Origin of the sequence: Saccharothrix sp. ST-888, assembly GCF_000955975.1 — a bacterium.
In the GTDB taxonomy this organism is placed as follows: Bacteria; Actinomycetota; Actinomycetes; order Streptomycetales; family Streptomycetaceae; genus Kitasatospora.
This window is the reverse complement of the sequence record NZ_JYJF01000057.1, coordinates 1-43381: the sequence shown is the minus strand read 5'-3', so window position 1 is coordinate 43381 and position 43381 is coordinate 1. Positions and strand designations below refer to the sequence as shown.

Genomic DNA, 43381 nt, shown 5'->3' with positions numbered 1-43381 from the left:
TGGCCGGTCGGGTTCGTGGCCGGTCGGGTTCGTGGCCGGTCGGGTTCGCGGTGGTCAGCCCACTGCGGCCACTGTCTGCGGCGACCAGACCTCGCCAGCCTCGGCCTCCTCGTCCAGGGTGCGGATCAGGGCCTCGTCGATCGCGTCGAGGGAGTCGACGATGTGGCGCACCCCGGCTTCGCGCATGAGTTGGCGCTGGAAGCCGTGCCGGAAGTCCGAGGGGTGACCGATGAAGGGGACGCCGAGGGCTCTCGCGTGTTCGCCGACCCGGGCCACGTCGTCGATGAAGAGCACCTCGTCGTGGTCGAGGCCGAAGACCTCGGTGACGATCTCCTCGACCCCCGGGCGGAAGTCGTTGGTGCAGACGTACCCGGGCGGATCGAAGAGGCCGGTGTGGCCGCCGAGGTGGCGGTCGAAGTGGGAGCGGTCCAGGCCGCCGTAGCAGACCGTGCGCAGACCGAGCCCGCGCAGCCGCCCGACCAGCGGGACGGCGCCGGCCAGCAGCCGGTTCGGGTCCCGTAGCAGGTACTCGGCCCGCTCCTGGAAGTACACCTCCAGGGTCCGCTCCACCGACCAGTCCACCCCGGCGGCCTCGGCGATCACCACGGCGGCGTCGGCCTGCCGCTGGGAGAAGATCCGGCGCTCGGTCTCCGCCGAGTACCGGCCCCCCCGGCTGGTGATGAAGTGATGGATCACCGGGCTGAAGGTGTCGTTCAGCATCACGCCGTCGATGTTCACGGCGGCGGCCTTGAGCCGTCTCAGCGGTCCGGTCATGGTGGAACCCCCCTCAGGTCTGCGCCCATGTTAGAGGGGGAGGAGTGGTGAAGATCAACTATTGGTGTACGAGCCACCCGGTATTTCGCATATGAACTCCCGTGACAGAAGCGGCATATGTGACAGGAGTGGTCAGGTGCGACTTCTTCACCGGCCGACCTGGAGCCGCAGGTCGGCCAGCGTCAGCCCGGCCGCGTACTGGGCCGCGTGGGCGGCGTCGGCCGCGGTGTCCCGGGCCGCGAGCAGCACCGCGATCCGCCCGGCCACCGCACGTGACGGACCGTTGGCCGCCACACTGAAGGTGGCCAGCCTGCGGTAGATCGGCGTACGGACCGCGATCACCGTGCGGAGCCGCCCCTGCGGGTCGTCCGCCAGCAGCGGGCGGGTCTCCGCCGCGCCGATCCGGGCCGCCAACTGCTCGGCCCGGACCGCGAGGTGGATCACCGTGTGCTCCCGCAGCAGCCGCTGGGTGGACTCCTCCAGCACCGCTCCGCCGCCCACCGCGAGCACGCCCCGGTGCTCGGCCAGCGCCCGGCGGACCGCCTCGCGCTCGCGCACCCGGAAGTGGGCCTCGCCCTCGTGCTCCAGGAGCTCGGGGATCGGACGCCCCGCGGCCAGCTCGATGTCCGCGTCGGTGTCCCTGAACCGCACACCGAGGTGGCCGGCGAGCAGCCGCCCCACGGTGGACTTGCCGGAACCGGGTGCGCCGATCAGAACGGCCACCGGTCTGTCCATCTGAACTCACCGTCACTTCCGTGCTGTTGGAGCGGATCAGGAGCGGGAACAGGGCTGGGGATCAGCAGCGGGAGCAGGAAGCGCTCAGGCGCCTTCGAGGGCCAGGCCGAGGCCGGACAGACCGGCGAGCGCCGCCAGCTGGTGGGTGCCCTCGGCGGTCGCCTCGACGTCGAAGGCGAACCGGTGGCTCGGCGGGTAGCCGATCAACTCGGCGGCCCGGGGCGGGAGCTGCTGTGCGGCGGCCTCGGCCGACTCCCAGAGGAAGATCGCACCCCAGCGCCCGCTCTCCCGGTCCGAGATCCAGGTCTTCAGCACCAGGCCCGGAAAGCCGGTGAACCGCTCCACCGCCTCCTCGCGCAGGAAGTCCCGGAGATCGTCGATACTCCGGTCGGACTCGGCCAGGTCCCACCAGACGACTACGGCACGCATGTGTTCTCCTCACGAGGGATGTTGCACCACCGGGGGTGCACGGGGCCCGGCCCGGCCGGGAAAGCCGCCCGGAGCGCGGGGAACCGCACGGCCGGCGCGCCGGCGAGGTCACCGGACCGGTCGGGCGGTTCCCCGCGCCCTACGGGCTCACGCCAGCAGGGAGGTCAGCGCGTCGGTGATGATGGCCAGGCCGTCCTGGCTGAGCACCGACTCCGGGTGGAACTGCACCGAGCGGAAGCCCGGCCCGCGCAGGGCGTGGATCTGGCCGGTCTCCGGGTCGCGGCTCACCTCCACCTCCGCGTCGAGGCCGGGGACGGAGACCGCGACCCGGTCGGAGTCGCTGCGCCCGGCGAAGGTGTTGTAGAAGCCGACCAGTTCGGTCCGGCCGAAGAGGTCGATCTTCTTCGCCACGCCCTGGTTGGGCAGGTCCCGGCGCACCAGGTCGAAGCCCAGGGCCCGGCACAGCACCTGGTGGCTCAGGCAGACCGACAGGAACGGCAGCTCGCCGCCCAGCAGCCGGCCGGTCGCCCGGCGCAGGTGGGCGATCTTCGGGTGGTCCGTCTCCTGCGGGTCGCCCGGCCCCGGGCCCAGGATCACCAGGTCGTACCCGTCGAAGCTGTACTCCTCGTCGAACCGCCGTACCGTGACGGCGAGTCCGAGCGAGCGCAGCTGGTGGTCCCACATCGCGGTGAAGGTGTCCTCCGCGTCCACCACCAGCACCCGGCGGCCGGCCAGCGCCGGAACGGGGCGGGTGCGGGTGGTGGCCGACTCCAGCCAGAACGGTGCCAGCGCGACGTTGCGCTGCGCCAACGCCTTCAGGACGTCGGGGTGCCGGGCCAGCCCGGCACCGGTCACCGTGCCGCCGGCGCCGGACCCGGGTGCGCCCTTCGCGCCGAAGGCGGCGAGCAGCCCGGCGGCCTTGGCCGTCGTCTCGGCCACCTCGGACTCCGGCTTGGAGTCGCGGACCAGGGTGGCGCCGACGCCTATCTGCAGCCGCCCGGAGGCGTCGATGTCGGCCGTCCGGATCAGGATCGAGGAGTCCAGGGTGCGGCCGCCCCCGGCGTCCCGGCCGATCAGGGCCACCACGCCGCTGTAGTAGCCGCGGCCGGCCGGCTCGTACCGGCTGATCACCTTGGCCGCGCTCTCCAGCGGGCTGCCGGTGACGGTGGGCGCGAACATCGTCTCGCGCAGGATGTCGCGCACGTCGCGGGTGGTGTGCCCCTCGATGAAGTACTCGGTGTGGGCGAGGCGGGCCATCTCCATCAGGTGCGGGCCGGTCACCCGGCCGCCGGACTCGCTGATCCGGGCCATCATCTTGAGCTCTTCGTCCACCACCATGTAGAGCTCGTTGGCCTCCTTGGGGTCGGCCAGGAAGGAGAGCACGCCCGCGAGCGTCGGCCCGGTCTCGGGGTAGCGGTAGGTGCCGCTGATCGGGTTCATCACCGCGACTCCGCCGGAGAGGCTGACGTGCCGCTCGGGGGTGGCCCCGACGAAGGTCCGGTCGCCGGTGTGGATGACGAAGGTCCAGTACGCGCCGCGCTCGCGCTCCAGCAGGCGGCGGAAGAAGGTGAGCGCGGCAGCGGTCGAGTACCCGGAGATGTCCGCCACGAAGGCCCGCCGGATGACGAAGTTGGCGCCCTCGCCCTGTCCGATCTCCTTCGCCAGGATCTCCTTGACGATCTCGGCGTACGCCTCGTCGTCCACGTCGAAGCGGCCGTCCACCAGCTCGATCGGCAGGTCGGGCAGCCGGTCGACGGTCTGGGCGACCGGGAGGGCGCCCTGCTCCGCGACGGTCAGGGTGATCAGCGGAGAGCCGTCGTCGGCGGCCGCGAAGCCGCGCTCGGCGATCTGCCGGTACGGGACCAGCGCCAGCACCTCGTGCTCCGCCCGCCCGGTGGCCGGCGCCCCGGCCGGGTCGGTGGGCAGCGGGATGTCCGCCAGCGTCGCGACCTCGGACACCGCACCGATCAGTACGTCGATCTCGTCCGCGGCACCCGTCTCCGGGCGGTGCAGCAGCGCGAAGGCCGGCGGCTGCTCGGCGAGCACCCGTTCCAGCAGCGCAAGGCTCTCCGGGCTCCCGGCCCCCGTGTACGTCATGGTGTTCCCTCCAGGTCGGCGTGCGGTCGGTGCGGGTCGGCGGCGGTTCAGAACTGATGAAGCGTCAGACTTCGGGTGTTTCAGCCGAGTTGGTCGAGCACGGTCTTCGCGGTGACCACCATCGCGCAGCGCTCCGCCGCGTAGGTCAGGGCCCGGTGGTGGTACTCCAGCGAGAAGTCGGCGATGGCGTCGCCGACCAGGAACGGCTGGATGTCGAGGGTGAAGGCGTCACAGGTGCTCATCAGCACGCCGACGTGCGCGTACACACCGCAGACGATCAGCTGGTCACGCCCCTGCTCCCGCATGAACTGCTGGAGTTCGGTCTTGTGGAACGCGCTGTACCGCCACTTGGTCAGCACCAGATCGCCCTCGGCGGGCTGGATCGGCTCGACCACCTGCTTGTGCTCCAGGTCGATGGTCATGCCCGGCCCCCAGAAGTCGCTCAGCAGGCCGCGCTGCTCCGGCGTCATCCCGCCCGGCTGGGCGGTGTAGGCCACCGGGACGCCGAGTTCGGCGCACCGCTCGCGCAGCAGGGTGGCGTTGCCGACCAGGTCGGTCACCGGGGACTCGCCGGCCGGGAAGGGCTTGAGGAAGTACTTCTGCATGTCGTGGATCAGCAGGACCGCGCGCTTCGGGTCCACCGTCCACTGGGCGATGTTCTCCGGCAGGTCGCCCTGCCCTGGCATCGGGTAAGCCGTGATGGCGGGGATTCCCATGGAGATGTCCTCTCAGCTGGAAGGTGTTGCCGGGCGACGGCGGCCGGTGGCGGGGAGGCCACCGGCCGCCGTGCCCGGCGGCCTCGGTACTCGGTGGTCCCGGGCACTCAGTGGCCGAGGGCCGCGCCGCCGTCGACGGTGAGTTCGTGCATGGTGATGTGCGCGGCCATGTCGGAGAGCAGGAACAGCACCGCGTCCGCGATGTGCTCCGGCTGGGCGATCCGCCCGAGCGGGATGCCCACCCGGTAGGCCGAGGCCACACCGTCGATGGAGGCCCTGGCCGCACTGCTGTCCTCCCACAGGGAGCTCAGCATCGGGGTGTCGGTCGAGCCGGGGGCCACCACGTTGGCACGGATGCCGAACTTGGAGACCTCCAGCCCGAGGGTCTTGGTGAACATGGTCGCCGCGGCCTTGGAGGCCGAGTACGCCGACATGTCCATTCGCGCCGTACCGGCCGCGTTCGACGCCACCGTGACGATGGCGCCGCGCCGTCCCTGGCCCAGCATCCGGTTGACCACCGCACGGGAGGTGAAGAAGACCCCGGTGGTGTTGACCGCGAAGGTGGTGGTCCAGTCGTCGTCGGTGAGGTCTCTGGCCTGCCCGAGCCGGAGCACGCCCGCGCCGTTGACGAGGTAGTCGATGCCGCCGAGATGCTGTTCGACCTCGGCGACCACGGTCTCGACGGCGGCGCTGCTGGTCACGTCGACGGGGAAGGCCTCGGCCCGTCCGCCGTCGTTCCGCAGCTCCTTGGCGAGTTCCTCCAGCCGATCGCCGTTCCGATCGACCAGGGCCACCGTGACTCCGCGCCCGACCAGGGCCCGAACCACGGCCTCACCGATACCTCCGGCCGCGCCGGTGACCAGCGCGACCTTGTTTTCCATCCCATGGACACTCATAACGACCCCACCGATCGAAGATGATCGACCATTGCCGGTCGGATATTCCTGAGGCGGCTGCGGTCACCGCTCAGCCTGTTCGTGCAACTACTAGACCCGCCAAGCACCGACGACCTCTAGGGCCTGCTCCGGGTTCAGCCGGGGGTCGCAGAAGCTGGTGTACTTCTCGCCGACACCCGCCACGCAGTCCGCGTCGTGCGCGCATTCCGTGACATCGTCCGGTGTGGTCTCCAGGTGAATTCCACCGGCCACGCCACCGGCTTCGGTGACGGCCTTCTGGAACTCCGTGACCTCCTTGATCACGGTCTCCACCAGCCGGGTCTTCAGACCGTCGGGACCGCTCACGGTGTTGCCGTGCATCGGGTCCGTGAGCCAGATGACCGGGTGACCGGCCGCCCGGACCGCCGCCACCATCTCCGGCAGCCGGTCGGCCACCTTGTCGGCGCCCATCCGGGCGATCAGGGTGAGCCGGCCGGGCTCGCGGCCCGGGTCGAGCTTCTCGCAGAGGGTGAGCACGTCCTCGACGGACATGCTCGGGCCCACCTTGCAGGCGACCGGGTTGGCCACCGAGGCCAGCAGGGCGACGTGCGCCCCGTCCAGCTGGCGGGTCCGGTCCCCGATCCACGGCCAGTGGGTCGAGGAGAGGTACGTGCGGCCGAAGTCGTCGTACCGGATCAGCGGCACCTCGTAGTCGAGGAGCAGCGCCTCGTGGCTGGTCCAGACCGGCGCGCCGACCGCGGGGAGCCGGGCGGCGGACCGGGCCCGCAGGGTCTCCATGACCGTGCCGGCGGCCTCGTAGCCGGCCAGCAGGCGGCTCGGGTCCGGACGGCGCAGCTCGGGGTCGGGCTCCGGGCTGTTGACCATGTGGCCGCGGTAGACCGGCAGTTCGACGCCGTCCACTACCTCGGTCGGGTTGGAGCGGGGCTTGCCGAACTGTCCCGCCATCCGGCCGACCCGGATCACCGGGCGCAGCGAGTTCATGGACATGGCGCCGGCCAGCGCGTCCAGCAGGCCGACCTTGCGGGTGACGTAGCCGGGTTCGCACTCGGCCGGGTCCTCGGCGCAGTCACCGGTCTGGATCACCTGGACCCGGCCGGCCGCGACCTCGGCCAGCAGGGCGCGGAGCTCGGCGACCTCGACGGAGTTCACCAGTCCCGGGCGGTCCGCGAGCACGGAGGTGACCGCGGCCAGGAGTTCCTGGTCCTCCCACTCCGGCTGCTGCTTGGCGGGGAACGACTTCCAGTAGTCGATCCCGCTTTCCGACAGCGTCGGACCGGCGGCAGCCGGTCGCGTCGCAATTGCGTCGCTACTCACTCATTACCTCCGTGGTCATGAATTGATCACTTGCCCGGAAATCGGAGATCGCCGAATTCGCCCACAGCGCCGAGTGCACCGCGCCGGCCAGGCCGCCCGCATTCGTACTGGATTCCGAGAGAAGGGCCGACCTTTTCCACGAGTCTGTGCAGGCAAAACACGAGGGTCAACGGCCGTCCGGCATCTTCGTCAAGTATCGAGCACTCTGTCAATTTCACCCATGAACGCATTGTGAATAGTCCACCCGGGCTTCCGAAAAAAGCCAGCGCAAATCATCAGCTGATTATTTTTCGAAATAGTCGGCCGGAATTTCGGTCAGTCGTCCGGGTGTTCGGAAGGCAGCCGGGCGACTTCACCAGACCGGCCTCAGGAGAGGGAGTGGTCCCGGTACTGCGTCAGATCGGAGCCCGAGCCGGCGGACGCCGAAACGGCCGAGGGCCCGACCACCCCGGGTGGGGTGGTCGGGCCCTCGGCCGTCGCTGCGGGTGTCCGCCGGGCGGTCAGTCCCGGTCGCGCGCCTTCGCCAGGCTGCTGCGCGCGTGGGCGGCGACCCGCTCGGGGGTGAACCCGAACTGCTCGTACAGGGTCTGGTACGGCGCGGACAGGCCGAAGCGGTCCAGGCCGACCGACTCGCCGGCCTCACCGACCAGGGCGTACCAGCCGAGCGAGGAGCCCGCCTCGACCGAGACCCGGGCCCGGACGCCGCGCGGCAGCACCGACTCCCGGTACGCGGCGTCCTGTTCGTCGAACCACTCGACGCACGGCATCGAGACCACCCGGGTCGCGGTGCCCTCGGCCTGGAGGATCTCCCTGGCCCGCAGCGCGATCGGCACCTCGCTGCCGGTGGCGATCAGGATCACCTCCGGGGCGTCGCCGGCGGCCTCGGCGAGGACGTAGCCGCCTCTGGCCGCGCCTTCGGCGGCGGCCAGACCGGTGGCGGAGGTGCGCTCCAGCACGGGCAGGTTCTGCCGGGAGAGGCAGAGGCCGGCGGGCCGGTCGGTGTTCTCGATGATGGTCCTCCAGGCGACGACGGTCTCGTTGGCGTCGGCGGGACGGACCACGTCCAGCCCCGGGATGGCGCGCAGGCTGGCCAGGTGCTCGACCGGCTGGTGGGTCGGACCGTCCTCGCCGAGGCCGATCGAGTCGTGCGTCCAGACGTAGGTGACCGGGAGGTTCATCATCGCGGCGAGCCGCACCGAGGGGCGCATGTAGTCGCTGAAGACCAGGAAGGTGCCGCCGTAGGGGCGCGTACCGCCGTGCAGCGCAATGCCGTTGAGGATGCCGCCCATGCCGTGCTCGCGGATGCCGAAGTGCAGGGTGCGGCCGTAGCGGTGGCCCTTGAAGGCGGCGGTCTGGAGCTCCTCGGGGACGAAGGACGGCTCGCCCTTCATCGTGGTCAGGTTGCTCTCCGCCAGATCGGCCGATCCGCCCCAGAGTTCGGGCAGTACGGGCGCCAGCGCCGAGAGCACCTCGCCGGAGGCCTTCCGGGTGGCCACCTCGGTACCGGCCGGGAACTCCGGCAGCGCCGAACTCCAGCCCGCCGGCAGGGTCCTGGTCGAGATCCGGTCGAACTCGGCCGCGCGGGCGGGCTCCGCGGCCCGCCAGTCCCCGAAGGACTTCTCCCACTCCTGCCGGGCCTGCCGCCCGCGCTCGACCACCTGCCGTGCGTGGTCCAGGAGTTCGGCCGGGACGTCGAAGGACTTCGCCGGATCCAGGCCGAGCGCCTGCTTGGTGGCGGCGACCTCGGCGGCGCCGAGCGCGGAGCCGTGGATCTTGCCGGTGTTCTGCTTGGTCGGCGCGGGCCAGCCGATGATCGTCCGCAGCGCCACGATCGAGGGCCGGCCGGTCTCGGCCCGCGCCGCGTCGAGCGCGCCGTGCAGCTGCGCGACGTCCTCGACGTACTCGCCGGTCCCGGTCCAGTCCACCCGCTGCACGTGCCAGCCGTACGCGGCGTACCGGGCCAGCACGTCCTCGGAGACGGCGATCTGCGTGTCGTCCTCGATCGAGATGTGGTTGTCGTCGTAGAGCACGACCAGGTTGCCCAGCTTCTGGTGGCCGGCGATCGCGCTGGCCTCGTGGCTGATGCCCTCCTCCAGGTCGCCGTCGGAGGCGAAGACCCAGATGGTGTGGTCGAACGGGCTCTGCTCCGGCGCCGCCGAGGGGTCGAAGAGACCGCGCTCGCGGCGGGCGGCCATCGCCATGCCGACCGCGTTGGCGAAACCCTGGCCGAGCGGTCCCGTGGTGGTCTCGACGCCGGGCGTGTGGCCGTACTCCGGGTGGGCGGGGGTCAGGCTGCCGGCGGTGCGCAGCGCCTTGAGGTCGTCCAGGGTCAGGCCGTAGCCGGACAGGAAGAGCTGGATGTAGAGGGTGAGGCTGGAGTGGCCGCAGGAGAGCACGAAGCGGTCCCGGCCCGCCCACGCGGGGTCGCTCGGGTCGTGCCTGAGCAGCCGCTGGAACAGCAGGTACGCCGCCGGGGCCAGGCTCATCGCGGTGCCCGGGTGCCCGTGTCCGGCGGCTTCGACCGCGTCCGCCGCCAGGGCCCTGGCCACGTCGACGGTCCTGCGGTCCAGCTCGGTCCACTCGAAATCGGTTGCACTGCTCGGGATCTGAGTAGTCATCAGCTGCTCAGGGCTCCTCTCCAGGGGTGCTGCGGCTCGGTTGCACGGGAGTCTGCAGAACAGGCGCAGGGCGCTGAGAGGCCGTCATCGACGCTGCTGTCGCAGCTCCCGCCGTCGCCGTCCGAGGCACAGCGGGCAAGCCGCAGACCGGAGCCCACGGCCCTGCCCACGCCCGGAACTCTGCTTGAGCACCGTCAGGACCGCCAACCGCCCCCGGTCGACTTCGTCACCTGAAACCGGCGGCACCGGCCCGCCCGCCGATCCGTTCCACGAACGTTCCACACACGCTGGACAGGTCCGGCACCCGGGTGGGACACCCCGGGACGGGAACGCGAAGGGCGGGTACCGGCAATCAGCCGGTACCCGCCCTGAGCTGGGACTACGCCCACGTGCGGAGGGTGTGGGATTTGAACCCACGGTGACGGGTCACGCCACGACAGTTTTCAAGACTGTTCCCTTAGGCCGCTCGGGCAACCCTCCTGGCGGGGGTCAGCCTAACGGGTCCGGAGGGATTCGGTGCACACCCTTTTTCCGGAGCGGGACGTTTCCGGAGCGGGGTGGTTTCACCGGCAGGGCGTCAGGGGGTGTCGCCCTTGCGCTCGCCGAGGGTCACGGTGGTCTTGGCGGTCTTGCCGTCGCGGGTGTACTCGACGGAGACCTTGTCGCCGGGCTTGTACGTCCAGATCTCGCTGACCAGGGTCGGGGCGCTGTCGATCGGGTGGTCGCCCAGCTTGGTGATGACGTCGCCCGCCTTGAGGCCGGCCTGGTCGGCGGGGCCGCCCGGGGTGACGGCCGGGGTGCCCTGGACCGGGCCGGTCTGGATCTGGGCGCCGTCGCCCTTGTAGTCGTCGTTGCGCAGGATCCCGAGGATCGCGTAGACCGGCGTGCCGGTCTTGATCAGGTCCTGGGCCACCCGGGCGGCCTGGTTGACCGGGATGGCGAAGCCCAGGCCGATGCTGCCCGCCCGGCCGTTGGAGCCACCGGTGTTGGACTGGATCGCCGAGTTGATGCCGATCACCGCGCCGGAGCTGTTGAGCAGCGGCCCGCCGGAGTTGCCCGGGTTGATCGAGGCGTCGGTCTGCAGCGCGTTCATGTAGGACGACTGCGCGCCGGTCTCGTCGCCGGAGGCCACCGGGCGGTCCTTGGCGCTGACGATGCCGGTGGTGACGGTGCCTTCGAGGCCGTACGGCGCGCCGATGGCGATGGTGGCGTCGCCGACCGCGACCTTGTCGGAGTCGCCGAGCGGGAGCGGGACCAGCTTGTCCGTCGGCGGGTTGTCGAGCCGGATCACCGCCACGTCGTAGCCCTGGGCCCGGCCGACCACCGAGGCGGTGTAGGCGGAGCCGTCGGAGAACTTGACGGTCAGCTTGCCGCCGTTGGCCGCCGGGGCGACCACGTGGTTGTTGGTGAGGATGTGGCCCTCGGTGTCGAAGACGAAGCCCGTACCGGTGCCGGACTCCTGCGAGCCCTGGGCCTTGATGGTGACCACGCTGGGCAGCGCCTTGGCGGCGATCCCGGCGACCGAGTCGGGCGCCCGGTCGACGGTCTTGTCCCCGGCCTGGATGGTGGTGCTGGTGTGGCTGGCGCCGGAGTTGGCCGTGCTGCCGCCGCTGCCGTTGACCGCGGCGCCGACCGCACCGCCCGCGAGACCCGCCACCAGGGCGACCGCCGCGATCAGGGCGACCAGGCCGCCGCGCTTGCGGGCCGGCGGCTTCGGGCCGCCGAAGTCGTCCGGGTAACCGGGGACACCGGGCTCGCCCGGACCGGCCGGGGGCGCACCCCAGCCGCCGAGCGGCTGGCCTGCGCCGAACGGGTGGTGCGGCTGCCCCTCGGCGGCGAGCGGGGTGATCTGCTCGGTCGGCATGCCGTGGGCGGCTGGGGCGCCCGGCGCAGCGTACGGGTTCTCGGCGGGCGGCATGGCGGCAACGGGCGGCGGGGCCTGGACCACCGGCGGCGGCGCGTCCAGGTAGCCCGGCGCGGCCGGGGCCGCGGGCGGCGGGGCGTCCAGGTAGCCGGGGGCCGGCGCGGCGGCGGAGGGCGCAGCAGCGGCGGGCTCGGAAGGCTCGGCGTCCTCCGGGGCGCTCAGCTTGGTGAAGGAGAGCGTCGGCGCGGACTCGACGACCGGCGGCGCGTCGGCCGTCCCGGTGTCATGAGCCGGACCCACCACCCCCTGACCGTCGGAGGTGCGCGCCTCCTCCGGCCCGGTGGACCCACTCGCGTGCTCGGTGCTCACGGACGACCTCCATAGCTGACAGGACCTTGGCCCATAGTTTTTCGCATCCGGGATTCAGATGCCGTAAGGAGCGTTCTGAAGAACTCGTGAGAATCCTTAACCAATCCCGACATGCCCCCGACAGATACTCCACCGACAGGGTGCACCGCCCGTCCGCGATCCGGACAGCCGCCCCCGGGCCTTGGGGGTTCCGGCGCCCGGCGGTTACCCTGGCCGCTCCAAACTGACACGCGGGAGCTTGGACCATCCAGGCTGAGAGTGCGCTGATCGGACCGTACGCCATACATCATGGCGGCGGGCACGAGGGAGCGCAGACCGCTCGAACCTGTCCGGGTAATGCCGGCGTAGGGAGCATCGGCCATGTCGGCTGTCTCTGCACCACCCTCTGACGCGTCCGCAAGAGCCTCCGAGCGCTCCGAGGCGCCGCTGACGCTCGACACCGCACCGCCGCGCACGCTCGGCTTCCGCGACCAGTTCGCGCTCTGGGCCAACCTCGGGGTCAGCCTGATGGGCTTCAGCGGTGCGGCCACCGTGCTCGGCGCGGCCGGCTCCGAGCTGTCCTTCGCGGCGGCCGTGACGGCGGTCGTGGCGGGCACGGTGATCGGTACCGCGATGCTCGGCGTGGCCGCGCTGATCGGCGCCCGGACGGGTGCCCCGGCGATGGCCTCGCTGCGCGGCCTGTTCGGCACCAGGCTCTCCTACCTGCCGACGGTGCTGAACATCGCCCAGTGCGTCGGCTGGGGCGTCTACGAGCTCATGGTGATCGCGATGGGCGCGCAGGCGGTGGTCGGCACGGACGGCTGGCGCTGGCTGTTCGTGGTGCTGGCGGGTGCGGTGACCACGGTGCTGACCATCTGGCCGCTGGGTTCGATCGCGGTGCTGCGCAGGTACGTCGCCGCGGCGGTGGGCCTGGCGATGGTGTACTTCACCGTCCAGCTGGGCCGTCAGGGCTTTCCCGACCCGGGCGCGGGCAACTGGAACGGCTTCCTGCACGCGACCGACGCGATCGTGGCCGTCTCGGTCTCCTTCGTCCCGCTGGCCGCGGACTACACCCGGCACTCGCGCACCCGGGGCGGCGCGTTCTGGGGCACCTTCTCCGGCTACACGGTGGCCCAGGTCTGGTGCTACGCGGTGGGCCTGATCGCGCTGCTGCAGTCCGGCGGCGACGTGTCGAAGATCTTCTCCTCGTTCACCGGGGTCGCGGCCGGCTGGGTCTTCCTGCTGGTGCTGGTGCTGCGGGAGACCGACCAGTCGTTCGCCAACGTGTACTCGACCGCGATGTCCGTCCACAACCTGTTCCCCCGGGTGGACCGCCGCGTGCTGACCGGCGGGATCGGCGTGCTGGTCACCGTGCTGGCGCTGCAGATCCAGGAGTTCACCGCCTCGTACTACAACTTCCTCGGCCTGATCGGCTCGGTGTTCGTGCCGCTGCTGGCGGTGCTCGCGGTGGACTACTTCTTCGGCGCGGGACGCCGCGGCTGGAACCTCGACCAGGACGCCCCGACCCGCTGGCTGATGCTGGCGCCGTGGCTGCTCGGCTTCGCCACCTACCAGTTCCTGGCGCCGACGCCGATCGCCGACTGGTGGACCGGCCTGTGGACGGACCTCCAGTCCGCCGTGCACTTCACGCCGCAGGAGTGGAGCTCCGCCTCGCTGTTCGGTTTCCTGGTACCGGCGTTGGCCACCTGGCTGCTGACCCGGCTCCGCCGCGACGAGACCGTCGGCTGACCCGGTCCGCCCTTCTCGAACTGATCCGTCCCCGGAGCGAACCCGGGGGCGGATTCGTTTTCCGCCCCATTTCTCCCGGCACGGGTTTTCTTCACCACGAGTTCCCCGTGCCGACGGCTCCGGGCCATCCGGGGCCTCGTAGGCTTGGTGCCGTGGAAACCCGGAACCTCTCAGCGTCGGCACCAGGAACCCTCGACCGTGAGGCCGTCCGGGTCATCGCGCACCGGGGCTCCTCCGCTGCCCTCCCCGAGCACACCCTGGCCGCCTACCGCCGGGCGATCGAGGAGGGGGCCGACGGCCTGGAGTGCGACGTACGGCTGACCGCCGACGGCCAGTTGGTCTGCGTCCACGACCGTACGGTCCGGCGCACCTCGAACGGGCAGGGGCTGGTGTCCGCGATGACGCTGGCCGAACTCTCCCGGCTGGACTTCGGCTCCTGGAAGTCGCCCGAGGCGCCCGAGCCCAGCCCGATCCTCACCCTGGCCGAGCTGCTGGAACTGGTCGCCGACGCCGGGCGGCGGATCGAGCTGGCGATCGAGACCAAGCACCCGACCCGGCACGGCGGCCAGACCGAGGCGGAACTGCTGCGCATGCTGGGGCACTACGGCCTGCTGCCCGCGATGTCCGCCGAGTCCGCGGTCCGGGTGATGAGCTTCTCCGAGCTCTCGCTGCGCCGGATCCGCCGCGCCGCACCGGCGATTCCCACCGTCTACCTGCTGGAGCGCCGACTGCCGCTGCTCGGCCGGACCAGGGCGCTGCCCGGCGGTGCCCGGATCGCCGGCCCCGGCATCGAGCTGATCCGGGCCGACCCCCGCCTGGTACCGGCGCTCAGGCGGGCCGGGCACCGGGTGCACGTGTGGACGGTGGACGATCCGGCGGACGTCGAGTACTGCCTGGAGCTCGGCGTGGAGGCGCTGATCACCAACCGCCCGCGCGAGGTGCTGGCCCAACTGGGCCGCTGAGCAGGCCATCGGGCACCCCGGCGGCACCCCTGTCGCACGCCCGGCGACCGGGCCGGTGACAGGCGCCGCCGCTGTCAGGTGAATTGGTGCACGCGGGCGTGAAGCAGGGCGCAAACAGCGGCGCAAACACGGCTCAAGACACTCGGGTTGGCGAATTCCATACGCTTTCACAACGGTGCGTGAGCAGGTAATCACCATTTGCGTACCGTGAGTTGCGGCACCCGGAAATGTCCCGCCAGGATCACCGACCGGTCGTTTCCGACGGATTCCCAGGGGGCATCCATCCCTCGGCGAATGCTGAAGGAGGTCCGGGGGTGGCGTTGATGGTCGCGCACGCTGTGCTTGTCAAGTCCGGTCCCACTTCATCGACCATGGCCGTACCGCACGGCCCTGCCAGTGTCGCAGTCGCGCGGCGGAGGCTGCGGCGTGATCTGGGAGACCGCGAGATACCGGATGCGGTGATTGACGATGCAGTACTGATCCTTTCCGAACTGCTCAGCAATTCCTGTCGATACGCCCGTCCACTGCCGATCCCGGCAGCGCTCGGCGACGAGGTGGAGAGCGCGGCGGCGGCCGATCTGCTCGACCCCGATCTCGGCGAGACCGGCGGCATCCTGGTGCGCTGGCAATTGCACGGCGAGGACCTGCTCGCGCTGGAGGTGACGGACGGCGGCGCAGCCACCCGGCCGCTGCCGGCCCGGCCCTCGATGACCTCGCGCGGCGGCCGCGGCCTGAGCATCGTCGGACAGTTGGCGAGCGACTGGGGCGTGCGGGACGCACCCGGCCAGGTGACCGTGTGGGCCCTGCTGCCCATCCGGGAGCACTGCGCACCGGGCGCCAGAAGCGCCTGACCCCGGGAGCGCCGCACTTCGGGCACCGTCGGATTCGGACCCGGAATCAGTCGGATTCAGGATCAGCTGGATTCAGGAGTCGGTCGGCTTCGGGATCGGTCGGCCCGAGGGGCCCGGCCCGACGTGCGGTCAGGGCGCCTGCAAGGTGCAACTGGCCCACCGGGCCCGGCTGCTCGCAGCCCGCCCCCGGTTCGCACACGGCTGACCGGACCGGGCCCCACGCCCCGGGCGGCGACAAGGTGCCCGACATCGGCGGGAAACCTCAGTAGGCTGCCCGGGAGCAAGTCGTCGCCGTTCCCGGGAGAGCCGCACCATGGCCAAGAAGGCCGCGAAGAAGTCGCCGCAGCGCCGTCCGTCCACCACCGTGAGCACGGGAGAGGTCCCCGTGGTCGGCGCCCGTGAGGACTGCCCGTGCGGCTCGGGCCGCCGCTACAAGGCCTGCCACGGCCGGGAGGCCGCGCACGCGGTGCAGGAACTGGTGCACCGCCCGTTCGAGGGCCTGCCGGGCGAGGCCGACTGGGTGGCGCTGCGCGAGCTGGTTCCGGCCGCGACCGCACCGCTGACGCTGACCGCCGAGGCCGCCGCGAGCGCGGTCGGCGAGGTGCCCTCGGTGACCCTGGCGACCGTACTGCCGCTGGCCTGGCCCGCGCTGCGCCGCCAGGACGGCTCGATCCTGCTCGGTCTGCAGACCCAGTCCTCCTCCGGCGACCTGAGCCGCGACCTGGCCGACGCCCTCGAACTGGCCCTGGCCACCGAGCCCGGCACCCCGGTCCCCGCCCGCCGCACCATCGCCGGCGGCCGCCGCCTGCAGGAACTGCTCGATGTGAACGCCGCGTTCACTCCGAGCGTGTTCAGCGGCTTCGAGTTCTGGCTGGAGGACGCCGAGGGCGCCACCGGCGAGGTCGCCGCCTCGCTGGAGCGTGCCAACGCCTCCGCCATCCCGACCGAGAAGCTGGCATCGGTGGACGCCGCGTACTGGTGCGCCGCCACCGACAAGAACCACCTGCGCTGGGTGATGACCGTCCCCGAGGAGGGCCTGCTGGACGCGCTCGCCCGGCTGACCGCCGCCGACCAGTCCTCGCTCGGCCAGGACACCCGCCTGGTCGGCTCGTTCCGCGCGCACGGCCTCACCGTGCCGGTCTGGGACCTGCCCTCGACGATGACCGCCGACGAGTGCGAGAAGCCCGCCGCCGAGTTCGCCGAGCGCCTCGCGGACACCCTCGCCGCCCTGGCCTCGGCCGACGCCACCCCGCTGACCGGCGACGAGCGCCGGGCCCGGGCCAACCTGGTGAACCGCCAGGTGACGCTCAACTGACAATCCATCAGAAGGAAAAGTGACTCGCGTCACATTCCCCCTCGGTTTCCCCCTTGGTTCGGGGAAATCAGCAGGTGGCACGGCTCGTGGATGACCCGTGGACAAATTGGCGCGGACGCGGATCTTTGTTAGCATTTAAACAGTCCGGTCGCTGGTGCATCCCCCGTCGCCAGCGGCCGGATCTTTCATTTCCCGGGCTGGTCGGCCGGTGTCAGAAGGCCAGCCGGCTGTCCCCCGGAACGGCCCGGCTCGCCGCAATCAACCCGCCCAGCAGCGGCTCGACTTGAGGCAGCAGGGGCATTCCCTCGGACGGTGCCCTGACCCAGCGGACCGAGCCCGCTCCGGTCCGCGAGGGCGGCAGCAGCAGATAGCCGTCCGGCCCGTGGAAGCGCAGCGAGCCCGGCACCCAGGGCAGGTCCGCGAGCAGCCCGCCGAGCCCCTCCAGCGTGTACGGCGCCACCAGCAGGACGTACCGGTGCCTGCTCGCCAGCACCGGGCCGAGCGGCAGCCCGAGCAGGTCGAAGTACTCCAGTGCCCGCCGCCCCGCCTCCGCCGGGAGGCTCACCGCGCAGACCGCCCGGCCGGTGGCGAGCAGCACGGGCGAGTCCGGACTGCGCTCGCCCCACCACCAACTCACCATCCGCGCGTCGGTGCTGGCGGCCAGCAGCGGCGGGTCGTGCGGGTGCGCGCCCGGCACCGGGCACCTCGCCTCGTCGCAGGAGCACGGCCCGAGCGGTCCGGGCACGGCGTACGCGCCGGGGAGCACCGGCCAGCCGCGCCCGACCGCCGCCAGGGCGGTGCGCAGCAGCGCGGTGCGCGTCCGGCGCCGACTGGCGGGCCAGCGCAGCCAGTTCCGGCGCGGCCACCGGGCGGGCGGGCGGCACGACCCCGGGGAGGGCCGGCTCTGGGGGTTCCGGCCCAACCAAGTCAGCCGGGAGCTCGTACGTTGCATGAGCGCTCGTTCCTTTCCGCGACCGTTGGGCTCAGGCGCGACCGTCGGGGCTCGGGCGGCGTCCGGCGGGCTCGGGGCCGTCAGTCCGTCGGATCGTCGGACCGGTTCGGGCCGCTCGGGCCGTTCGGACTGCACCGGCTGTTCGAACTGCACTGGCCGCACTGGCGGTTCGGACCGTCCCGACCGGTTCGAACCGACGGCGTGCACCACGACAGGACATCACAACAGGGCATCACGACACGGGATGCGAACGGGCAGGCACGGACCTCGGGTCGGCCCCTGGAACGAGAATCGCCCATCCGACTGGACGGACGCCGTCGAGAGCGCAACGGTTCCACCGTACGGGTGAGTCGGGTCCGGCAGCGCCGGGTTCCGGGCCGCCGGAGCCTACGATCCCGACCGCCCTCCGGGCCTCGCGGACGGCCGCGGCCTGCGGCTCACCGGGCCCGGATCGGAGCGCCCGAGCTCGTCCCGATTCTGGACATGCCCCGATCGGCCTGTGTACAAGTGGTGGATTGGTGCCGAGTAGTGACGTAGCAATGCTTTTGTGCGGTGCGATCCTTTTGTGTGCCGCAGTCCTCTGTGCGCTCCTGGGAGTCCTGCGTGACACACACCAGTCTGTGGGGAGTTGGGGCGGAATGACCGACGCCAAGCCGCTCGACCTGCCGCTGCCGGGGCCCGCCGGCCCGGCCGGTCCGGAAGCCGTACCGGGCCCGCCGCCGGGGCCCGCCCCGGGCCTGGCCCTGCTCACCCTCGGTGCCGACCGCTGCGGCGGGGAGCTCGCCCCGACCGGTCATACCGCCGGGAGCCCGGTCCTCGCGGACCTCACCGGCCTGGCAGGCACCGGCCCGGCGGGCCCCGGTGCGAGGAGCCTCGGTACGTACCCGGCCGGCCCGGACCGGGCGGCCGACGGCGGGTACCCCGCGGACGCGGGAAGCGGGCCCGGATTGCAGGACCGTTTGGCCGGATGGCTGTCCGATTTCACCGCGCTCTACGAGCACACCGGCCGACTCGCCGCCACCCGCGGGCTCGCCGCCTCGCTGACCACCGTCCTCGACTCCGGCGCCGCCCTGCTCGGCGCCAGCCGGGGGCTGATCACCACCACCGTCCCGGGCTCGGGACGCCCGGTCGGCCTCGGCCTGGACCAGGCCGGGCTCGGCGCGCTGGAGACCGTACCCACCGAACACGGCCCCTTCGCCGGACTGCTCAGCCGTCCGGGCAGCCCCGGACAGCTGCTGATCACCGACCTCACCACCGACCCCGCCGCCGGCCCGCGCTTCCGCGAGGTCGCCGGCCAGCTCGGCCTCGGCGCCTGCTACGCCCTGCCGCTCGTCACCGAGCAGGACGGACCGCTCGGCGCCGTCGTCTGGTTCTACGACGAGCCCGCCGAACCCGACCTGCGCCGGCGCCAGCTCGCCCGGCTGTACTGCGAGTTCGCCGCCCGGCTGCTCGCCGGACAGCTGGAGGCCGACCGCGCCCGCCGGGCCACCGAGGCGCTGCGCCGCGGTCTGCTGCCCGACCGGCTGCCCACCGTCCCCGGCCTCAGACTCGCCGTCCGCTGCGTCCCCGCCGAACTCGACCACTCCACCGGCAGCGACTGGTACGACGCCATCGCCCTGCCCGACGGCACCCTCGGCCTCACCGTGGGCAGTGTCTCCGGCGACGGCCCGGGGGCCGGGCCCGCCTCCGCCCCCGGGGCGGCCGCCGCGATGAGCAGGGTGCGGGCCGCACTGCGGGCGTACGCCGTCCTGGAGGGTGAGGACCCGGTCTCCGTCCTCGGCGACCTCGAACTGCTGCTCAAGACCACCGAGCCGGCCCGCACCGCCACCGCCGTCTACGCCTGGGTACAGCCCGAGGACCGGCAGATCACCCTGGCCGGTGCCGGGCACTGCCCGCCGATCCTGGTCACCCGCTACGGCGCCAACTTCGTCGAGACCTCGCTCTCCGCACCGCTCGGCATGCTCGCCTGCTGGGAGGCCCCCGGGGTCGAGCTCGACGCCGAACGCGGCGACCTGCTGCTGCTCTACACCGAGGGTCTGGCCCGCCGCTTCGGTGCCACCCTGCACGCGGGGCAGGCCGCGCTGCGGCGCGCGGCGGCCGACGCACCGCGCGACGTCCGCCTCGACCCGGACCGCTTCTGCGCCCACCTCCTCGCCGTCTGCCCGGCCGTCGGAGGCGGCCCCGAGGACAACCCCGAGGGCGGCCCCGCACCGGCCACCGACGACCTGGTGCTGCTGGCGGCCCGCTTCGAGTAGGACCGACCGGGCCCGGTGGGCCGGAGAAGCATCCGAGCAACCGTTCGGCCGGGCATCCGTACCATGGGACGCACGACCGCCCACGCGCGTCGCGATCCGACGCGTCCGGGGCGGTACCACTCGCAAGGAGGCGACGTACGTGACCGAGGACCGCACCCCGGCGGCAGCGGAGAACCCCGAAGGCGCAGCCGACGGCGGCCTGGAAGCCACCGAGCAGCCCGTCCAGGGCCGGAAGAACGGCCTCTACGGCGGGATCTCCGACGAACTCGCCGCGTCGATGAAGACCGGCTGGGCCGACACCGAGCTGCGCGACCTGCAGCCCGTCGAGCAGGCCCCGTTCGCCGCCGAGCGCCGTGCCAAGCTCTCCGCCGCGTACCCCGGCGAGCGTCTGGTGATCCCGGCGGGCAACCTGAAGACCCGCTCCAACGACACCGAGTACAACTTCCGCCCGGCCAGCGAGTACGTCCACCTCACCGGCGACCGGACCGAGGACGCGATCCTCGTCGGCGAGCCGGGCGCGAGCGGCCACGAGTTCCACCTCTACCTGCTGCCCCGCTCCAACCGTGAGAACGGCGAGTTCTGGCTGGACGGCAACGGCGAGCTCTGGGTCGGCCGCCGCAACAGCCTCACCGAGGCGCAGGCGCTGTTCGGCCTGCCCGTGCGGGACGTCCGCAAGGCCGCCGAGGAGCTCGCCGACGCCGCCGCGGACGGGGCCCCGACCCGGATCGTGCGCGGCTACGACGCCGGCCTGGAGGCCGCGCTGGCCACGGTCCTGGACGCCGACAGGGACGACGAGCTGAAGATCTTCCTGAGCGGCCTGCGCCTGGTCAAGGACGAGTGGGAGATCGGCCAGCTGCGGGCCGCCTGCGCCGCCACCGTCAACGGCTTCACCGACGCGGTCCGCGAGCTGGGCCAGGCCGTGGCCACCTCCGAGCGCTGGATCGAGGGCACCTTCTGGCGCCGTGCCCGGGTCGAGGGCAACGACGTCGGCTACGGCTCCATCTGCGCCGCCGGTCCGCACGCCACCACCCTGCACTGGGTCCGCAACGACGGCGAGGTCCGCCCCGGCGAGCTCCTGCTGCTGGACGCGGGCGTGGAGACCCACACCCTCTACACCGCCGACGTCACCCGCACCCTCCCGATCAACGGCCGCTTCAACGATCTGCAGCGCAAGATCTACGACGCCGTGTACGCCGCCCAGGAGGCCGGTATCGCGGCCGTCAGGCCGGGCGGGCGGTTCCGCGACTTCCACGAGGCCTCGCAGCGCGTCCTCGCCGAGCACCTGCTCGCCTGGGGTCTGCTCGACGCCTCGGTCTACGACGTCGAGAAGGTCATCGAGCTGGGCCTCCAGCGCCGTTGGACCCTGCACGGCACCGGGCACATGCTCGGTCTCGACGTGCACGACTGCGCGGTGTCCCGCCGCGAGGAGCACGTGGACGCGCTGCTCCGGCCCGGCATGGTGCTGACCGTCGAGCCCGGCCTCTACTTCCAGCAGGACGACCTGACCGTCCCCGAGGAGTACCGCGGCATCGGCGTCCGGATCGAGGACGACATCCTGGTCACCGCCGACGGCAACGAGAACCTCTCGGCCGGGCTGCCCCGCCGCTCCGACGAGGTCGAGGCCTGGATGGCGGGCTTCGCCGGCTGACCGGTCCCGACCCCCGAACGGCCGGGCCCCCCTTTTCCACCGGGGAGCCCGGCCGTTCCCTTTGCCCCGACCGTCCCCGGCGGTCTCAGGCGCGGTGTTCCGCGTTGGCGAGGATGGCGTCGTGGAGCCACTGGGCCAGCCCGGGGGCGAGGTTCTCGTAGGTGGCGGTGAAGCGGGGGTCGGCGAGGTACATGGCGCCGAGGCAGCGGTGGATCTCGTAGGTGCAGTCGTAGAAGTTGTCGCTGATGTGCCGCCGGTGCGCCTCGGCGAGCTCCATGGCCTCGGCGCTGTCGGCGGGCCGGCCGGCCTCGAACGCCTCCACCAGGCGGGAGTTCAGCGAGTCCATCTCTGCCTTGATCCGCTGCCACTCCTCCTTGCCGTACTGGCCGGTGCGGCGCTGCGACTGCTTCCAGGCGTCGGTGTTGCCCCAGCGCCGCTCGGCCTCGTCCTCCCAGTTCTCCTGGTAGTCACTGCCGAAGACCTCGAACTTCTCCTCGGGTGTCAGCTGAATGCCCATCTTCTGTGCCTCCATGGCGTGTTCGACGGCTGCGGCCAGCTCCTGGAGATGGGTGATCCGCGCGCTGATCAGCCGGTGCTGACGGCGCAGGTGCTCGGTCGGGCTGACCGAGTCGTCGTCCAGGATGGCCGCGATCTCTTCGAGGGGGAACCCGAGTTCGCGGTAGAAGAGGATCTGCTGCAGCCGGTCGAGGTCCGTGTCCTCGTACTGGCGGTAGCCGGCCGGGGTACGACCGCCGGGCGACAGTAGTCCGATCTCGTCGTAGTGGTGCAGGGTCCGTACGGTCACCTTGGCGATCGACGCCACCTGTCCCACCGAGTACGTGCTCATCGGGCTCGCTCCCTCCTTGCTGACCTCAGCCTGCTGCCTCACGCTGCGTGAGAGTCAACCCGGCACGGCCGCCCGGCCTTGCTCCAGCATGCACACGGCTGTGCGAACGTCGTGGACCGCGCGCGCCCTCGCCTGGTCACCCATCGGCCCTCAGCGGATCCGAGTAAAACTTCATAACGAAATCCGGCCAAGCAACCGGCTCCGACCAGCCAATTCAACAGATTGTTGCAGCTCAGCACGGTGACGGTAGCACCATGTGAAAGGTCGATGGCTTTACGCGTCCGAGCGGGCCGGTCATGCCCCGGAGTACGGTTCCCGGGCCCGCTCACGAGCAGGTCAGGGCGGGCAGACCGGCGGTGTTCGCCATGCCCTGGACAAGCCGGAGCGGGAAACGGTGCGGAGTATGGATCGCAGCAGCAACGGGCAGGAGTCCGCGGGAGCCACCCGCCCGTCGGCCCTCGGGTGGCCGGCCGAAGTCCTGCGCGGGATCGCCCAGGTGGACTTCATGCCCAGCGCGCTGTGCGGGCTGTTCTTCACCGCCGCGCTGTTCGCCGCCGGCTGGCGGTACGGCCTCTACGGTCTGCTCGGGAGCGCGGTCGCGACCGGCACGGCGTACGCACTGGGCCTCGACCGCGAAGCGGTCCGGCAGGGCCTGCACGGCTACAACGGCTGTCTGGTGGCCGTCGGCGCAGCGGTCTTCCTCGGGGCGGACCGCCCCGCCACCGTCCTGGCCGCCGTCGCCGGTTCCGTCGTCTCGGTGATCGTCACCGCGGCGCTCGGCGCGGTACTGACGGCCTGGCACCTGTCGGCGCTGACCGCCCCGTTCTGCCTGGTGGCGAGCGCCATGACGGCCGGGGCCCCCGCCTTCCGGCGGCTCTGGCACGACGCCCCCGGGCTCGCGGCCCTGCCCGTGCCCGCCACCGGCGCCACCGGCGCGACCGAGCCGAGCTGGGAGCAGCTCTGGCACGGCTTCTTCGCCGACATCGGGCAGATCTTCTTCATGCCCCAGTGGTACGTCGGCCTGCTGTTCCTGGCCGGCCTCGTCGCCGCCGACCGCTGGGCGGGCCTGATGGCCTGTGCTGGCAGCGCAACCGCGCTGCTGACCGCCTGGGCGCTCGGCTCACCCGCCGACAGCGTGGGCCGGGGCCTGCTCGGCTACAGCGGGGTCCTGGTCGCGATGGCACTGAGCGGGGTGTTCGTCGCCCGCAGCGTCTGGAGCGTGGCGTACGCCCTGGTCGGCGCCGCCACCGCCACCGCACTGACGCCCGCACTGACGGCCCTGGCCGCGCCGTTCGGGGGGCACGCGTTCACCTGGCCGTTCGTGCTGACGACCCTCGCGTTCCTGGCGGCGGTGCCGGCCGTGCCCCGCCTGTGCCGCGTCTGAACGACCCGTCAGAGGGCGGCGCGGGGGCCCGGGGTGCCGGTCGTCCCCCGCGCCCCGGGCCGTACGCGAGGGGCGGTCAAGGGCGCGCGCCTACCGGGTGAAGAAGGTCTTCGCGGCGAGCACGGCCTCCTCGTCGCTGACGATGTCGCCGGGCCGGTTGGCCCGGCCGAGCAGCACACCGCCCCAGCCCATGCCGAAGTAGCCGGCGCAGCGCTCAAGAGTCCCGACCAGCGGGTCGGCGCCGGAGCGCACGGCGGCGTACGAGGAGACGCCCCAGAGGGTCAGCCCGGCCATCCGCCGCTTGAAGTCCAGCTCGGGGACGGCCAGCCAGCCGGACCAGTGGTCCAGGTAGAGCTTGGTGCTCGCCGAGACCGAGTACCAGTAGAGCGGGGAGACGATCACCAGGTCGGTGGCGTCGAGGGTGGCGTCCAGCAGGTCGCCGAGCACGCCGGTGGGCCGGGTGAAGCCGTCGCCGCCGTTGTGGCGGAGGTCCTCGAAGGCCGGCAGGTCCAGCTCGTCGAGGCGGATCCAGCGCTGCCGGACCTCGGCCGGGAGCTGCTCGGCGGCGAGCCTGGCCAGCAGTTCGGCGTTGCCGTCGGGGCGGGCACTGCCGAGCGCGAAGAGGAAGCTGCGGGTGGTCGGTTCGGTGGTCCCGGCCGGGGCGCGGTCCGGCACGCTGTGATCGCTCATCCGCTGATCGTATCGATCAAGCCCGGTCCACCCGGCCCGAGTTGCCGCCCGGGCCGGCCGGCGCTCAGCCGGCCACGCCGCCCACCGCCGTCACGTGGTCGATCCGCACCCTGACCAGCAGGCTCCCCGGGACACCGTTGCGGGCCGCGAACTCCTCCCGCCGGTCCGCACCCATGTAGCGCGCTCCGAACCGGCCGGCCCACTCCCGCACCTCGGCCAGGTCGTCGCCGAGCGCCGCCGTCCCCCGGACCAGGACGAAGGAGAACGGCGGCCGCTCGTCGTCCACGCAGAGCATCACCCGGTCGTCGCGGGCCAGGTTGCGGCCCTTGACGCTGTCCCGGCCGGTGCTGAAGACGAGGTCGTCGCCGTCCAGCAGGAACCAGACCGGCGCCACGTGCGGGCTGCCGTCGGCGTTGGTGGTGGCCAGCTTTCCGGTGCGGGTACCGGCGGAGAGGAAGGCCCGCCACTCGGTCTCGGTCATCTGAGGCATGCGGCCCATGCTGGCCCAGGTGGACCGGACATACCAGGACAACTCGCCGGGTCGACTGATCGGTTGACTCCGGGCGGCCGGACCGGGGTGAGGATGGAGGCAGCGGGGACGAGCGTCCGGCCGGACGAAGTCCCCGACTCGGCCACCCAGTCCTCCAGCCCCCACCACTCACCCAGTCGGAAGGAGCCCGGCGTGCCGGCACCGCAGCGCGACGACGGGCCCTCGCCGCCCGCCGGTCCGAGAACGACCGGGCATCCCGGCGCGGACGTCCCGCCGGACCGGCCCGCGCTGTTGGGCGTGGTGATGTACGGCGCATTCCTGCTCCTGCTGGTCGCCTCGCTCACCCGCTATCTGCTGCACCACGGCGAGAGCGGACGCGCCGCCTGGGTGGTCGGGCTGAGCGCCGTGCTGGCCCTGGTGCAGCTGGCCGGGCTGACGCTGCCCGGCAGCCGGCGGCAGCGCCCGGTCCGTCCGGGGCCGGCGGGGTGGGCCGCGCGAGTGCCGCTGCCCGTCCTGCTGCTGGTGCTGGTGGTGGGCCAGTGGGTGGTGCTGGTCCTGCTCGCGCCGAGCTTCGCCTGGTGCGCCGTCCCGCTGGTGTACACCGCGCTGCGCACGCTCCCGGCCCGGGCCGCGATCCCGCTGGTCGCGGCGATGACCGCGCTGGTGGTGCTCGCCGAACGGCGGCTGACGGCGGGCTTCGACCCGGTCGCGCTGCTCGCCCCGCCCGCCGTGGCGGGGCTGGCCACGGCGGTCTTCCTGCACATGGAGCGGCAGGCCGCGCGGCAGCGCGCCCTGATCGCGGACCTGGTGCGCACCCGCCGCGAACTCGCCGCCACCGAACGCCGCGAGGGCACCCTCGCCGAACGCCAGCGCCTCGCCATGGAGATCCACGACACCCTGGCCCAGGGGCTGTCCAGCCAGCGGATGCTCCTCCAGGCCGCCGACCGGACCTGGGACGGCGACCCCCGGACGGCTCGGACACACGTCCGCACCGCCGCCAGGATCGCCGCCCGCAACCTGGCCGAGGCGCGCCGCTTCGTCCACGACCTCGCCCCCGCCGAACTCGCCGACGGCGCAGGGCTGGACCAGGCCCTGCGGGCGCTCGCCACCCGCGAGTCCGCCGAGAGCGGCCTGCCGGTGCACTGCCATCTGGACGGCACCCCGGTACCGCTGCCCGCCGCCGTGCAGTCCGCGCTGCTGCGGATCGCCCAGGGCGCGCTGGCCAACGTACGGGAGCACGCGCACGCCCGGACCGCCGCACTGACCCTCTCCTACTTGGGCGACCAGGTCGTCCTGGACATCAGCGACGACGGCACCGGCTTCCGGTCCGACCCCACGGCAGCCGATCCCACCGACCCCACCGCCGCCGACCCCGCAGCCCCCGGTGCCGCAGCCCCCGACCGTGGCCACGGCCTGCCCGCGATGCGCGCCCGGGTACGGCAGTTGGGCGGCACCCTGACCGTCGAGAGCACTCCCGGCGAGGGCACGGTGGTGTCCGCCGCGATCCCGCTGGACGCGCCCCCTCTGGAGGACCGATGAACACCGAGAACCGGATCCGCCTGCTGGTCTGCGACGACCACGCCGTGGTCCGCGCCGGACTGCTCGCGCTCCTCGGCAGCGCGGACGACATCGAGGTGGTCGGCGCGGCCGGCAGCGGTGAGGAGGCCGTCGCCATGACGGCCAAGCTCAAGCCGCAGGTCGTCCTGATGGACCTCCAACTCGGCGACGGCATCGACGGGGTGGAGGCCACCAGGCGGATCACCGGCCGGAGCGCGGAGCGCGGCGCCGCCCGAGGCGCCGACCAGGGTGCCGAGCGCCCGGGGCCGCCGTACGTCCTGGTCCTGACCACGTACGACACCGACGCCGACATCAACCGGGCGATCGCCGCCGGGGCCACCGGCTACCTGCTCAAGGCCGAGCGGCCGGAGGAGCTGTTCGCGGCGGTCCACGCCGCCGCCCGGGGCCGCACCACGCTCTCACCGCCGGTGGCCTCCAGGGTGATGGCCCAGCTGCGGACCCCCGTACCGCACCTCACCGACCGGGAGCAGGACATCCTCGCCCAGCTCGCCCAGGGGCTGGGCAACCGCGAGATCGCCCGCGCCCTGTTCATCAGCGAAGCCACCGTGAAGACCCATCTCGGCCGGATCTACGCCAAGTTGGGCGTCGACACCCGCTCGGGCGCCGTCGCGGTCGCCAAGGAGCGCCGACTGCTGCGCGACTGACGACGTCGACCTGATGATGCGTCAGATGACTGTCAGATCACCTCGGACAGCTCCCGCAGCAGCTTGGCCTTGGCCCGCGCGCCGACCATGCTCTTCACCGGCTGCCCGCCCCGGAAGACCATCAGCGTGGGCATCGACAGCACCCCGTACGCCGCCTGGGTCTCCGGATTGCCGTCCACGTTCAGCTGGACGATCCGCAGCCGGTCCGCCTCCTCCCGGGCGACCTCCGCCAGCACCGGCGCGATCATCCGGCAGGGCGGGCACCAGTCGGCCGTGAAGTCCACCAGCACCGGCAGTTCGGACTCCAGCACCTCCGCCGCGAAGTTCTGGTCGGTGACCGACTCGACTCCCGTAATCTGCACCATGGTTCAGTTCCCCTCTGTCTCGGTCGGCGTCTCGGCCCGTGTCTCAGTCGTATGCGCGGTCAGCTCACAGCGCGGCTCGGGCCCACCGGGCTGTGCCGCCTCGGCCTCCAGCTCCGCCCTGGCGAGCTGGGAGCCCACCTGGTCGCGGACCTCCTGGAGCCGGGAGATGCACCGGTCCAGCTCGGCCAGCTTGCTGCGGTAGACCTCCAGCGAAGCCGGACAGGAGTCCCCGGCCCGGTGCCCGGCCCGCAGGCACTCCACGAACGGCCTGGTGTCCTCCAGCTCGAAGCCGAAGTCCTGGAGCAACCGGATCTGGCGCAGCAGCCGCAGGTCGTCCTCGCCGTACGCCCGGTAGCCGTTGCCGCTGCGCCGCGCGGGCAGCAGCCCGCGCGACTCGTAGTAGCGCAGGGTGCGCGTGGTGGTGCCCGCCTTCTCGGCCAGTTCTCCGATCCGCATGAGGACGACCGTAGACCTTGACCCCGACGTCAACGCCAGCATTTCTCGGCCGCGCGCCCGGCCCGCCCGCGCTACCGGGAGGTGCGGGCCCTAACCGGCCGACTCGCAGTCGGCGGCCCGGCGGAGCAGCAGTTCGCGCTCGCGGGTGTTGCGGGTGAGCCCGGCGGCGCGTTCGAACTCCCGCTGCGCCTCGGCGAACCGGCCCAGCCTGACCAGCAGGTCACCGCGCACGCTGGGCAGCAGGTGGTACCCGCGCAGGGCGGGTTCGGCGAGCAGGCCGTCGACCACGGCCAGGCCCTGCTCCGGCCCGTACGCCATCGACAGGGCCACCGCCCGGTTCAGCTCCACCACCGGCGAGGGCGCGAGCGCGGCGAGCTCCCCGTACAGCGCGGCGATCTGCGGCCAGTCGGTGGCGTCCGGGGTACGGGCGCGGGCGTGGCAGGCGGCGATGGCGGCCTGGAGCGCGTAGCTGCCCAACGGCTCGCCGGTGCGGGCGACCAGCGCCTGCGCCCGGTCGAGGGCGGCGAGTCCGCGCCGGATCAGGAGGTGGTCCCAGCGGGAGCGGTCCTGGTCCAGCAGCAGGACGGGCTCGCCGCCCGGTCCGATCCGGGCGGCGGACCGGGACGCCTGGATCTCCATCAGTGCGAGCAGGCCGTGCACCTCGGGCTCCTGGGGGGCGAGACCCGCCAGGATCCGGCCGAGGCGCAGCGCCTCCTCGCAGAGCCCGGGGCGGATCCAGTCGTCGCCCGCGGTCGCCGAGTAGCCCTCGTTGAAGATCAGGTAGACGACTTCGAGGACGGAGGCCAGCCGGGGCGCCAGCTCGTCCCCGTACGGGACCTCGAAGGGGACCTCGGCCTCCGCCAGGGTCCGCTTGGCGCGGCTGATCCGCTGCGCGACGGTGGCCTCGGGGGCCAGGTAGGCGCGGGCGATCTCCTTGGTGGTCAGCCCGCCGAGCAGCCGCAGGGTGAGCGCGACCCGGGACTCGGTGGAGAGCACCGGGTGGCAGGCGGTGAAGACCAGCCGCAGCAGGTCGTCCTCGATACTGCCCATCGCCTCGTCGAGGACGGCTTCGAGAGCCGCGTCACCGTCCGCGATGCCCGTCGACTGCCCGCTCTCCAGGTCGCGCCCGAGCTCGGCGACCCGCTGGTCCAGGCGCTGCTGCCGGCGCAGCAGGTCGATGGCGCGGCGCTTGGCGGTGGTCATCAGCCAGGCGCCCGGGTTGCGCGGGATGCCGTCCCTGGGCCACTGCTCCAGCGCGGCGACCAGGGCGTCCTGGGCAAGCTCCTCGGCCAGCCCGAGGTCGCGGACGATCCGGGTGAGCCCGGCGATCAGGCGCGCCGACTCGATCCGCCAGACGGCGTCGATGGCGCGGTGGGTGTCGGAGGCCGTCACGGCACCCCATTCGATCATCCGACGCCCCACTGCGCCAGCGCGATCCAGGTCCCCGGGGCAGGAGCGGGCCCGGCAGGGCCGGGACTACCCCTTGGACTCGGGCTCCGCCCGCCAGGCGATCTCACACTCGGCGGCCTCGGAGCAGCAGGAGCGGCGGCCGGTCAGACCTCGCCGAACTCGCCCCGGGCTGTGGCAGCGGTGCCGTTGCCTCCGGCGTCGGCCGGCCAGACGGGCGAAGCTCCTCCGGAAGGTCCGGCGCATCAACCGGCTGACCTGACAGGGGGACTGAGCTTCATTGAACGTCGCAGTGATGGATGAGGCACCGAGCGGTTCGGTCGAATCCGGTGTACCGCTCCGGGAGTTGGGAGTGGTCCCCGGGCCCGAGCCGTCGGCCCGGTGCCGGGCGATGGCCGAGGCGATCGGCAAGGCCCTGGGGCGGAGATCATGGGTGGCCGGGCGGGCGTCCGGGTGGCGGATCTACTGCCGGTACCGGGGCGGCCTGCTGGACGAGACCGTCGACGCCCTGAACCGCGCGGTGGGAAGCGCCGTTTCGGGCAATCGCTGCTCCGGCAACCGGGGCACCATCAAGCTCACCCTCCGGGTCGGCCTCTCCGCCGACGAGGAGGTCTGACGGCTCGCGGCAGCACGGCGCCCCGACCGGACGGGGAGTCCGATCGGGGCGTGGCGCACGGCGGCCGGGACGATCAGATGTCGACCGTCACGTTGTACTCGGTGACCCAGTTGTTGAACTCGATCAGGCGCTCGAGGATGGCGCGGGCACTCCAGGGACCGCCCACGTTGTAGGAGCCGGCCGGGACGTCGAGCAGACGGCGGACCTCCTCCTCGGACACGATCCTGAAGACCGGGGCGCCCTCGACCAGGATGCCCTCGACCCGGTCGCGCAGGGCGAGTTCGTACTTCTCGTCCTGGGTGGAGGGGTACGGGTTCTTCTTGCGGTCCAGCACCTCGTCCGGCAGCAGGCCGCGCATCGCGGCACGCAGCAGGCTCTTCTCCCGGCCGTCGAAGCTCTTGATCGACCAGGGGGTGTTGTAGACGTACTCGACCAGGCGGTGGTCGGTGAACGGCACCCGGACCTCAAGGCTGACCGCCATGCTGATGCGGTCCTTGCGGTCCAGCAGGAAGTTCTCCCAGCGGGTCAGGTTGAGGTACGTCAGCTCGCGCATCCGCTCCTCCAGGCCGCTCTCGCCCTCCAGCCGGGGGACCTCGGCCAGCGCCTGCTCGTAGCGCTGCTTGACGTACTCGGTCAGGCCGAGGCGGTCCCACAGGCCGACCGTGCGCAGCGCGCCGATGCCGCCGGCCTGCTCGAAGGGGTGGTGCCACGGGAAGGTGTCGCCGTTGACGGCGCCCTCGTCGTGGAACCAGGTGTAGCCGCCGAAGAGCTCGTCCGAGGCCTCGCCGGAGAGGGCGACGGTCATCTGCTCCTTGAGCGCGCGGCACAGGATGAGCAGCGAGTACTCCATGTCACCGGTGGAGACCGGCAGGTCCTGGGCGCGCAGCACCTGGTCGCGGACGTCGTCGTCGAGGATGTCCTCGTTGTTGAGCTCGACCACGATGTGCTCGGCGCCGACGTGCTCGGCGACCTGGATCGCGTACGGGGTGTCCGGGTCGGCCCACTGGACGTTCGACTGGAAGCGGGTCTCGTGACCGGTGAAGTCGACCGAGAATGCCTTGATCGGCGTCTCGACGCCCTGCTTCTTCAGCGCCTTCGCGGCGAGCGCGGTGACCGCACTGGAGTCCAGACCGCCCGAGAGCAGGGTGCCGACGGTGACGTCGGCGACCAGCTGGCGGTCGACGATGTCCTCCAGCAGCTCGCGGACCTTGGCGATGGTCGCGTCCTGGTCGTCGGTGTGCGGGACGGCCTGGAGCTGCCAGTAGCGCTCCTCGCGGTGGCCCTCGCGGGTGAAGCGCACGATGGTGCCGGGGCGGACCTCGTGCATGCCGCGGAACACCGCGTGGCCCGGGGTCTTCACGATGGAGAAGATCTCCTGGAGGCCCTCGCGGTCGATGACCGCCTCGGACTCCGGGTGGGCCAGGATCGCCTTCGGCTCCGAGCCGAAGAGCACACCGTCGGACGTCGGGTAGTAGTACAGCGGCTTGACGCCCATCCGGTCACGGACGAGCAGCAGCTCCTCGGTGCGGGCGTCCCAGATCGCGAAGGCGTAGATGCCGTTGAGCTTCTCGGCGAAGCCGGTGCCCCACTCGACGTAGGCGCGCAGCACCACCTCGGTGTCGCTGGTGGTGCGGAACTCGTGGCCCAGGCCCTTCAGTTCCTCGCGCAGCTCGCGGAAGTTGTACACCTCACCGGTGTAGGTCAGGACCGCCTGGGTGATCTCCGCGTCGGCGGCGATCATGGGCTGCTTGCCGCCCTCGAGGTCGATGATCGCCAGTCGGCGGTGTCCCAGGATGGCGTGCTCGGAGGTCCAGAGCCCGCCGGCGTCGGGGCCGCGGCACTCCATGGTGTGCGTCATCGCGTCGGCGAGGTCCGCGAAGGCCGACAGGTCACGCCCGTAACTCACCCAACCGGTAAGGCCGCACATGAGACAGGATTCCTCTCGTCAAGAATTGTCGTGTGATGCGTGCATCAGCACCCGGCGGGTCCCACGGACCCTGCTTGGCACAGGCAGCTTTACGAAGACATGGCGCAGATCCGTGTCTACGGCGCATCGGAAGGGCGTATTCGGCCATCGACACCTTCCGAGGCGTACTCGACGTTGCCGTCAAAACCTCTGCACCGATCCCGTTCTCCCCTGCTCCATCTCACGGGTGTGGTGCTGCCACCCCGGGCCGAATCCGCTCTGCGATCGTGCCGTCCGGCGGAAAACCCGGGCAACCCATCACACCGAACACCGTCAGGTCGAGGGCTCCTCGCGGGTGACGCGAAGCCGCCTGGCTGCGCCGAAAAACCCTCAGGGGCGCGGGAGTCGACCTCCCACGCCCCTGATGCGGCGGCCCGCACCCCGAAGGGCTACCGCAGGCTGCGCAGGTACTCGCGGTTGAGCACGGAGATGCCCGAGAGCGGGATGCCCTTGGGGCAGGCGGTGGCGCACTCGCCCGTGTTGGTGCAGCCGCCGAAGCCCTCCGCGTCCATCGCGGCGACCATGCCCCGGACCCGGCTGCCGCGCTCGGGGGCGCCCTGCGGCAGCAGGTTGAGGTGGACCACCTTGGCGGCCGTGAAGAGCATCGCGGAGCCGTTCGGGCAGGCCGCCACGCAGGCGCCGCAGCCGATGCACTCGGCGTGCTCGAAGGCCAGGTCGGCGGTCTCCTTGGGGACGGGGGTGGCGTGCGCCTCGGGGGCGCTGCCGGTCGGGGCGGTGATGTAGCCGCCGGAGCCGATGACGCGGTCGAACGCGGAGCGGTCCACCACCAGGTCGCGGACGACCGGGAAGGCGGCGGCCCGCCAGGGCTCGACGTCGATGGTGTCGCCGTCGCTGAAGTGCCGCATGTGCAGCTGGCAGGTGGTGGTGCGCTCCGGGCCGTGCGCCCGGCCGTTGATGACCATGCCGCAGGCGCCGCAGATGCCCTCGCGGCAGTCGTGGTCGAAGGCGACGGGCTCCTCGCCGCGCAGGATCAGCTCCTCGTTGAGGGTGTCCAGCATCTCCAGGAAGGACATCTCCGGGCTGATCCCGCCGACCTGGTAGGTGGTGAGCGCGCCGGGTGCGTCGGGTCCGGGCTGCCGCCAGATCCGCAGGGTGAGGTTCATGCGTAGCTCCGCTGGGTGGGGTGGACGTACTCGAAGGCGAGCTGCTCCCGGTGCAGCACCGGGGCGCTGCCGGTGCCCGTGAACTCCCAGGCCGCCGCGTAGGAGAACTCCTCGTCCCTGCGCTCGGCCTCGCCGTCGGGGGTGCGGCTCTCCTCCCGGAAGTGGCCGCCGCAGGACTCGGTGCGGTGCAGGGCGTCCAGGCACATGAGTTCGGCGAGCTCGAAGTAGTCGATCAGCCGGTTCGCCTTCTCCAGCGACTGGTTGAGCTGTTCGCCGGTGCCCGGCACCTTGATCCGCCGCCAGAACTCCGTGCGCAGCTGCGGGATCCGCTCCAGCGCTCGGCGCAGTCCGGCCTCGTCGCGGGCCATGCCGCACTCGTCCCACAGGAGTCCGCCGAGTTCGCGGTGGAAGGAGTCGGGGGTCCGGTCGCCGTCGACGGCCAGCAGCCGGTCGAGCAGGCCGGTGGCGTCCGCGACGGCCTCCAGGACCGCCGGATGGCCGGCCTCGACGGGCGCGCCCGGCTGCCGCGCCAGGTAGTCGGTGAGGGTGGCGGGGAGGACGAAGTAGCCGTCGGCGAGTCCCTGCATCAGCGCGCTGGCGCCGAGCCGGTTGGCGCCGTGGTCGGAGAAGTTGGCCTCGCCGATCGCGAACAGGCCCGGCACGGTGGTCTGCAGGTCGTAGTCCACCCACAGCCCGCCCATGGTGTAGTGGATCGCGGGGTAGATCCGCATCGGCACCCGGTACGGGTCCTCGGCGGTGATCCGCTCGTACATCTCGAACAGGTTCCCGTACCTGGCCGCCACGGCCGCCCGCCCCAACCGGCCGATGGCGTCGGCGAAGTCGAGGTAGACGCCCTGGCCGCCGGGCCCGACGCCGCGCCCCTCGTCGCAGACCACCTTGGCGGCGCGGGAGGCGATGTCACGCGGGACCAGGTTGCCGAAGGCGGGGTAGATCCGCTCCAGGTAGTAGTCGCGCTCCTGCTCGGGGATGTCCTGCGGCTGCCGGCTGTCGCCGGCCGCCCTGGGCACCCAGATCCGGCCGTCGTTGCGCAGCGACTCGCTCATCAGGGTGAGCTTGGACTGGTGGTCGCCCGAGCGCGGGATGCAGGTCGGGTGGATCTGGGTGAAGCAGGGGTTGGCGAAGTGGGCGCCCCGCCGGTGGGCGCGCCAGATCGCCGTCGCGTTGGAGTTCTTGGCGTTGGTGGAGAGGTAGAAGACGTTGCCGTAGCCGCCGCTCGCCAGCACCACGGCGTCCGCGAGGTGGCTGGAGACCTCACCGGTCACCAGGTCCCGGGCGACGATGCCCCGGGCCCGGCCGTCGACCACGATCAGGTCCAGCATCTCGGTCCGCGGGTGCATGGCGACGTGGCCGGCCGCGATCTGCCGGGAGAGCGCCTGGTAGGCGCCGAGCAGCAGCTGCTGTCCGGTCTGGCCCCGGGCGTAGAAGGTCCGGGAGACCTGGACCCCGCCGAAGGAGCGGGTGTCCAGCAGTCCGCCGTACTCGCGGGCGAACGGCACGCCCTGGGCGACGCACTGGTCGATGATCTCCACCGAGATCTGCGCCAGGCGGTGGACGTTGGACTCCCGCGCCCTGAAGTCCCCGCCCTTGACGGTGTCGTAGAACAGCCGGCGGACGCTGTCGCCGTCGTTGCGGTAGTTCTTGGCGGCGTTGATACCGCCCTGCGCGGCGATCGAGTGCGCGCGGCGCGGCGAGTCCTGGAAGCAGAACTGCTCGACGTGGTAGCCCTGTTCGGCCAGGGTGGCGCCGGCTGCACCGCCCGCGAGCCCGGTGCCGACGACGATCACGCGGTGCTTGCGCCGGTTGGCCGGGTTCACCAGCCTCGCCTCGAAGCGCCGTCGGTCCCAGCGCTGCTCGATCGGCCCGTCCGGCGCCTTGGCGTCCGAAATCGGCTGTCCCACGGTGTAGTCGAGGTACGAGGTCATCGGACGACTCCGGTCATGACGGCCACGGGAATGGAGATGAAGCCCAGCGTCAGCACCAGGGCGAGCAGGTTGGCCGCAGCCTTCAACGCCCGGTCGCGGCGCGGGTTGTTGACGCCGAGGGTCTGCGCGGCGCTCCAGAAGCCGTGCCGGATGTGCAGACCCAGCGCGAGCATCGCCGCGATGTAGATGCCGCCGCCGTACCAGGTCGAGAAGGAGGCGACCAGGTTCTGGTACGGGTGGTCGGCCTCGGCCCTCGGGTTCACCGTGAGGGTGGTCAGGTCCAGCAGGTGCCAGACCACGAACAGCGCCAGGATCACCCCGCCCCAGCGCATCGTCCTGGTGGCGTAGCCGGACTGCCGCCGCCGGTGCGCGTACCCCTGCGGCCGGGCCGCCCGGTCGCGCCGGCTCAGCTGGTACGCCGCCGTGCCGTGGGCCAGCACGGAGGCCAGCAGGACCACCCGGGCCAGCCAGACGAACCAGCCGTGCCGCAGGAAGGGCTCGCCGACCGTCCGCAGCCAGGCCGCGTACCCGTTGAGCTCGTCGGGGCCGAAGAAGACCTTCAGATTGCCGAGCAGGTGCCCCACCAGGTAGAGCAGCATGATCACGCCGCTGACGGCCATGACCGCCTTCTTGCCCACGGTCGAGCGCCAGAGTGTCGAGAGAGTCGACGGACGCCTCCGGCCCGTCCCAGTCGCCAGTGCCATGCCAGCCACGGTAGGAACGCGCCCCACGGTACGTCCAAGACATGATGCGGCTCACCACGATAGGCGGGGACTATCGTGGCTGCCTATAGTCGGGGCATGCAGCTGCAGCAGCTCCGCTACTTCGCGGCGGTCGCCGAGACCCGCAACTTCACCCGGGCGGCCGACCTGACCCATGTCTCGCAGCCCTCGCTCTCCCAGCAGATCCGGTCGCTGGAGCAGGAGTTGGGCGCCGAACTGTTCCACCGCACCCGGGGGAACATCACCCTCACCGACGCGGGAGCCACCCTGCTGCCGCTCGCCCGGCGCATCCTCGCCGACGCGGACAGCGCCCGGCTCGCCGTCCAGGAGGTGGTCCAACTGCGGCGCGGGCGCGTGCGGTTGGGCGCCCCGCCGAGCCTGTGCGGCAGCCTGGTGCCGGACGTGCTGAGCGCGTTCCGGCGCAGCCACCCGGGCGTCGAGCTGGCGGTCCGGGAGGGCGGCTCCCAGGACCTGGTCGGCGCGCTGGGCAGCGGCGAGCTCGACCTCGCGCTGATCATCGCCCCGGAGGCGGGCGAGGTCGCCCCGCCGGCACTGGAGGTCACCGAACTGCTGCACGAACAGCTGGTCCTGGTCTCCTCGACCCGCCTGCCCCGCAAGCGCGTCCGGGTCGAGGAGCTGCGGAACCGGCCGCTGGTGATGTTCCGCCAGGGGTACGCCCTGCGGGAGAGCGCACTCGCCGCCTGCCGGGCGGCCGGGTTCGAACCGCAGTTCGCCGTCGAGGGCGGGGAGTTGGACGCCGTGCTCGGCTTCGTCCGGGCCGGGCTCGGCCCCGCGGTCGTCCCCGGCATGGTCGCCGCCCGCTCCGGCCTCCACCTGGCCGCCTTCGCCGGCCCCGGGCTCGGCCGCACCATCGCGCTGGCCCACGGCCGCGACGTCCCGCTCACCCGGGCAGCGGCCCAGCTGCGCGCCACCCTCCTCGACCACCTGCGCACCGCCGCCGCCCAGGGCTCCCTCCCCTCGGGCACCCGGCTGCTCCCCACCGCCGGGTAGGGCCCGCCGGAGCAGGGCCACCCCGCCGGGCGGCCCAGCGCGACCGGTCTCAGCCGACGCAGCCGGTCCGTCTCAGTCGACGCAGGGGATGCCGCCCGCCTTCACGGCCGGGCCCTGCATCGGCAGCGTGGACGCCGGGTCCGGCGTGGCATCGCCGCCGCCGCTCGGTGCGGAGGCGCCCTGGTCCGAACTCGCGCCGTCCGAAGGGTCGTTCGAGGCCGTGACCGACGAGGCCGTGTACGAGGTGCCCAGGGTCACCACGATGCGGCCCGCCGGGACGGCCGAGGAGGCGGTCGCGGTCACCCCGTACCGGGCCGCGACCTGCCCGGCACTGCTCCTGGCCCCGGATCCGTAGACCACGGTGGTGGACCTCGGGTGGCTGCCCGCCTCGCCGACCCGCCCGGCCTTGAGGCCCAGGTCGGTCAGCGCCTTGGACTCGCCTGCGGCCGCCCGGGGCACGTTGGACGCGTTGTAGACGTCCACCGTGCCCTTGAGCGGGCTGCCGGAGTCCGCCGCCGGGGAGGCCCCCGAGTCACCGCCGCCACCACCACTGTCGGAGGGGGCGGGCACGGGCGCCTGGTCGTGGCCGAAGAGCTGCTGGACGATCCGCTTGATCAGGTCGGGGTTGACCGTGTTGACGGCCTCGCCGCCGATGGTCCTGAAGCCGCTGATCGGCAGGGTGTTGAACTCGACGTTGCCACCGGTGAGGTTGGGTGCCTGCTGGGCGAAGTCCAGGATGTCCCACCGGTTGTCGATGACCACGTCCTTCTTCACCACGTTGAACAGCTTCTGCATCTGGCCGAGGTCGCCCACCACGCCCTGCTGCTTGAGCTTGTACTCGACCGAGGCGATGAACGCCTGCTGGCGGTGCGTACGGTCGAGGTCCCCGTTGGGCAGGTTGTGCCGCTGGCGGACGAAGGAGAGCGCATCCGCCGCGTTCAGGTCGCTGTACCCGGCGGGGAGTTTGAGCCCGGTGCCGCCGCCCTCGTGAGTGGCCGTCCGGGCGATGATCGGGTCGCTCACGGGGTGGTTGAGACAGACCCTGATCGGCTGCAGCGCCGTGGCGATGTCGTAGAAGCCGATCAGGTTGACCTCGGCGAAGTGGTCGATCGGGATGTCGAGGAGCTTCTGGACGGTCTGGATGGTCGCCGAACGCCCGGCCTCCCGGCTCTGCCGCTCCAGCTCGGCCTTGGACAGGCCCTTGCCCTGGAGCTTGCCCTCGGCGGCGTCCTTGGCGATCCCGTACGCCTCCTTGACCTTGTGCATCTTCCCGTCGGCGCCGACCGTCTGGACGTAGTCGTCGCGCGGGACGGACAGCGCCGTCACCTTGCCGCCGTTGGCCGGGATGTGCAGCACGATCAGGGAGTTGGTGTTGTAGCCGCCGATGTCGCTGCTGCTGCCCGCGTGCAGCTCGTTCTCGACCACGTCCGGCGGCAGGTCGTTGCCGTCCATGTCCTTGCGGCTGTCCAGGCCGATCAGCAGCAGATTGACGGACTTGTCCAGGTGCGGCGGCGCGTTGCGCCTGGCCTCGTCCAGTGCGCTGGAGGTGGTCAACCCGTCGGACAGGTCCTTGAGTTCGTACCAGGTGAAGCCGCTCGCGCCGAGCACCGCCACCGAGACCGCGCAGGCCGCGGCCCGTCCGGCGACCAGCGCCGGCGAGAGTCGCGACCGGCCGGGCCGACCCGGCCGACCGCCCTGCGGCCTGCGCGGCCGAGCCTGTCCTTGCTGCGGTCCCTGTCCCTGCCGTTGCCCGCTGTCAGCCACGACGGCCCCTTCCCTCGCTCAGCTTCCGTACGCCCACCGTCAGGAGCGCGGCCAGCACCGCCGCCGCCATCACCGGGAAGGCGTGGGTCACCCAGCGCAGTGCCCCGGTCGCCAGCGCCTTGCCCTGGTACCGGTCGCCGTCGGCGAGGTACTCGGTCCCGACCGCGACCACGAGCACCACCACGGGCGCGGAGGTGACCACCCACCACCAGCCGGCCCGGCTGCTGACCAGCGTGGCGAGCGCCGCACCCAGCACCGCGCAGACCGCGAACACCACGCCGACCCCGGACCCGAACAGCGCATCGACCGCCGCGCCGAGCAGCGGCAGTCCGATCGCCGGATAGACCGCGGGCAGCCGGCCCCCGGGGGCCCCGGCACCGCGTCGGACGTCCGCCGCGCGTGCGTCCCGCTGGCCGCCGCGCGCTCCGGCGCCCTCGGCCGCCGGACGGCGGGTCCCCGGCGCGGCGGACCGCCCGCTCTGGCCCGGCACCCGTCCGGCCCGCTCCGGACGCCACGGCGGGGCCCCGCCGGTCCGCCGCGCCGTGCCCTCGCCCGAACGCCGGGCGGACGGAACCGGGCGCTGACGCCGTACCTCCGCCTCGTCGTAGGGCGCGCGCGCCCGTTGTCCCGCCATGCCCACACCCCTTGTTCGCTCGGCTGCTGCACTACCACGTCCGGCCCCGGCACCCGGCCGATGCGGATGGGCAGCGGACGGGCGGCACAGGGGCGCAAGTGCGCCCTCGTCACCACCTGGACACGCAACGCCCGAACGCCGGCTCCGACGCCCGGGCCGCCCTCACGGGCCTCCCACCAAGTTCTACAGACGTGTAGAGAATGAGCGAAGCATACAAAGGCACTCCCTCGAAGTCACCCGCAGGGGTGTAAGCCGTCCACCACTCGCCTACGTGCAACGAGCGACGGGCGCAGCGGTGGCGGTACCCGACCCGGCAACCCGGCCGCCCCCCTCGGCGTCCCCCTCGGCGCCCTCTCGGCGGCTACCGAAGACCCGCAGGCCGCCCGCCGGTGGCACCCCGGCCCGGTCTCGACCCGGGCGGCGCGCCACCGCCGTGACCATCCGCAGGTCACAGCGGCTCCGCAGGGTACCCGCGGTCCGGCCGGCGGGAGCTCACGCACGCGGCAGGAGACCCCGGCGCATCCGCCCCGGCGCAGGCGCGAACTCCCTTGACGATCCGAGCACTTCCGGCTCCCCCGGCCCGGCCGGAGCAACCCGCCCCGGCGCCCGGCACCCATGCCGACACCCGCACCCGAGGCAGCCGCCACCGCCTCGCGGGACGCCCGGCCATCGCCTATACCTGGGTTCTGAGTCCCTGGACGCATCGCGGTCCGCCACAACCCACCGGCGGCCGCCGCTCTCACCTGGAGCACCCCATGCGCCTACGCCGGCGGCCGCACCGCGCCGCGACGGCTCCGACCGCCGCCACCGCCGCCCTGGTCAGGGCCGCCGCACCGGTCCTGGGCGCCGCACTGCTGACGGGCTGCGCCACCGGCCAGGCCGGGCTGCCCGCCGTACCGGCCACCCCCGGTCCGTCCAGCGCCTCGGCCGGCGTCGCCGCCGGGACCGACCTGGCCGCCGGGGACCACAACATCTCGTTCCTCGTCGACGGCACCACCACCTACGGCACCCTGCACATCCCGGCCCGCCCCGCCGGCGGCACGCTCCCCGCCGCCCTGCTGCTCCCCGACGGCGGCCCCACCGACCGCGACGGCAACCAGCCCCAGCTCAAACCGGACACCCTCGCCGGCCTCGCCCAGCTCATGGGCGACGACGGAATCGCCACCCTGCGCTACGACAAGTACGGCACCGGTCTGACCGGCCTCGGCGCCTACGCGGGCCGGGCCGCAGCACCCGACCTGGCCGCCTTCGTCCGCCAGGCCGACGCCGCCTACCGGTTCCTGGCCGCCCGGCCCACCACCGACCCGCACCGGCTGCTGCTCGCCGGACACGGCGAGGGCGCGATGGTCGCCCTGGAGGTCGCCACGCTCAGCCGGCCCGCCCCCGCCGGGCTCGCCCTGCTGGCACCGCAGGACGAACGCCTGCTCGACCTCACCACCCTCCGGCTGGACCAGCAGCTCGACGCCACCGTCGCCACCGACCGGCTGACCGCCGCCCAGGCCGCCACCGTCAAGGAGGCCATCGCCCAGGCGGTGGCCGAGCTGCGCGCGGGAGGGACCGCCGACACCACCGGCATGCCCGGCACGATCGCCACCGTGTTCGAGGGCTTCAACGACGACACCGAGTACGTCCGCACCGACGACGCCGTCCACCCGCCCGACCTGGCCCGTCGGCTGACCGGCGGGACCAGGACCATGGTCACCTGCGGCAGCGCCGACCCCGACATCCCCTGCTCCACGACCGGCCCGCTCGTCGCCGCCCTGGCGGCCGCCGGCACCACCGGTCCCGGCCTGGTCACCCTCCCCGACGTCGACCACCTCCTGCGACCGGCCGACTCCCCCACCGACACCACCACCCTCGCCCCCGCCGCCCGGCAGGCCGTCCACGCCTTCGACGCCCTCTGGCACTGACCGGCCCGGCGGCGCCCCGGGCGCTTGCGGGGTGCTTGCCGGAGTGTGGGTACTTACGGGGAGCGGTCGCTTACGGGGGCACGCGGCCCGCCGTGCAACCGGGGGACCTCCGCGCCCGGAAGCCACCGGCCGGCCACTCCCCCGGCCCGACCGCCCCTCGGCGACCTCCCGCCGCGCCCGGAATCACCCTCCCGTGCACCGTCGGCAGGGGCACTGCTCCATCCAGCGGTACCCGCAGCGCAGAAATATGATGAATGCGGGGTTTCGCTACGAGTCCAGCGCGGGCCGGGCCCGCCGTTGAGGCGCAGTGGCAGCCGGGCCACGAGGCCCCGAGGCATCCGCCGTCCGCGCGGAGTCCTGCGGCGACCGGACAACCCGGTGCACCTCGGAGGGTCCATGCCCCGACACCGCTCCCGGCCCACCAGCGCCGACGACCTGCTCAACGAGCTCGGGCGGCTGACCGCCCAGGCGCTGGAGCGGGCCGAACTCCAGCAGGCCCGGGTGGAACTGGCCGAAGCGCTGCAGCGCGAACTGCTCCCGGGTGCCCTGCCGGAAATACCCGGCCTGCGGACCGCCGCCCGGTACGCGCCCGCCCGCAACGGGCTCGCCGTCGGCGGCGACTGGTACGACGGGTTCTGGCTGCCGGACGGGACGCTCGGGTTCTCCATCGGCGACGTCCAGGGCCACGACGTGGAGTCGGCCGCCTTCATGGGACAGGTCAGGATCGGGCTGCGCGCGGTGGCCGCCGCCTCGACCGATCCGGGCGAGGTGCTCAGCCGGGCGAACGACCTGCTGCTGTCGATGGAGACCCGGCTCTTCGCCACCTGCACCTTCCTCCGCTTCGACCCGCTCACCTGGGAGCTGGCCGACGCCCGGGCCGGCCATGTGCCCGCGGTCTGGGCCACCACGGACGGCCGCAGCGGCATCGCCCAGGACGAGGGCGGGCTGCCGCTCGGCATCGTGCCCGGCGAGGTCTACCCGGTGGCCCGGCGAAGACTGTCGCAGCCCGGGGCGTTCGTGCTGTTCACGGACGGGGTGATCGAGGGGCCCTCCTTCCCGATCGAGGCGGGGCTCGACCGGGTGGTCCGGGTGGTCCAGGACCGGCTCACCGGCCGGAGCGGCACCGACCCCGGTGAACTGGCCGCCGCGGTTCTCAGGGTCGCCGACCTCACCGGCCACTCCGACGACGCCGCGGTCCTGGTCCTCTGCCACGACCGGACGGCCGACCCACGGCCCCCCTGACCGGGCGACCCGCCCCGGGCCTCCGGCTCCGGCCCGTCCCCGCCGACTCCGACTCCGGCCCGGCAGCCGGCCCGGGTCAGATCGGGCGGCTGCGCAGGGTGCGGTACGCCGTGCCCGGGCAGCGGCGGCACCCGGCCACCCGCGCTGCGCGTGTCACGCCGAGCTCGGCTACGGAACGTAGTCTGATGGCTGCTGTGGTGCGAAACCAGGAACTCCGGCGTCTCACCGCAGCAGGCCTCCAGATCATCGCCGTCGCCGCCGCCTACCTCGCGGCCGGACGACTCGGCCTGCTGCAGCAAGTGGTCGTCGCGGGGGCGGTGGTCACCCCGCTCTGGCCACCCACCGGCATCGCCCTGACCGCCCTGCTCCTCCTGGGTCTGCGGATCTGGCCGGGGATCGCCCTCGGCACGCTGCTGGTGAGCGTGTCGATCAGTCCGCCGAACCTCGCCAACTTCGGGGTCGTGATCGGGAACACCCTCGCCCCGGTCTGCGCCTGCCTGCTGCTGCGCCGCGTCGGCTTCCGGGTCGAACTGGACCGGCTGCGCGACGGGCTGGCGCTGGTCTTCCTCGGCGCGCTCGGCGGAATGCTGATCAGCGCGACCACGGGCGCCGGCAGCCTCCTCCTGCACGGCGACTTCCCCCCGAGCGGCTTCTGGTCGACCTGGTCGGCGTGGTGGACGGGTGACGCGATGGGCGTCCTCGTGGTCACGCCGCTGCTGCTCGTCCTCCGCAACGCCCACGTGCCACGGGACCTCGACCCGTGGCAGTGGGTCGAACCGGCGGTCCTGCTGATCAGCACCGCCGCGGTGACCGCGGTGGTCACCCGCACCGCGCTCGACCTGCTGTTCCTGGTCTTCCCACTCCTCATCTGGGCCGCGCTGCGGTTCCAGCTGGCGGGGGCGGCCCCCTGCCTCCTGGTGGTCTCCGTGCTGACCGTCGTGGCGGCCACCGACCACACCGGACCGTTCGCCCACCGCAGCCTGCTGGCGACCATGGTCACCCTGCAGGCCCTGAACGGGTCCGCCGCCCTGACCACGCTGCTGCTGGCGGCCGTCGTCGCCGAAC

Annotated in this window: 36 protein-coding genes and 1 tRNA gene; 14 read left to right on the top strand and 23 right to left on the bottom strand. The window is 72.6% G+C overall.

Annotated elements, in window-relative coordinates:
• Positions 1-54: 54 nt before the first annotated feature.
• The 10 genes from UK12_RS19015 to UK12_RS18970 all read right to left on the bottom strand — a co-directional run bounded on the left by UK12_RS19015 (position 55) and on the right by UK12_RS18970 (position 11812).
• Complete coding sequence (locus tag UK12_RS19015; RefSeq protein WP_045304225.1) at positions 55-774, bottom strand: HAD family hydrolase; 720 nt, start codon at positions 772-774, stop codon at positions 55-57.
• A 147-nt stretch (positions 775-921) separates the two neighbouring features.
• Positions 922-1509, bottom strand: coding sequence for a shikimate kinase (locus UK12_RS19010; RefSeq protein ID WP_063838284.1), 588 nt, complete (start codon positions 1507-1509; stop codon positions 922-924).
• Positions 1510-1593: 84 nt separating this feature from the next.
• Positions 1594-1938 carry a hypothetical protein gene (locus tag UK12_RS19005; protein WP_045304224.1) on the bottom strand — a complete coding sequence of 115 codons (345 nt, stop codon included), beginning with the start codon at positions 1936-1938 and terminating at the stop codon, positions 1594-1596.
• Between the two features lie 147 nt (positions 1939-2085).
• Positions 2086-4035: an anthranilate synthase family protein gene (locus UK12_RS19000; protein ID WP_045304223.1), complete on the bottom strand. Its 1950-nt coding sequence runs from the start codon at positions 4033-4035 to the stop codon at positions 2086-2088.
• Positions 4036-4115: 80 nt separating this feature from the next.
• Positions 4116-4751 carry an isochorismatase family protein gene (locus tag UK12_RS18995; protein ID WP_045304222.1) on the bottom strand — a complete coding sequence of 212 codons (636 nt, stop codon included), beginning with the start codon at positions 4749-4751 and terminating at the stop codon, positions 4116-4118.
• Positions 4752-4858: 107 nt separating this feature from the next.
• Positions 4859-5647: a 2,3-dihydro-2,3-dihydroxybenzoate dehydrogenase gene (locus UK12_RS18990; protein WP_197084984.1), complete on the bottom strand. Its 789-nt coding sequence runs from the start codon at positions 5645-5647 to the stop codon at positions 4859-4861.
• Between the two features lie 90 nt (positions 5648-5737).
• Positions 5738-6961 carry a 3-deoxy-7-phosphoheptulonate synthase gene (locus UK12_RS18985; protein ID WP_045304220.1) on the bottom strand — a complete coding sequence of 408 codons (1224 nt, stop codon included), beginning with the start codon at positions 6959-6961 and terminating at the stop codon, positions 5738-5740.
• A 500-nt stretch (positions 6962-7461) separates the two neighbouring features.
• Entirely contained in the window at positions 7462-9579 is a 2118-nt protein-coding gene (gene tkt / locus UK12_RS18980) for a transketolase (RefSeq protein WP_045304219.1), read from the bottom strand.
• Positions 9580-9971: 392 nt separating this feature from the next.
• Positions 9972-10059 (bottom strand) — tRNA-Ser (locus UK12_RS18975).
• A gap of 97 nt (positions 10060-10156) precedes the next feature.
• Complete coding sequence (locus UK12_RS18970) at positions 10157-11812, bottom strand: S1C family serine protease (protein ID WP_052681990.1); 1656 nt, start codon at positions 11810-11812, stop codon at positions 10157-10159.
• Between the two features lie 360 nt (positions 11813-12172).
• On the opposite strand from UK12_RS18970, the gene UK12_RS18965 reads away from it, so the two are divergent.
• The 4 genes from UK12_RS18965 (at position 12173) to UK12_RS18950 (ending at position 16668) form a co-directional block, all read left to right on the top strand.
• The gene (locus UK12_RS18965; RefSeq protein ID WP_045304218.1) at positions 12173-13540 is read left to right on the top strand and encodes a purine-cytosine permease family protein; all 1368 of its coding nucleotides are present in this window, start codon (positions 12173-12175) and stop codon (positions 13538-13540) included.
• A 152-nt stretch (positions 13541-13692) separates the two neighbouring features.
• Positions 13693-14502 carry a glycerophosphodiester phosphodiesterase gene (locus tag UK12_RS18960; protein WP_045304217.1) on the top strand — a complete coding sequence of 270 codons (810 nt, stop codon included), beginning with the start codon at positions 13693-13695 and terminating at the stop codon, positions 14500-14502.
• Positions 14503-14825: 323 nt separating this feature from the next.
• A complete protein-coding gene (locus UK12_RS18955; RefSeq protein ID WP_331386657.1) occupies positions 14826-15353 on the top strand; it encodes an ATP-binding protein in 528 nt (175 codons plus the stop codon).
• 313 nt (positions 15354-15666) lie between these two features.
• Entirely contained in the window at positions 15667-16668 is a 1002-nt protein-coding gene (locus UK12_RS18950; protein ID WP_045304215.1) for a DUF5926 family protein, read from the top strand.
• A gap of 211 nt (positions 16669-16879) precedes the next feature.
• Here UK12_RS18950 and UK12_RS18945 read toward each other — a convergent pair whose 3' ends face one another.
• Positions 16880-17620 (bottom strand): bifunctional DNA primase/polymerase, encoded by a 741-nt coding sequence (locus tag UK12_RS18945; protein WP_082119750.1) that lies wholly within the window; start codon positions 17618-17620, stop codon positions 16880-16882.
• Positions 17621-18258: 638 nt separating this feature from the next.
• Here UK12_RS18945 and UK12_RS18940 point away from each other — a divergent pair.
• Together UK12_RS18940 and UK12_RS18935 are read left to right on the top strand one after the other, a co-directional pair.
• The gene (locus UK12_RS18940) at positions 18259-19875 is read left to right on the top strand and encodes a PP2C family protein-serine/threonine phosphatase (protein ID WP_052681989.1); all 1617 of its coding nucleotides are present in this window, start codon (positions 18259-18261) and stop codon (positions 19873-19875) included.
• Between the two features lie 139 nt (positions 19876-20014).
• Positions 20015-21523, top strand: coding sequence for an aminopeptidase P family protein (locus UK12_RS18935; protein WP_082119749.1), 1509 nt, complete (start codon positions 20015-20017; stop codon positions 21521-21523).
• An 85-nt stretch (positions 21524-21608) separates the two neighbouring features.
• On the opposite strand, the gene UK12_RS18930 is transcribed toward UK12_RS18935, so the two are convergent.
• A complete protein-coding gene (locus UK12_RS18930) occupies positions 21609-22370 on the bottom strand; it encodes a MerR family transcriptional regulator (RefSeq protein ID WP_045304214.1) in 762 nt (253 codons plus the stop codon).
• Positions 22371-22773: 403 nt separating this feature from the next.
• Here UK12_RS18930 and UK12_RS18925 point away from each other — a divergent pair, with 403 nt between their 5' ends.
• A complete protein-coding gene (locus UK12_RS18925; protein ID WP_082119748.1) occupies positions 22774-23754 on the top strand; it encodes an urea transporter in 981 nt (326 codons plus the stop codon).
• Between the two features lie 90 nt (positions 23755-23844).
• On the opposite strand, the gene UK12_RS18920 is transcribed toward UK12_RS18925, so the two are convergent.
• Together UK12_RS18920 and UK12_RS18915 are read right to left on the bottom strand one after the other, a co-directional pair.
• A complete protein-coding gene (locus UK12_RS18920; RefSeq protein ID WP_045304213.1) occupies positions 23845-24444 on the bottom strand; it encodes a flavodoxin family protein in 600 nt (199 codons plus the stop codon).
• A gap of 64 nt (positions 24445-24508) precedes the next feature.
• Entirely contained in the window at positions 24509-24934 is a 426-nt protein-coding gene (locus UK12_RS18915) for a PPOX class F420-dependent oxidoreductase (RefSeq protein ID WP_045304229.1), read from the bottom strand.
• A 192-nt stretch (positions 24935-25126) separates the two neighbouring features.
• On the opposite strand from UK12_RS18915, the gene UK12_RS18910 reads away from it, so the two are divergent.
• Together UK12_RS18910 and UK12_RS18905 are read left to right on the top strand one after the other, a co-directional pair.
• Positions 25127-26473, top strand: a complete 1347-nt coding sequence (locus UK12_RS18910) for a sensor histidine kinase (protein ID WP_231591288.1) — start codon at positions 25127-25129, stop codon at positions 26471-26473.
• Positions 26470-27156: a response regulator gene (locus UK12_RS18905; protein ID WP_045304212.1), complete on the top strand. Its 687-nt coding sequence runs from the start codon at positions 26470-26472 to the stop codon at positions 27154-27156. Before UK12_RS18910 ends, UK12_RS18905 begins: the two co-directional genes overlap by 4 nt.
• 32 nt (positions 27157-27188) lie before the next feature.
• On the opposite strand, the gene trxA is transcribed toward UK12_RS18905, so the two are convergent.
• The 3 genes from trxA to UK12_RS18890 form a co-directional block, all read right to left on the bottom strand.
• Complete coding sequence (gene trxA / locus UK12_RS18900; RefSeq protein ID WP_045304211.1) at positions 27189-27521, bottom strand: thioredoxin; 333 nt, start codon at positions 27519-27521, stop codon at positions 27189-27191.
• A gap of 3 nt (positions 27522-27524) precedes the next feature.
• A complete protein-coding gene (locus UK12_RS18895) occupies positions 27525-27977 on the bottom strand; it encodes a MerR family transcriptional regulator (protein WP_045304210.1) in 453 nt (150 codons plus the stop codon).
• A 90-nt stretch (positions 27978-28067) separates the two neighbouring features.
• Positions 28068-29387: an RNA polymerase sigma factor gene (locus UK12_RS18890; protein ID WP_045304209.1), complete on the bottom strand. Its 1320-nt coding sequence runs from the start codon at positions 29385-29387 to the stop codon at positions 28068-28070.
• Positions 29388-29679: 292 nt separating this feature from the next.
• Here UK12_RS18890 and UK12_RS18885 point away from each other — a divergent pair, with 292 nt between their 5' ends.
• Positions 29680-30000 (top strand): hypothetical protein, encoded by a 321-nt coding sequence (locus UK12_RS18885; protein ID WP_156178806.1) that lies wholly within the window; start codon positions 29680-29682, stop codon positions 29998-30000.
• Positions 30001-30073: 73 nt separating this feature from the next.
• On the opposite strand, the gene asnB is transcribed toward UK12_RS18885, so the two are convergent.
• The 4 genes from asnB to UK12_RS18865 form a co-directional block, all read right to left on the bottom strand.
• Entirely contained in the window at positions 30074-31927 is a 1854-nt protein-coding gene (gene asnB / locus UK12_RS18880; RefSeq protein WP_045304207.1) for an asparagine synthase (glutamine-hydrolyzing), read from the bottom strand.
• A 428-nt stretch (positions 31928-32355) separates the two neighbouring features.
• On the bottom strand, positions 32356-33090 hold the full coding sequence (locus UK12_RS18875) for a succinate dehydrogenase/fumarate reductase iron-sulfur subunit (protein ID WP_045304206.1): 735 nt from the start codon (positions 33088-33090) through the stop codon (positions 32356-32358).
• On the bottom strand, positions 33087-35033 hold the full coding sequence (locus tag UK12_RS18870) for a fumarate reductase/succinate dehydrogenase flavoprotein subunit (RefSeq protein ID WP_045304205.1): 1947 nt from the start codon (positions 35031-35033) through the stop codon (positions 33087-33089). The genes UK12_RS18875 and UK12_RS18870 overlap by 4 nt, the downstream gene beginning before the upstream one ends.
• Positions 35030-35737: a succinate dehydrogenase cytochrome b subunit gene (locus UK12_RS18865; RefSeq protein ID WP_045304204.1), complete on the bottom strand. Its 708-nt coding sequence runs from the start codon at positions 35735-35737 to the stop codon at positions 35030-35032. The genes UK12_RS18870 and UK12_RS18865 overlap by 4 nt, the downstream gene beginning before the upstream one ends.
• A gap of 96 nt (positions 35738-35833) precedes the next feature.
• Here UK12_RS18865 and UK12_RS18860 point away from each other — a divergent pair, with 96 nt between their 5' ends.
• A complete protein-coding gene (locus tag UK12_RS18860; protein ID WP_045304203.1) occupies positions 35834-36766 on the top strand; it encodes a LysR family transcriptional regulator in 933 nt (310 codons plus the stop codon).
• 72 nt (positions 36767-36838) lie between these two features.
• Here UK12_RS18860 and UK12_RS18855 read toward each other — a convergent pair whose 3' ends face one another.
• Positions 36839-38530: an LCP family protein gene (locus tag UK12_RS18855; protein ID WP_045304202.1), complete on the bottom strand. Its 1692-nt coding sequence runs from the start codon at positions 38528-38530 to the stop codon at positions 36839-36841.
• On the bottom strand, positions 38523-39164 hold the full coding sequence (locus UK12_RS36725) for a DUF6542 domain-containing protein (RefSeq protein WP_156178805.1): 642 nt from the start codon (positions 39162-39164) through the stop codon (positions 38523-38525). Before UK12_RS36725 ends, UK12_RS18855 begins: the two co-directional genes overlap by 8 nt.
• 755 nt (positions 39165-39919) lie before the next feature.
• On the opposite strand from UK12_RS36725, the gene UK12_RS18845 reads away from it, so the two are divergent.
• The 3 genes from UK12_RS18845 to UK12_RS18835 all read left to right on the top strand — a co-directional run.
• Positions 39920-41074 (top strand): alpha/beta hydrolase, encoded by a 1155-nt coding sequence (locus tag UK12_RS18845; RefSeq protein ID WP_156178804.1) that lies wholly within the window; start codon positions 39920-39922, stop codon positions 41072-41074.
• Positions 41075-41470: 396 nt separating this feature from the next.
• On the top strand, positions 41471-42316 hold the full coding sequence (locus UK12_RS18840) for a PP2C family protein-serine/threonine phosphatase (RefSeq protein ID WP_045304201.1): 846 nt from the start codon (positions 41471-41473) through the stop codon (positions 42314-42316).
• Positions 42317-42501: 185 nt separating this feature from the next.
• Positions 42502-43381, top strand: an 880-nt coding sequence (locus UK12_RS18835; protein ID WP_045304200.1) for an MASE1 domain-containing protein, incomplete at its 3' end; no start/stop codon positions are given.

Excerpts from the sequence above, each read along its gene's own strand:
- UK12_RS36725 (WP_156178805.1), bottom strand. The coding sequence starts at position 39,164 with ATGGCGGGACAACGGGCGCGCGCGCCCTACGACGAGGCGGAGGTACGG.
- UK12_RS19010 (WP_063838284.1), bottom strand. The coding sequence starts at position 1,509 with ATGGACAGACCGGTGGCCGTTCTGATCGGCGCACCCGGTTCCGGCAAG.
- UK12_RS19005 (WP_045304224.1), bottom strand. The coding sequence starts at position 1,938 with ATGCGTGCCGTAGTCGTCTGGTGGGACCTGGCCGAGTCCGACCGGAGT.
- UK12_RS18990 (WP_197084984.1), bottom strand. The coding sequence starts at position 5,647 with ATGAGTGTCCATGGGATGGAAAACAAGGTCGCGCTGGTCACCGGCGCG.
- UK12_RS18865 (WP_045304204.1), bottom strand. The coding sequence starts at position 35,737 with ATGGCACTGGCGACTGGGACGGGCCGGAGGCGTCCGTCGACTCTCTCG.
- UK12_RS18995 (WP_045304222.1), bottom strand. The coding sequence starts at position 4,751 with ATGGGAATCCCCGCCATCACGGCTTACCCGATGCCAGGGCAGGGCGAC.
- UK12_RS18925 (WP_082119748.1), top strand. The coding sequence starts at position 22,774 with ATGGATCGCAGCAGCAACGGGCAGGAGTCCGCGGGAGCCACCCGCCCG.
- UK12_RS18950 (WP_045304215.1), top strand. The coding sequence starts at position 15,667 with ATGGCCAAGAAGGCCGCGAAGAAGTCGCCGCAGCGCCGTCCGTCCACC.
- UK12_RS18945 (WP_082119750.1), bottom strand. The coding sequence starts at position 17,620 with ATGCAACGTACGAGCTCCCGGCTGACTTGGTTGGGCCGGAACCCCCAG.
- UK12_RS18890 (WP_045304209.1), bottom strand. The coding sequence starts at position 29,387 with ATGATCGAATGGGGTGCCGTGACGGCCTCCGACACCCACCGCGCCATC.
- asnB (WP_045304207.1), bottom strand. The coding sequence starts at position 31,927 with ATGTGCGGCCTTACCGGTTGGGTGAGTTACGGGCGTGACCTGTCGGCC.
- UK12_RS18955 (WP_331386657.1), top strand. The coding sequence starts at position 14,826 with ATGGTCGCGCACGCTGTGCTTGTCAAGTCCGGTCCCACTTCATCGACC.
- UK12_RS19015 (WP_045304225.1), bottom strand. The coding sequence starts at position 774 with ATGACCGGACCGCTGAGACGGCTCAAGGCCGCCGCCGTGAACATCGAC.
- UK12_RS18905 (WP_045304212.1), top strand. The coding sequence starts at position 26,470 with ATGAACACCGAGAACCGGATCCGCCTGCTGGTCTGCGACGACCACGCC.
- UK12_RS18870 (WP_045304205.1), bottom strand. The coding sequence starts at position 35,033 with ATGACCTCGTACCTCGACTACACCGTGGGACAGCCGATTTCGGACGCC.
- tkt (WP_045304219.1), bottom strand. The coding sequence starts at position 9,579 with ATGACTACTCAGATCCCGAGCAGTGCAACCGATTTCGAGTGGACCGAG.
- UK12_RS18920 (WP_045304213.1), bottom strand. The coding sequence starts at position 24,444 with ATGAGCGATCACAGCGTGCCGGACCGCGCCCCGGCCGGGACCACCGAA.
- UK12_RS18895 (WP_045304210.1), bottom strand. The coding sequence starts at position 27,977 with ATGCGGATCGGAGAACTGGCCGAGAAGGCGGGCACCACCACGCGCACC.
- UK12_RS18965 (WP_045304218.1), top strand. The coding sequence starts at position 12,173 with ATGTCGGCTGTCTCTGCACCACCCTCTGACGCGTCCGCAAGAGCCTCC.
- UK12_RS18860 (WP_045304203.1), top strand. The coding sequence starts at position 35,834 with ATGCAGCTGCAGCAGCTCCGCTACTTCGCGGCGGTCGCCGAGACCCGC.
- UK12_RS19000 (WP_045304223.1), bottom strand. The coding sequence starts at position 4,035 with ATGACGTACACGGGGGCCGGGAGCCCGGAGAGCCTTGCGCTGCTGGAA.
- trxA (WP_045304211.1), bottom strand. The coding sequence starts at position 27,521 with ATGGTGCAGATTACGGGAGTCGAGTCGGTCACCGACCAGAACTTCGCG.
- UK12_RS18875 (WP_045304206.1), bottom strand. The coding sequence starts at position 33,090 with ATGAACCTCACCCTGCGGATCTGGCGGCAGCCCGGACCCGACGCACCC.
- UK12_RS18940 (WP_052681989.1), top strand. The coding sequence starts at position 18,259 with ATGACCGACGCCAAGCCGCTCGACCTGCCGCTGCCGGGGCCCGCCGGC.
- UK12_RS18930 (WP_045304214.1), bottom strand. The coding sequence starts at position 22,370 with ATGAGCACGTACTCGGTGGGACAGGTGGCGTCGATCGCCAAGGTGACC.
- UK12_RS18845 (WP_156178804.1), top strand. The coding sequence starts at position 39,920 with ATGCGCCTACGCCGGCGGCCGCACCGCGCCGCGACGGCTCCGACCGCC.
- UK12_RS18840 (WP_045304201.1), top strand. The coding sequence starts at position 41,471 with ATGCCCCGACACCGCTCCCGGCCCACCAGCGCCGACGACCTGCTCAAC.
- UK12_RS18885 (WP_156178806.1), top strand. The coding sequence starts at position 29,680 with ATGGATGAGGCACCGAGCGGTTCGGTCGAATCCGGTGTACCGCTCCGG.
- UK12_RS18915 (WP_045304229.1), bottom strand. The coding sequence starts at position 24,934 with ATGCCTCAGATGACCGAGACCGAGTGGCGGGCCTTCCTCTCCGCCGGT.